Origin of the sequence: Bacillus sp. SN1, assembly GCF_002796895.1 — a bacterium.
Classification (GTDB): Bacteria; Bacillota; Bacilli; order Bacillales; family Bacillaceae; genus Bacillus; species Bacillus inaquosorum.
The window spans coordinates 57,672-115,342 of sequence record NZ_PHIE01000007.1 but is presented as its reverse complement, the minus strand read 5'-3'; the positions used below and the strand labels follow the sequence as shown (position 1 = coordinate 115,342).

The 57,671-nt window shown below is 44.5% G+C and carries 57 protein-coding genes and 1 tRNA gene (2 of these 58 cut by a window edge); 45 read left to right on the top strand and 13 right to left on the bottom strand.

The genetic code is table 11. The features are described 5' to 3' along the window. From CVV77_RS20450 to CVV77_RS20365, 18 genes are all read left to right on the top strand, one after another. Window positions 1-236, top strand: the final stretch of a protein-coding gene (locus CVV77_RS20450; protein ID WP_100276373.1) for an ATP phosphoribosyltransferase regulatory subunit. 940 nt of this gene lie to the left of the window's left edge; only the last 236 of its 1,176 coding nucleotides appear in the window; its start codon lies beyond the left edge, outside the window; the stop codon is at window positions 234-236. After that, a complete protein-coding gene (gene hisG, locus CVV77_RS20445; protein WP_003219799.1) occupies window positions 229-870 on the top strand; it encodes an ATP phosphoribosyltransferase in 642 nt (213 codons plus the stop codon). Before CVV77_RS20450 ends, hisG begins: the two co-directional genes overlap by 8 nt. Beyond that, a complete protein-coding gene (gene hisD / locus CVV77_RS20440) occupies window positions 867-2,150 on the top strand; it encodes a histidinol dehydrogenase (RefSeq protein ID WP_100276372.1) in 1,284 nt (427 codons plus the stop codon). Before hisG ends, hisD begins: the two co-directional genes overlap by 4 nt. Further along, the gene (gene hisB, locus CVV77_RS20435) at window positions 2,147-2,731 is read left to right on the top strand and encodes an imidazoleglycerol-phosphate dehydratase HisB (RefSeq protein ID WP_100276371.1); all 585 of its coding nucleotides are present in this window, start codon (window positions 2,147-2,149) and stop codon (window positions 2,729-2,731) included. The genes hisD and hisB overlap by 4 nt, the downstream gene beginning before the upstream one ends. After that, entirely contained in the window at window positions 2,732-3,370 is a 639-nt protein-coding gene (gene hisH / locus CVV77_RS20430) for an imidazole glycerol phosphate synthase subunit HisH (RefSeq protein WP_100276370.1), read from the top strand. Then, window positions 3,367-4,104: a 1-(5-phosphoribosyl)-5-[(5-phosphoribosylamino)methylideneamino]imidazole-4-carboxamide isomerase gene (gene hisA / locus CVV77_RS20425; RefSeq protein WP_084993539.1), complete on the top strand. Its 738-nt coding sequence runs from the start codon at window positions 3,367-3,369 to the stop codon at window positions 4,102-4,104. Before hisH ends, hisA begins: the two co-directional genes overlap by 4 nt. Beyond that, complete coding sequence (hisF, locus tag CVV77_RS20420) at window positions 4,101-4,859, top strand: imidazole glycerol phosphate synthase subunit HisF (RefSeq protein ID WP_100276369.1); 759 nt, start codon at window positions 4,101-4,103, stop codon at window positions 4,857-4,859. The genes hisA and hisF overlap by 4 nt, the downstream gene beginning before the upstream one ends. Then, window positions 4,856-5,479 (top strand): bifunctional phosphoribosyl-AMP cyclohydrolase/phosphoribosyl-ATP diphosphatase HisIE, encoded by a 624-nt coding sequence (gene hisIE, locus CVV77_RS20415; protein WP_100276368.1) that lies wholly within the window; start codon window positions 4,856-4,858, stop codon window positions 5,477-5,479. The genes hisF and hisIE overlap by 4 nt, the downstream gene beginning before the upstream one ends. 589 nt (window positions 5,480-6,068) lie before the next feature. Continuing rightward, on the top strand, window positions 6,069-7,838 hold the full coding sequence (gene bmrA / locus CVV77_RS20410) for a multidrug resistance ABC transporter ATP-binding protein/permease BmrA (RefSeq protein ID WP_100276367.1): 1,770 nt from the start codon (window positions 6,069-6,071) through the stop codon (window positions 7,836-7,838). Window positions 7,839-7,963: 125 nt separating this feature from the next. Further along, window positions 7,964-9,418 carry a tetratricopeptide repeat protein gene (locus CVV77_RS20405; protein WP_100276366.1) on the top strand — a complete coding sequence of 485 codons (1,455 nt, stop codon included), beginning with the start codon at window positions 7,964-7,966 and terminating at the stop codon, window positions 9,416-9,418. A gap of 379 nt (window positions 9,419-9,797) precedes the next feature. Further along, on the top strand, window positions 9,798-11,210 hold the full coding sequence (cwlO, locus tag CVV77_RS20400; RefSeq protein ID WP_003235375.1) for a peptidoglycan DL-endopeptidase CwlO: 1,413 nt from the start codon (window positions 9,798-9,800) through the stop codon (window positions 11,208-11,210). A 218-nt stretch (window positions 11,211-11,428) separates the two neighbouring features. Then, window positions 11,429-12,379, top strand: a complete 951-nt coding sequence (trxB, locus tag CVV77_RS20395) for a thioredoxin-disulfide reductase (protein WP_003228139.1) — start codon at window positions 11,429-11,431, stop codon at window positions 12,377-12,379. A 319-nt stretch (window positions 12,380-12,698) separates the two neighbouring features. After that, a complete protein-coding gene (locus tag CVV77_RS20390) occupies window positions 12,699-13,175 on the top strand; it encodes an 8-oxo-dGTP diphosphatase (RefSeq protein ID WP_014481002.1) in 477 nt (158 codons plus the stop codon). A gap of 24 nt (window positions 13,176-13,199) precedes the next feature. Beyond that, window positions 13,200-14,087 (top strand): RNase adapter RapZ, encoded by an 888-nt coding sequence (rapZ, locus tag CVV77_RS20385; protein ID WP_003235371.1) that lies wholly within the window; start codon window positions 13,200-13,202, stop codon window positions 14,085-14,087. 1 nt (window position 14,088) lies between these two features. After that, the gene (gene mgfK, locus CVV77_RS20380; protein ID WP_032731799.1) at window positions 14,089-15,042 is read left to right on the top strand and encodes a gluconeogenesis morphogenetic factor; all 954 of its coding nucleotides are present in this window, start codon (window positions 14,089-14,091) and stop codon (window positions 15,040-15,042) included. A 23-nt stretch (window positions 15,043-15,065) separates the two neighbouring features. Continuing rightward, window positions 15,066-16,016 carry a DNA-binding protein WhiA gene (whiA, locus tag CVV77_RS20375; protein WP_003235366.1) on the top strand — a complete coding sequence of 317 codons (951 nt, stop codon included), beginning with the start codon at window positions 15,066-15,068 and terminating at the stop codon, window positions 16,014-16,016. Window positions 16,017-16,039: 23 nt separating this feature from the next. Next, a complete protein-coding gene (locus CVV77_RS20370) occupies window positions 16,040-16,297 on the top strand; it encodes an HPr family phosphocarrier protein (RefSeq protein WP_003219835.1) in 258 nt (85 codons plus the stop codon). Then, window positions 16,298-17,062, top strand: a complete 765-nt coding sequence (locus tag CVV77_RS20365; RefSeq protein WP_100276365.1) for an arylamine N-acetyltransferase family protein — start codon at window positions 16,298-16,300, stop codon at window positions 17,060-17,062. A 35-nt stretch (window positions 17,063-17,097) separates the two neighbouring features. Here CVV77_RS20365 and CVV77_RS20360 read toward each other — a convergent pair whose 3' ends face one another. After that, window positions 17,098-17,307, bottom strand: a complete 210-nt coding sequence (locus tag CVV77_RS20360; protein WP_084993525.1) for a hypothetical protein — start codon at window positions 17,305-17,307, stop codon at window positions 17,098-17,100. A gap of 148 nt (window positions 17,308-17,455) precedes the next feature. Between CVV77_RS20360 and psdR the strand changes: the two genes are divergently transcribed. From psdR to psdB, 4 genes are all read left to right on the top strand, one after another. Continuing rightward, window positions 17,456-18,169 carry a two-component system response regulator PsdR gene (gene psdR / locus CVV77_RS20355; RefSeq protein WP_100276364.1) on the top strand — a complete coding sequence of 238 codons (714 nt, stop codon included), beginning with the start codon at window positions 17,456-17,458 and terminating at the stop codon, window positions 18,167-18,169. Beyond that, a complete protein-coding gene (locus CVV77_RS20350; protein ID WP_100276363.1) occupies window positions 18,163-19,233 on the top strand; it encodes a HAMP domain-containing histidine kinase in 1,071 nt (356 codons plus the stop codon). The genes psdR and CVV77_RS20350 overlap by 7 nt, the downstream gene beginning before the upstream one ends. Window positions 19,234-19,315: 82 nt before the next feature. Beyond that, complete coding sequence (psdA, locus tag CVV77_RS20345) at window positions 19,316-20,095, top strand: lantibiotic ABC transporter ATP-binding protein PsdA (protein ID WP_088112021.1); 780 nt, start codon at window positions 19,316-19,318, stop codon at window positions 20,093-20,095. Continuing rightward, the gene (psdB, locus tag CVV77_RS20340; RefSeq protein ID WP_100276362.1) at window positions 20,070-22,010 is read left to right on the top strand and encodes a lantibiotic ABC transporter permease PsdB; all 1,941 of its coding nucleotides are present in this window, start codon (window positions 20,070-20,072) and stop codon (window positions 22,008-22,010) included. Before psdA ends, psdB begins: the two co-directional genes overlap by 26 nt. A gap of 36 nt (window positions 22,011-22,046) precedes the next feature. Here psdB and CVV77_RS20335 read toward each other — a convergent pair whose 3' ends face one another. Further along, the gene (locus CVV77_RS20335; protein WP_100276410.1) at window positions 22,047-23,024 is read right to left on the bottom strand and encodes a 2-hydroxyacid dehydrogenase; all 978 of its coding nucleotides are present in this window, start codon (window positions 23,022-23,024) and stop codon (window positions 22,047-22,049) included. Between the two features lie 393 nt (window positions 23,025-23,417). On the opposite strand from CVV77_RS20335, the gene CVV77_RS20325 reads away from it, so the two are divergent. Together CVV77_RS20325 and CVV77_RS20320 are read left to right on the top strand one after the other, a co-directional pair. Then, entirely contained in the window at window positions 23,418-24,011 is a 594-nt protein-coding gene (locus CVV77_RS20325; protein ID WP_080010878.1) for a beta-class carbonic anhydrase, read from the top strand. A gap of 18 nt (window positions 24,012-24,029) precedes the next feature. Next, complete coding sequence (locus tag CVV77_RS20320) at window positions 24,030-25,622, top strand: SulP family inorganic anion transporter (protein WP_019259556.1); 1,593 nt, start codon at window positions 24,030-24,032, stop codon at window positions 25,620-25,622. Window positions 25,623-25,648: 26 nt separating this feature from the next. Here CVV77_RS20320 and CVV77_RS20315 read toward each other — a convergent pair whose 3' ends face one another. Beyond that, window positions 25,649-25,969, bottom strand: a complete 321-nt coding sequence (locus CVV77_RS20315) for a MazG nucleotide pyrophosphohydrolase domain-containing protein (RefSeq protein WP_100276409.1) — start codon at window positions 25,967-25,969, stop codon at window positions 25,649-25,651. A 114-nt stretch (window positions 25,970-26,083) separates the two neighbouring features. Between CVV77_RS20315 and CVV77_RS20310 the strand changes: the two genes are divergently transcribed. The 10 genes from CVV77_RS20310 to pgmB all read left to right on the top strand — a co-directional run bounded on the left by CVV77_RS20310 (window position 26,084) and on the right by pgmB (window position 38,762). After that, window positions 26,084-26,659 carry an LOG family protein gene (locus CVV77_RS20310; protein WP_088112025.1) on the top strand — a complete coding sequence of 192 codons (576 nt, stop codon included), beginning with the start codon at window positions 26,084-26,086 and terminating at the stop codon, window positions 26,657-26,659. A 249-nt stretch (window positions 26,660-26,908) separates the two neighbouring features. Next, window positions 26,909-27,859, top strand: a complete 951-nt coding sequence (locus CVV77_RS20305) for a LacI family DNA-binding transcriptional regulator (protein WP_100276361.1) — start codon at window positions 26,909-26,911, stop codon at window positions 27,857-27,859. A 112-nt stretch (window positions 27,860-27,971) separates the two neighbouring features. Beyond that, the gene (locus tag CVV77_RS20300; protein WP_100276360.1) at window positions 27,972-29,741 is read left to right on the top strand and encodes a glycoside hydrolase family 13 protein; all 1,770 of its coding nucleotides are present in this window, start codon (window positions 27,972-27,974) and stop codon (window positions 29,739-29,741) included. Window positions 29,742-29,835: 94 nt separating this feature from the next. Then, entirely contained in the window at window positions 29,836-31,089 is a 1,254-nt protein-coding gene (mdxE, locus tag CVV77_RS20295) for a maltodextrin ABC transporter substrate-binding protein MdxE (RefSeq protein WP_019259553.1), read from the top strand. Window positions 31,090-31,128: 39 nt separating this feature from the next. Then, window positions 31,129-32,436, top strand: a complete 1,308-nt coding sequence (mdxF, locus tag CVV77_RS20290; RefSeq protein ID WP_100276359.1) for a maltodextrin ABC transporter permease MdxF — start codon at window positions 31,129-31,131, stop codon at window positions 32,434-32,436. Then, on the top strand, window positions 32,437-33,273 hold the full coding sequence (gene mdxG, locus CVV77_RS20285) for a maltodextrin ABC transporter permease MdxG (protein WP_100276358.1): 837 nt from the start codon (window positions 32,437-32,439) through the stop codon (window positions 33,271-33,273). It begins immediately after the preceding gene. A gap of 4 nt (window positions 33,274-33,277) precedes the next feature. After that, a complete protein-coding gene (locus tag CVV77_RS20280) occupies window positions 33,278-34,162 on the top strand; it encodes a DUF1189 domain-containing protein (RefSeq protein ID WP_100276357.1) in 885 nt (294 codons plus the stop codon). After that, window positions 34,140-36,413 carry a glycoside hydrolase family 65 protein gene (locus tag CVV77_RS20275; RefSeq protein ID WP_100276356.1) on the top strand — a complete coding sequence of 758 codons (2,274 nt, stop codon included), beginning with the start codon at window positions 34,140-34,142 and terminating at the stop codon, window positions 36,411-36,413. Before CVV77_RS20280 ends, CVV77_RS20275 begins: the two co-directional genes overlap by 23 nt. Then, window positions 36,406-38,091, top strand: a complete 1,686-nt coding sequence (locus CVV77_RS20270; protein ID WP_100276355.1) for a glycoside hydrolase family 13 protein — start codon at window positions 36,406-36,408, stop codon at window positions 38,089-38,091. Before CVV77_RS20275 ends, CVV77_RS20270 begins: the two co-directional genes overlap by 8 nt. Continuing rightward, window positions 38,088-38,762, top strand: a complete 675-nt coding sequence (pgmB, locus tag CVV77_RS20265; RefSeq protein ID WP_100276354.1) for a beta-phosphoglucomutase — start codon at window positions 38,088-38,090, stop codon at window positions 38,760-38,762. Before CVV77_RS20270 ends, pgmB begins: the two co-directional genes overlap by 4 nt. A gap of 71 nt (window positions 38,763-38,833) precedes the next feature. On the opposite strand, the gene clpP is transcribed toward pgmB, so the two are convergent. After that, window positions 38,834-39,430, bottom strand: a complete 597-nt coding sequence (clpP, locus tag CVV77_RS20260; RefSeq protein ID WP_003219849.1) for an ATP-dependent Clp endopeptidase proteolytic subunit ClpP — start codon at window positions 39,428-39,430, stop codon at window positions 38,834-38,836. A gap of 270 nt (window positions 39,431-39,700) precedes the next feature. Between clpP and CVV77_RS20255 the strand changes: the two genes are divergently transcribed. After that, window positions 39,701-39,776 (top strand) — tRNA-Arg (locus CVV77_RS20255). Window positions 39,777-39,928: 152 nt separating this feature from the next. Then, window positions 39,929-40,441, top strand: a complete 513-nt coding sequence (locus CVV77_RS20250; RefSeq protein ID WP_100276353.1) for a DUF3231 family protein — start codon at window positions 39,929-39,931, stop codon at window positions 40,439-40,441. A 41-nt stretch (window positions 40,442-40,482) separates the two neighbouring features. Here CVV77_RS20250 and CVV77_RS20245 read toward each other — a convergent pair whose 3' ends face one another. The 6 genes from CVV77_RS20245 to sacB form a co-directional block, all read right to left on the bottom strand. Continuing rightward, window positions 40,483-40,797, bottom strand: coding sequence for a DMT family transporter (locus CVV77_RS20245; protein ID WP_019259545.1), 315 nt, complete (start codon window positions 40,795-40,797; stop codon window positions 40,483-40,485). Then, window positions 40,797-41,132, bottom strand: a complete 336-nt coding sequence (locus CVV77_RS20240) for a DMT family transporter (protein WP_019259544.1) — start codon at window positions 41,130-41,132, stop codon at window positions 40,797-40,799. Before CVV77_RS20240 ends, CVV77_RS20245 begins: the two co-directional genes overlap by 1 nt. 81 nt (window positions 41,133-41,213) lie before the next feature. After that, window positions 41,214-41,798, bottom strand: coding sequence for a TetR/AcrR family transcriptional regulator (locus CVV77_RS20235; RefSeq protein WP_084993492.1), 585 nt, complete (start codon window positions 41,796-41,798; stop codon window positions 41,214-41,216). Window positions 41,799-41,892: 94 nt separating this feature from the next. Continuing rightward, window positions 41,893-43,455, bottom strand: a complete 1,563-nt coding sequence (aspP, locus tag CVV77_RS20230) for an aspartate/proton symporter AspP (protein ID WP_100276352.1) — start codon at window positions 43,453-43,455, stop codon at window positions 41,893-41,895. A 107-nt stretch (window positions 43,456-43,562) separates the two neighbouring features. Then, window positions 43,563-45,113 carry a glycoside hydrolase family 32 protein gene (locus CVV77_RS20225; RefSeq protein ID WP_100276351.1) on the bottom strand — a complete coding sequence of 517 codons (1,551 nt, stop codon included), beginning with the start codon at window positions 45,111-45,113 and terminating at the stop codon, window positions 43,563-43,565. A gap of 76 nt (window positions 45,114-45,189) precedes the next feature. Next, entirely contained in the window at window positions 45,190-46,611 is a 1,422-nt protein-coding gene (gene sacB / locus CVV77_RS20220; RefSeq protein ID WP_100276350.1) for a levansucrase, read from the bottom strand. 660 nt (window positions 46,612-47,271) lie between these two features. Here sacB and CVV77_RS20215 point away from each other — a divergent pair. From CVV77_RS20215 to padC, 5 genes are all read left to right on the top strand, one after another. Next, entirely contained in the window at window positions 47,272-47,760 is a 489-nt protein-coding gene (locus tag CVV77_RS20215) for a C1q-like domain-containing protein (protein WP_225514855.1), read from the top strand. Between the two features lie 146 nt (window positions 47,761-47,906). Next, a complete protein-coding gene (locus tag CVV77_RS20210) occupies window positions 47,907-49,262 on the top strand; it encodes a serine hydrolase (RefSeq protein WP_100276348.1) in 1,356 nt (451 codons plus the stop codon). A 15-nt stretch (window positions 49,263-49,277) separates the two neighbouring features. Next, window positions 49,278-49,961, top strand: coding sequence for an aspartate/glutamate racemase family protein (locus tag CVV77_RS20205; RefSeq protein ID WP_100276347.1), 684 nt, complete (start codon window positions 49,278-49,280; stop codon window positions 49,959-49,961). Window positions 49,962-50,084: 123 nt separating this feature from the next. After that, entirely contained in the window at window positions 50,085-50,540 is a 456-nt protein-coding gene (locus CVV77_RS20200; protein WP_100276346.1) for a DUF3237 domain-containing protein, read from the top strand. A 21-nt stretch (window positions 50,541-50,561) separates the two neighbouring features. Next, window positions 50,562-51,047, top strand: coding sequence for a phenolic acid decarboxylase (gene padC / locus CVV77_RS20195; protein WP_003235304.1), 486 nt, complete (start codon window positions 50,562-50,564; stop codon window positions 51,045-51,047). A gap of 29 nt (window positions 51,048-51,076) precedes the next feature. Here padC and CVV77_RS20190 read toward each other — a convergent pair whose 3' ends face one another. From CVV77_RS20190 to slrR, 3 genes are all read right to left on the bottom strand, one after another. Continuing rightward, window positions 51,077-51,268 (bottom strand): hypothetical protein, encoded by a 192-nt coding sequence (locus CVV77_RS20190; protein WP_019259534.1) that lies wholly within the window; start codon window positions 51,266-51,268, stop codon window positions 51,077-51,079. Window positions 51,269-51,270: 2 nt separating this feature from the next. After that, complete coding sequence (gene pnbA, locus CVV77_RS20185; RefSeq protein WP_100276345.1) at window positions 51,271-52,740, bottom strand: para-nitrobenzyl esterase; 1,470 nt, start codon at window positions 52,738-52,740, stop codon at window positions 51,271-51,273. Window positions 52,741-52,814: 74 nt separating this feature from the next. Next, entirely contained in the window at window positions 52,815-53,273 is a 459-nt protein-coding gene (gene slrR, locus CVV77_RS20180; RefSeq protein ID WP_100276344.1) for an HTH-type transcriptional regulator SlrR, read from the bottom strand. 231 nt (window positions 53,274-53,504) lie between these two features. On the opposite strand from slrR, the gene CVV77_RS20175 reads away from it, so the two are divergent. From CVV77_RS20175 to CVV77_RS20160, 4 genes are all read left to right on the top strand, one after another. Continuing rightward, the gene (locus CVV77_RS20175) at window positions 53,505-54,209 is read left to right on the top strand and encodes a YveK family protein (RefSeq protein ID WP_060400063.1); all 705 of its coding nucleotides are present in this window, start codon (window positions 53,505-53,507) and stop codon (window positions 54,207-54,209) included. Between the two features lie 5 nt (window positions 54,210-54,214). Continuing rightward, window positions 54,215-54,898, top strand: a complete 684-nt coding sequence (gene epsB / locus CVV77_RS20170; RefSeq protein ID WP_100276343.1) for a protein tyrosine kinase EpsB — start codon at window positions 54,215-54,217, stop codon at window positions 54,896-54,898. Window positions 54,899-55,133: 235 nt separating this feature from the next. Next, window positions 55,134-56,954 (top strand): polysaccharide biosynthesis protein, encoded by a 1,821-nt coding sequence (locus CVV77_RS20165; RefSeq protein ID WP_181280838.1) that lies wholly within the window; start codon window positions 55,134-55,136, stop codon window positions 56,952-56,954. An 11-nt stretch (window positions 56,955-56,965) separates the two neighbouring features. Continuing rightward, a protein-coding gene (locus CVV77_RS20160; protein ID WP_100276342.1) for a glycosyltransferase family 4 protein crosses the window boundary here: on the top strand, window positions 56,966-57,671 show its 5' portion. Its footprint extends 434 nt past the window's final position; only the first 706 of its 1,140 coding nucleotides appear in the window; it begins with the start codon at window positions 56,966-56,968; its stop codon lies beyond the right edge, outside the window.

Here is a 57,671-nt window from a genome sequence, read left to right as displayed (position 1 = left end):
TCGACCGGCTGATTGAAGCGCTTCATATGAAAGACGAACTTTGTGAAATAGACGCTGTTATTTTCAGCAAAGAGCAGCGGGTGCAAGCCATCGCTTATGCGAATGAAGAACGTATGAAGGGGAACAAAGTGGTTCTTCAAGATTTATCGGGAATTGAAAATATCGATCAGATGACAAAATCTTTTGCAAATGTCACCTATTTTATCGGTGCCAGAAAGGAAGAGCAAAATGGGTAAGTTACTCACAATGGCGATGCCGAAGGGCCGGATATTTGAAGAAGCGGCAGGGCTGCTGCGGCAGGCTGGCTACAAGCTCCCTGAGGAGTTTGAAGATTCAAGAAAACTGATCATTGATGTGCCGGAGGAAAATCTCCGTTTCATATTAGCTAAGCCGATGGACGTGACCACATATGTAGAGCATGGTGTTGCAGACGTCGGAATTGCAGGCAAGGATGTCATGCTGGAGGAGGAGCGCGATGTGTATGAGGTGCTGGATTTGAAGATCAGCAAATGCCACTTGGCAGTCGCCGGACTTCCGAATACAGACTGGAGCGGCGTAGCACCGAGAATCGCGACAAAGTATCCGAATGTAGCTTCCAGTTATTTTAGAGAGCAGGGTGAACAAGTCGAAATCATTAAGCTCAACGGTTCAATTGAGTTGGCCCCGCTCATTGGCCTTGCAGACCGGATTGTGGATATCGTTTCCACAGGACAGACGCTGAAGGAAAACGGGCTTGTTGAAACGGAGCACATTTGTGACATTACTTCCCGCTTTATCGTAAACCCGGTAAGCTATCGCATGAAAGACGATGTGATTGACGAAATGGCATCCCGCTTATCTCTCGTTGTGGAAGGAGAAACGGCAAAATGAAGATCAAAACCATCAGCGGCGCAGAACGGTTTTCTCTCAAGCGGTCCATAGATGCCGGAACGGATGAGCAAAGAAAAACGGTCCGATCGATTATTGAAGATGTAAAAGCAAACGGTGATCAGGCGGTCCGCAGCTACACGGCGAGATTTGACGGCATCGAAATAGACAGCCCGCTGGTCACAAAAGAAGAAATTGAAAAAGCATACACCTCACTGGATTCACAGCTGCTTCAGGTGATGAGGCAGGCAATCGAAAATATTAGGGAATATCACGAGAGACAGCTGCAATCCTCCTGGTTTTATCACAGAAAAGACGGCACCATGCTGGGGCAGAAAGTGACGGCGCTTGATTCCGCCGGTGTATATGTGCCGGGGGGAACGGCGGCATATCCTTCATCTGTTTTAATGAATGTCATCCCGGCGCTGACAGCGGGTGTGGAAAGAATCGTTCTTGTGACCCCTCCGGGAAAAGACGGACTGCTGTCCCCAGGGGTCTTAGTCGCTGCTGCCGAGCTAGGCATAAAAGACATTTACAAAATGGGCGGCGCTCAGGCGATTGCAGCGCTGGCGTACGGGACAGAAACCATTGAGCCGGTGGATAAAATCACAGGCCCGGGAAATATTTATGTCGCGCTTGCCAAACGAGAGGTGTTCGGTGATGTCGATATCGATATGATTGCCGGACCGAGTGAAATCGTCGTGCTGGCTGATGTAACAGCGATACCGAGGGAAATTGCGGCCGACCTGCTGTCACAGGCGGAACACGATAAGCTCAGCTCAAGTGTATTTGTCACAGATTCCATGAAGCTGGCCGAAGCGGTTTCGGCCGAAGTGAACGAGCAGCTGAAAACCTTGCCGCGAAGAGAAATAGCGGAAGCTGCAGTGAACGATTACGGGTGTATATATGTGGCGGAAACAATGGATGAAGCCATTGATACTGTCAATACGCTTGCACCGGAGCATTTAGAAATCATCACACAGTCTCCCGAAGCTTTGCTTGGCAGAATCAAACATGCGGGTGCGATTTTCTTAGGCAGATACAGCCCTGAGCCTGTCGGAGATTACTTTGCCGGACCGAACCATGTGCTTCCGACAAACGGAACAGCCCGATTTTCAAGTCCATTAAACGTAACCGATTTTCAAAAGAGATCGAGCATTATTTCTTACAGTCAATCAGCCTTTGAAGAACATGCTGAAAGCATCGCGGCTTTTGCCAGACTTGAAGGATTAGAAGCGCATGCCAGATCAATTGAAGCGAGAGAACGGAGGAATTCAAAATGAGAAAAGCGGAACGCGCCAGAAAAACAAACGAAACAGATATTGAGCTGGCATTCGCAATAGACGGCGAGGGTCAAGCGGATATCAAAACAGACGTGCCGTTTATGACACACATGCTGGATTTATTCACGAAACACGGACAATTTGAGCTTTCCATTAACGCGAAAGGCGATGTTGATATAGATGATCACCACACGACTGAAGATATCGGCATTTGCTTAGGGCAGGCGCTGCTTGAAGCCTTAGGCGATAAAAAAGGAATTAAACGCTACGGATCAGCGTTTGTGCCAATGGATGAGGCGCTTGCTCAAGTCGTGATTGATTTAAGCAACCGGCCGCACTTGGAAATGCGCGCGGACTTCCCGGCGGCTAAAGTTGGAACATTTGATACGGAGCTTGTACATGAATTTTTGTGGAAGCTGGCGCTTGAAGCTCGGATGAACCTGCACGTCATCGTTCATTACGGCACAAACACTCACCACATGATTGAAGCTGTTTTTAAAGCGCTCGGACGTGCGCTAGATGAAGCAACAGCGATCGATCCGCGTGTTAAAGGAATACCATCAACGAAAGGGATGCTGTAAATGATCGGCGTGATAGATTATGGAATGGGCAATTTATACAGTGTCTCAAAGGCGCTTGAGCGTGTCGGCGTGCCGTACTTTGTTTCTGAAAAGCCGGAGGAGCTGAGAGAAGCCGATGCCTTCATTTTGCCGGGAGTCGGTTCATTTGGAGACGCGATGGACAATTTGCGCAACGCGAAGCTCGATCAATTGATTCAAGATATGGTCTCAGAGGGAAGACTGCTTCTCGGGATTTGCCTCGGCATGCAGCTTTTATTTGATGAAAGCGAAGAAAACGGCACCGCGTCAGGCCTCGGGCTGTTAAAAGGAAAAGCAGTCAGGCTGAAAGCAAAAGATGAGAAAGGAAACAAGCTGAAGGTTCCGCATATGGGCTGGAACCGCCTTTCCTTTCATAACGAATCTCCGCTGCTGGCTGAAGCAGAAGAAGGCTACGCTTATTTCGTGCATTCTTATTACATTGACGGGATGCAGGAGGACGCGCTTCTGGCAAGCGCTGATTATGGTGTGCGAGTGCCTGCTGTAGTTGGAAAAAGGAACGTCTTCGGCGCCCAATTCCACCCGGAAAAAAGCAGCACGGTCGGAATGTCTATCTTAACCCAATTCACGAAAATGGCAGCAGAACAGAAGGTGAAAAAATGAGTGCTTTTACATTATATCCGGCAATTGATATGAGAAACGGCAAATGTGTCCGCCTTGTTCAAGGAGATTATAATAAGGAAACGATATACGGCGATTCACCTTACGACATGGCCGCGTTATTTGCGAGTGAGGGTGCCGAATGGATCCATCTTGTTGATCTCGACGGCGCAAAAGAAGGGAAAAGGGTAAATGACCGCCATGTGATCGAGATTGCCCAAAAGCTGGACCTGAAAGTCGAAATTGGCGGCGGGATCCGTTCCGAAAGTGACGTCTATGAATACTTATCAGCAGGAGTCGATCGGGTGATCCTGGGGAGCTCAGCTGTCTCTAACCCACCGTTTGTAAAAAAAATGCTGAAACAATATGGCGAGAAAATTGCAATCGGACTGGATGCGAGAAACGGCTTTGTTTCAACAGAGGGATGGCTGGAAACATCAACCCTTAAGGCAACCGAACTAGGCAAAGAGCTTGCCAATGAAGGTGCGGAAGTCTTTATTTTTACTGACATCGCGACAGACGGAATGCTGTCAGGCCCTAATATTGAAAGCACGGTCGAGCTTGCGAAGGAAACGGGGAAATCTGTGATCGCTTCCGGCGGAGTCAGCTCCGTCACGGACCTCGAAGCCCTCGCCCGCTATCAGGCGGACGGCGTTTCTGGAGCGATCATCGGAAAAGCGCTGTATACCAATCAGTTTACGCTGAGCGAGGCGCTTGAAAGGGTGAAGCGGAAATGATTACAAAACGGATTATTCCATGTCTTGATGTTAAAGAAGGACGCGTTGTCAAAGGAATTCAATTTTTCGAATTGAAGGATGCCGGTGACCCAGTTGAACTGGCGGAAGTGTACGACCAGGAAGGCGCGGATGAACTCGTTTTTCTTGATATTTCTGCCTCGCATGAAGGACGCAAAACGATGGTTGACGTTGTGGAGCAGGTTGCCGCGAAGCTCGCGATTCCGTTTACAGTCGGCGGCGGCATCAATCAGCTCAGCGATATGAAAACGATTCTGCGTGCCGGAGCGGACAAAGTTTCGGTGAACACGGCAGCTGTTCTCCGCCCTGAGCTGATTACAGAAGGAGCCGAGTTTTTCGGTTCTCAATGCATCGTCCTTGCCATCGATGCCAAGTATGACCAAGAATCTGACACATATAAGGTCTACACGCACGGCGGCAGAAAGAAAACAGATTGGGAAGTCACAGCATGGGCAAAAGAAGGCGTCAAACGCGGAGCTGGAGAAATATTGCTGACAAGTATGGACTCCGACGGTGAGAAAAAAGGATTTGACCACAGGCTGACAAAGCTTGTTTCTGAAGCTGTCCCCGTACCTGTTATCGCCTCGGGAGGAGCGGGAAACGCGCAGCATATGCTTGAGGCTTTTACAAAAGGAGAAGCCGACGCCGCGCTTGCCGCCTCTATTTTTCATTATAAAGAAACATCGATTAAAGAAGTGAAATCATACTTGAAAGAGCACGGGGTGAATGTGAGATGAAACAGGCAGATGAACTGCGTTTTAACGAGGACGGATTAATTCCTGCCATCGTGCAGGATGCGGCAAGTAAAGAAGTGCTGACACTTGCCTATATGAACAAGGAATCGTACGAAAAAACGCTGGAAACAAAAGAAACATGGTTTTACAGCCGCTCGCGCCAAGAGTTATGGCATAAAGGGGAAACCTCAGGGAACACGCAATCCGTCAAAGGTATCCGGTATGACTGTGATCAAGACGCGCTGATCGTACTCGTAGAACCGTCCGGCCCAGCATGCCACACTGGCAGCTACAGCTGTTTTACAAAGGAACAATCAGAAGAACAGGCTGCGGGCCGATTCGGCATCATTAACGAACTGGAGCGCGTGATCGCGGAACGCCAAGCGGAAATGCCTGAAGGAGCTTACACCACTTACCTTTTCCGAGAAGGTGTTGATAAGATTTTGAAAAAAGTCGGTGAAGAAGCATCCGAAGTCATCATCGCCGCGAAGAACCGAGACCACGAGGAACTCAAATGGGAAGCGGCAGACCTGCTGTATCACCTGCTTGTCCTGCTCAGAGAGCAAGCTCTGCCGCTGGATGATGTGCTAGACGTATTGAAAAAACGCCATTCTGAAAAATAAGAGTAAAGAGCCGTATGATAATGGCTCTTTTTGTTTTGTGAAAAAAGTAATGTATTTGGAATGTATGGTGTTTTGCATTTTTGTGAAAAAGTATGATTTCCTGTTTATCTGAATTTATGTTTAGCTGCTTAGCAAATGCAAAGCCATCTAAACAAAATCCAAAAGACTATGAAAATATTAAACTCTGTTATCTTCAATTAGAGGAGCAGGAAGATGAGTAGTAAAAATATTATTGAAAAACGATATAAAGAACACAGTTATATTTGGCGATGTGAAGAAGAAAATGTCTTTAACAGGTTTCTTTTCAATAATTATTTTGTATAACTGAAAAATCATTTCCATTAGCACTAATTATACTGTTGACAAGCTCTGCATCTATATCGGTTGAAGCCATGACAAAACTGTTTAGCCCAGATGGACAATATGAAAAAATCTCCTATTCAACCATGAGTGGGAGATTTTTATTTTCATCACGGCAAAAATATACTGAAAAAGTCTCTCTCCATTGATATGATTGAGAAAGAGTAAAAATCATCCTTTTGAAATGCTAATTCACCTTTCTGAACGCTGAAACAGGAGGAATAATAATATGCCAAACCAGCAACAAAAATCTAAAAGTAAATTAAAACCCTTTTTTGCATTAGTAAAGCAGACCAATCCTTCTTATGGAAAGCTTGCCTTTGCGTTAATTCTCAGTATTGTGACCACACTGGTCAGCCTGCTGATTCCATTATTAACGAAGCAGCTTGTTGATGGTTTTTCAATGTCAGCCCTGTCAGGGACACAAATCGGGCTGATCGCGCTTGTTTTTCTCGTTCAGGCCGGTTTAAGCGCTTATGCCACCTATGCGCTGAACTATAACGGACAAAAAATCATCTCCGGGCTGCGGGATCTATTATGGAAGAAATTAATTAAGCTCCCTGTCTCCTATTTTGATACAAACGCTTCCGGAGAAACAGTCAGCCGTGTAACGAATGATACGATGGTGGTCAAAGAACTGATTACAACCCATATCAGCGGATTTATTACAGGTATCATTTCTGTCATTGGATCACTGTCTATCTTGTTTATTATGAACTGGAAGCTGACACTGCTTGTGTTAGTTGTTGTTCCGCTGGCCGCTCTTATCTTAATGCCGATAGGCCGGAAGATGTTTTCGATTTCCCGGGAAACGCAAGATGAAACAGCCCGTTTTACAGGCCTGCTAAATCAAATTCTTCCGGAAATCAGGCTCGTCAAGGCTTCAAATGCGGAGGATGTTGAATATGGGCGCGGAAAGCTGGGGATTTCTTCCTTATTTAAACTTGGAGTTCGTGAAGCCAAGGTTCAGTCCCTTGTCAGCCCGCTCATCTCACTTGTATTAATGGCAGCTCTCGTAGCAGTCATCGGATACGGAGGCATGCAGGTTTCATCAGGCGAGTTGACCGCCGGAGCGCTCGTGGCATTTATTTTATATTTATTTCAAATTATTATGCCGATGGGCCAAATTACAACGTTCTTTACACAGCTGCAAAAATCAATCGGTGCAACAGAACGGATGATAGAGATTTTGGCAGAGGAAGAGGAAGATACAGTTACAGGAAAACAAATTGAAAACGCGCATCTGCCTATTCAGCTTGACCATGTATCTTTTGGCTATAAGCCGGATCAGCTGATCTTAAAAGAGATCAGCGCTGTCATAGAGGCAGGGAAAGTCACAGCGATTGTTGGTCCGAGCGGCGGCGGGAAAACGACGCTGTTTAAGCTGCTTGAACGTTTTTATTCGCCGACTGCAGGGACCATTCGGCTGGGGGACGATCCGGTTGATACTTACTCGCTTGAATCGTGGCGAGAGCACATCGGGTATGTGTCACAGGAAAGCCCGTTAATGTCGGGAACGATCAGAGAAAATATTTGCTACGGGTTAGAACGTGATGTAACGGATGCCGAGATCGAAAAAGCCGCGGAGATGGCATATGCGCTCAATTTTATAAAGGAGCTGCCAAATCAGCTTGATACAGAGGTGGGCGAACGCGGCATTATGCTGTCAGGCGGACAGAGGCAAAGAATCGCGATTGCGAGAGCGCTTCTCCGTGATCCGAGTATTCTTATGCTTGATGAAGCCACTTCAAGCCTCGACAGCCAATCTGAAAAATCAGTTCAGCAGGCGCTTGAGGTGCTGATGGAGGGCCGTACAACGATTGTCATCGCTCACCGCTTATCCACTGTTGTAGACGCGGACCAGCTTTTGTTTGTTGAAAAAGGAGAAATTACCGGACGGGGCACACATCATGAATTAATGGCTTCCCATGATCTATATAGAGATTTTGCTGAACAGCAGCTGAAAATGAACGCGGATTTAGAGAACAAAGCCGGGTAAATTTTGGTCGAATCAGCCAGTAAAAAAAGCGGAGGGATTTTCCCAATCCTTCCTTTTGAACTATTGAGGGGCTTGCGATTTATGGTATACTACTGACGGTACATTGTATAAAACGGAGGGTAGTTGTGGGAAAACACACTTCTGAACATAAAAATCACGCACAAATTGTCCAGCTGCTTCAAGATGGACAATATTTTTTTCATAAAGGCTTGAAAGCGTATAAAGAGCGCAATCTGAAACGGGCAAGCAAACTGATTCAGCGCGCGGTTCATTTGGAGCCGGAGGATTCAGAGATGCTTTCGCAGCTTGCGGTCATTTATTCAGAGATGGGCCAATATCAGGAGTCGAACGATCTTCTTGATTATATCATGGCAAATCTGGAGGCCGAAATGCCGGAGTGCCATTACTTTAAAGCGAATAACTTTGCCCATCTGGGGCTCTTTCAAGAAGCTTATAAAGAAGCGGCCGCTTATTCAGATGCGGATCCGGACGGTGAATTCGCCGAAGAAAACGAAAGTCTGCTTGAATTGCTCGATTTAGGAGACGGCGGGCCGGAGGATTCTTTGTATGATCAGGATGAATTGCTGATGAAACAGGATCGGGCAAAGTCACTGCTGGAAAGTGGCCAGCTTGCCGAAGCGGTTGCGGCGCTTGAGGAAATCACAGCCGATTATCCGGAGCTTTGGTCAGCATACAATAATCTGGCGCTTGCCTATTTCTATTCAGGCAACATCGTAAAAGCGAAGCAAACCGCTTACCAAGTGCTCAGTCATAATGAAGGAAACCTTCACGCCTTATGCAATCTTCTCGTTTTCTACTATTATGAAAGAGAAGACGAAAAAGTGGCGGAACTGAGTGATCAGCTTTCTAACGTATATCCGATGCTATTGGAACAGCGCTATAAACTGGGAGCCACTTTGGCGCTTGTCGGCCGTTATGAGATCGGATATAAATGGCTCAAATCATTATATAAAAGCGGCTTTGAAGGTGACGATACATTCTTTTACTGGCTCTCGTGCTCCGCTTATTTTACGGGACATACTGAATTTGCCGAGACGATCTGGAGAAAAGTCGAGTCGCAATATCCCGGAGAAGACCGCCCGGCTCCATGGATTGAGCGGAGGGAAGCACTTCCTTCATCTGTAGAACAGCGTCTCGCAGCCTATTATATCAGCAGCACAAAGGGAGAAACGGAGCATCTTGAAGCGGTGATACGCTCGAAGAGAATTACCGCTCCTTTCGAAAATCATTTTGTTAAGCTGCTTTTGAATGGAGATTCCGCGGCAGCTGACGTATCAGAGGATGCACTTTTCGCCTATCAAACCGTCAAATTATTGGAGCATGCTGAAAAAGAAGAGATGAAAACAGAAGTCATGAGCTGCTGGGTGTTCCATGTCATCCAGCAAATCCGCGCAGTCGCTCCGTTGAAAAATGCGAGGGGCTGGGCAGCGGCAATCTGTTATATTTGGAAAGAAGCTCACGGCAAACATGATACGAAAAAAGACACAGCGGCCCGATTCGGCATCTCTCCGGCAACTTTGACGAAATATATGAAATATATTGATGATATTCTAGAATAGAATATTTTGAAGAGTCGATTTGTAGAATCGACTCTTTTTTTATTTAGTAGATTATATTAATAAAATAATATCGACAGCTTTTTTACTCATTTAAGAAAAATGACAAACGATGGGCGACTTGACATCTGTTTGAAACACAAATGTAATAAAATTTATCGCTAATTTGTCGAAACTTGATGGTATAATGATTCTCGTACATAAGGAATTAGTGTTTTTTACATATGATGTGAAATAAACGCTATACAACCAGAATAAGAGATGCACAGAATAATTAACCATAAACAACCATCATTCCTCGTAGAGTATGAGGAACGAAACTTGATGTTTAAAATACGATTCCAAATGAGGACAGGTTCACAGTAAAAGGGAGGATATAAAAGTGAGAAAGAGTTTATTGACACTTGGTTTGGCTTCCGTCATCGGGACAAGCAGTTTTTTGATCCCATTTACAAGTAAAACTGCATCGGCGGAAACATTAGATGAAAAGAAACAAAAAATCGAAAGCAAGCAATCTGAGGTTGCTTCCAGCATCGAAGCAAAGGAAAAAGAATTAACTGAGCTTCAGGAAAATCAATCAAAGATTGAAAAAGAACTGAAAGACATTAACGCTAAGGCGCTTGATACAAGCAACAAGATCGAAGATAAAAAAGAAGAAAACGATAAAACAAAAGAAGAAATCAAAAAACTGAAAAAAGAGATTAAAGAGACAGAAGCCCGCATCGAAAAACGCAACGAAATCCTGAAAAAACGCGTTCGTTCTTTACAGGAAAGCGGCGGATCTCAAGGATACATAGATGTTCTTTTAGGATCAACAAGCTTTGGTGACTTTATCTCTCGCGCAACTGCGGTTTCATCTATTGTGGATGCAGACAAAGATTTAATCAAGCAGCAAGAGCAGGATAAAGCGAAGCTTGAAGATTCTGAAGCGGATTTAAATGACAAGCTGAAAGAAGTTCAAGCTGCATTGGCTAAATTAGAAACAATGCAAAAGGACCTTGATAAACAGCTTGATGAAAAAGACAAGCTTTTCGACGAAGCAAAAGCAAGCCAGAAGAAAACGGCTGATGCGATTTCTGAATTAAAATCGGAAGCATCTGAACTTGCAAACCAAAAAGCAGATACTGAAGCTGAACAAGCGCGTATCAAAAAAGAACAAGAAGCTGCGGCTGCCTTGATCAAAAAGCAGGAAGAAGCACAAAAAGCATCTGATGAAACACAAACAGATGACAGCCAAACGGCTACAACTGAAACAGCAAAAGCAAGCTCATCTGATGATGATTCTTCAGACAACTCTTCTAACGGTTCATCAAACAGTTCGTCTAACGGCTCATCTTCTAAGAAGAGCAGCGGCTCAAACAGCAATTCAGGCGGCACTGTTATCAGCAACTCAGGCGGAATTGAAGGTGCGATCAGCGTTGGTTCAAGCATTGTAGGACAATCTCCGTACAAATTTGGCGGCGGACGCACTCAGTCTGATATCAACAACCGTATTTTTGACTGCTCATCATTCGTACGCTGGGCATACGCTTCTGCAGGTGTGAACCTTGGACCTGTAGGCGGAACAACAACTGATACGTTAGTTGCAAGAGGACAAGCTGTCAGCGCGTCTGAAATGAAACGCGGAGACTTAGTTTTCTTTGACACATACAAAACAAACGGTCACGTTGGAATTTACTTAGGAAACGGTACTTTCCTAAACGACAATACATCTCATGGTGTATCTGTTGACTCAATGAGCAACGTTTACTGGAAAAAAGCATTTAAAGGCGTTGTAAGACGTGTTGTTCAATAATAAATAAGACAAGGGCCTTCTATGAACAGAAGGCTCTTTCTTTATTAACATATATACCCCTTTGGAACTCATTTAATCGTGATGAGAAAAAAATGAGCAAAAAAATAGCGTATCACCTTGAGATTTTATAGGATATGGGTAAGGAATACGTTTGATGGGGATTCTTATCATATAAGAAAGAGCCCAAACTTGAAAAGATGGTTTAAGGAGTGAATAGTGTGTCAGAAGAAAAAATATATGACGTGATTATAATCGGCGCGGGTCCTGCTGGGATGACGGCCGCTGTATACACATCAAGAGCAAATTTATCGACATTAATGATTGAAAGAGGAATTCCCGGCGGGCAAATGGCCAATACGGAAGATGTAGAAAACTATCCTGGATTCGAAAGCATCCTCGGACCTGAGCTTTCCAACAAAATGTTCGAACACGCGAAAAAATTCGGCGCTGAATACGCTTATGGTGATATTAAAGAAGTCGTTGACGGCAAAGAGTACAAAGTGGTTAAAGCCGGTTCAAAAGAATATAAAGCACGCGCTGTGATCATTGCCGCGGGTGCGGAGTATAAAAAAATCGGCGTGCCTGGCGAAAAAGAATTGGGCGGCCGCGGTGTTTCTTATTGTGCGGTATGTGACGGGGCTTTCTTTAAAGGCAAAGAGCTTGTCGTTGTCGGCGGCGGAGATTCCGCTGTTGAAGAAGGTGTGTACCTGACACGTTTCGCTTCCAAAGTAACGATCGTTCACAGACGTGATAAACTCCGTGCGCAAAGCATTCTTCAAGCGAGAGCTTTTGATAACGAAAAAGTTGACTTCCTATGGAACAAAACCGTGAAGGAAATTCATGAGGAAAACGGCAAAGTCGGTAACGTAACACTTGTCGATACGGTAACCGGTGAAGAAAGTGAATTCAAAACAGACGGCGTATTCATTTACATCGGTATGCTTCCTCTGTCTAAACCGTTTGAAAATCTGGGCATTACGAATGAAGAAGGCTACATCGAAACAAACGACCGCATGGAAACTAAGGTTGAAGGTATTTTCGCGGCCGGAGACATTCGGGAAAAATCACTGCGCCAAATCGTAACGGCTACAGGGGACGGAAGTATTGCGGCACAAAGCGTACAGCATTATGTCGAAGAACTCCAAGAAACGCTGAAAACCTTAAAATAAAAAGGGCTGTCATACGAGCTTCATATTACGTTACTGGGTTTTAATTCCGCTGTAACAGTTGTGTAATGCTTTTCGGTTATGATTAATAAAGTAATTGACCCCCTTTTTATAATGAATACACTTTTTTGGCACGGATTCTCCAGTTATCCGTGTCCTTTTTTTGTCCAAAAATAAAGACGGATGCCTGTTACAGCAAAATCATCTGAACTCAGGGATGAATATGCTGTAAAATAGAAGAAAAGATTGTCAATGTCTCTTCATTGTGGGAGGCATCTTGAAGCGGTATAATAAAGAGACGATGACAGGACGAGAAGGTTAGGTGACGTACTTGCAAAGAGTGACAAATTGTGTGCTTCAGACGGATGACAAGGTTCTTCTGCTTCAAAAGCCGAGACGCGGCTGGTGGGTCGCGCCGGGAGGCAAGATGGAGAGCGGAGAATCAGTCAGAGACTCCGTCATCAGAGAGTACAGAGAAGAGACTGGTATCTATATCATAAATCCTCAGTTAAAAGGCGTTTTTACCTTTATTATTAAAGACGGTGACCACATTGTCTCTGAGTGGATGATGTTTACGTTTGTCGCTGATTCTTATACAGGACAAAATGTATCTGAATCAGAGGAGGGCAAGCTGCAGTGGCACGATGTCAATGATATTCAAAACCTGCCTATGGCCCCGGGAGACGGCCATATCCTTGATTTTATGATGAAGGGACAAGGGCTGCTGCACGGCACATTTACGTATACACCGGACTTTGAGCTGCTTAGTTATCGATTAGACCCGCAGCATATCAAATAGAAAGACAAGTCAGGGGGGAGAAAGATGAGTGTTAGTGAATCACATGATATTCAGCTTGTCATTATAACCGGAATGTCGGGCGCGGGGAAAACTGTCGCCATTCAAAGCTTTGAAGATCTCGGCTATTTCTGCGTCGATAATCTTCCGCCATCATTGCTTCCTAAATTTTTAGAGCTGATGAAGGAATCAAATTCGAAAATGAGCAAGGTTGCGCTCGTTATGGATTTGCGCGGGCGTGAATTTTTTGACCGGCTGATCGAAGCGCTTGATGAAATGGCGGAAAATCCGTGGATAACACCGCGAATTTTATTCTTGGACGCGAAGGATTCCATTCTTGTCACGAGATATAAAGAAACGAGACGTTCGCACCCGCTGGCAGCGACTGGCCTGCCGCTTGAAGGCATCGCGCTGGAACGTGAGCTGCTTGAGGAATTAAAAGGCCGCTCTCAAATCATTTATGATACGTCGGACATGAAGCCGCGTGATTTACGCGAAAAAATCGTAAAGCACTTTGCGTCAAACCAAGGGGAGACATTTACCGTGAATGTCATGTCATTTGGTTTTAAATACGGTATTCCGATTGACGCAGATCTCGTCTTTGATGTCAGATTTTTGCCGAATCCTTATTATATCGAAAGCATGCGGCCGCTGACTGGCAAGGATGAAGAGGTTTCCTCTTACGTCATGAAGTGGAATGAAACGCAAAAGTTCAATGAAAAATTAATCGATCTGCTGAGCTTTATGCTTCCATCTTACAAAAGAGAAGGAAAAAGCCAGGTCGTTATTGCGATCGGCTGCACAGGGGGCCAGCACCGCTCTGTGACACTTGCCGAAAATTTAGCTGATTATTTCAAAAAGGATTACTATACTCATGTTACTCACCGGGACATTGAAAAGAGAAGCCGGAAATAAGATGGGACAAAAGCCGAAAATCGCAATCTTTGGCGGCGGTACGGGTCTTTCTGTATTGCTTCGGGGCTTAAAGCATAAACCTGTTGACATTACGGCCATTGTGACAGTTGCCGATGATGGGGGAAGCTCTGGCCGTCTGCGGGATGAATTGCAAATTCCGCCTCCCGGAGACATCAGAAATGTGCTTGCCGCTTTATCCGATGTGGAGCCGCTTGTTGAAGATCTCTTTCAGCACCGCTTCAATAAGGGGAATGATTTAACAGGCCATTCTCTCGGGAATTTGATTTTGGCAGCGATGACAAATATAACCGGTGATTTTTTTCACGCTGTCACAGAAATGAGCAAGGTGCTGAATGTAAGAGGAAAGGTTTTGCCAGCTGCCAATGCCAGTGTCGTTCTGCATGCTGAGATGGAAGACGGCCGCGTGGTCTCAGGCGAGTCCACGATCCCGGCGTACGGGCAGCGCATTAAGCGTGTTTTTCTCACGCCTGAACATATTGATCCGCTGCCGGAAACGATAGACGTGATCAGGGAAGCGGATTTGATTATTATCGGCCCGGGAAGCCTCTATACAAGCATTCTTCCCAATTTGCTCGTCCCAAAGATCGGGGAAGAAGTGGTGAAGGCGACGGCGAAAAAAGTATACATTTGCAATGTGATGACTCAGCCCGGCGAAACGCTCCATTACACCGCTGCTGATCACGTGAAAGCGCTCAATCAGCATATGGGCTGCGGTTTTATTGATACGATATTAGTGAACAGCGAAGACATTCCTGACGAAATAAAACGTAAGTACGAAATGGAATCGGCGCGTCCTGTAGATTTTGATATCGAAGAGCTGAAAGCGATGGGGCTTGAAGTCATCAGAGATCAAATTGTAACGTATAAAAATGACGTAATTCGTCACGATACACATAAAGTGGCCTCTCTTCTTGTTGATTTATTGAAAGAATGAAGCCTTGAAATGAGGTGGCTAATATGTCATTTGCATCAGAAACAAAAAAAGAATTAACGAATCTGGAAGTGAAAGACTGCTGCATTAAGGCGGAGCTGTCTGCGCTTATCCGGATGAATGGAGCTTTATCATTTACAAACCGCCATCTCGTACTTGATGTTCAAACCGAAAATGCGGCGATTGCCCGCCGCATTTATACATTGCTGAAAAAACAATATGATGTGTCGGTCGAGCTGCTGGTCAGAAAGAAAATGCGGCTGAAAAAGAACAACGTCTATATTGTGCGATTTTCAGAAAATGCAAAAGCGATCTTAGAGGATTTAAAAATACTCGGGGAGAATTTTGTGTTTGAACGAAGTATTTCGGAAGAGCTGGTCAAAAAGAGATGCTGCAAGCGTTCTTATATGAGAGGGGCATTTTTGGCGGGAGGTTCGGTCAATAACCCGGAAACCTCCTCGTATCATTTAGAAATCTTTTCTCTTTATAAGGAGCATAACGATTCATTATGCGACCTGTTAAATGAGTTTCAGCTAAACAGCAAAACGCTCGAACGGAAAAAAGGCTATATCACCTATTTAAAAGAGGCGGAAAAGATTACTGAGTTTCTGAACGTGATCGGCGCCCACAATTCGCTTCTGCGATTTGAGGATGTCAGAATCGTCAGGGATATGAGAAATTCAGTCAACCGCCTCGTCAATTGTGAAACAGCCAACTTAAACAAAACGATCGGCGCTTCGCTCAGACAGGTGGAAAATATTAAATACATCGATGAAAGAATCGGCCTGGATGCGCTTCCTGAAAAACTTCGGGAAATCGCGCAGCTGCGGATTGATTATCAGGAAGTGACGCTGAAAGAGCTAGGGGAAATGGTAGCAAGCGGGAAAATCAGCAAATCAGGAATCAACCACAGGCTGAGAAAACTTGACGAAATCGCAGAACAGCTGCGGACAGGGCAAACCGTCACTTTAAAATAACCGTAAAGAAAAGGGGAGATCTTATGGTTCAACAGAAAGTGGAAGTTCGATTAAAGACAGGACTGCAGGCGCGTCCTGCTGCTTTGTTTGTACAAGAAGCAAACCGGTTTACGTCAGATGTGTTTCTTGAGAAGGATGGGAAAAAAGTAAACGCGAAAAGCATCATGGGTCTGATGAGCCTTGCGGTCAGCACAGGCACTGAGGTTACCTTGATCGCCCAGGGAGAAGACGAACAGGAGGCGCTGGAAAAGCTGGCTGCTTATGTTCAAGAAGAAGTTTAGGTGATAAAGATGAGTGACTTTCTAAAAGACTGCTTTCAGAAAATCGGCTGGGAGAAAGACCATGTCAGCTTCGATGATCTCCCCCTTTTTCTCAAAGCAATGGCAAACCGTTTTCCATTTGAAAACCGTGCCGTACTTGCAAAAGAGAATTATAACATAACAAAAGAAGAGCTATGGCGCCGCCTGGTCAAAGAACAGCACGGCGGCCTGTGCTACGATTTAAATGGTTTTCTTTATTTTGTCTTGCGTGAGGCCGGATTTGATGTGAAGCTCATTCGGGGAACGGTTTATGCAGGACATCAAGAAGAATGGGCATTAGAAGGAACGCATGCTGCTGTATGGCTGTCTGCGGAAAAAGGCGATTATATCGTTGATATTGGATTTGGCATCAACCTGGCGCTCCAGCCGATACCGCTTTCTGGAGAAACGGTACAATCACCTGTCGGGTCATTCCGAATCAAAGAAGAAGAGACAGAAAAGGGCAGCCATGTTCTGTTGATGGACAAAGGGGAAGGCTGGCAAATCGGTTACGCCTTTACCCTTGAAGAGAGTGATCCCGGTGATTTAGATGACATGAAGGACCTGATTCATTCTCATGAAAAATCTCCTTTTAACAAATCACTTCTTGCCTCAAAACTGACACCGAACGGGCGAATGGTCATGTCAGACCGCCATTTTACGATTCATGAAAACGGCGGTGAGGCTCAAAAAAGTGTCATCGGCCCTTCAGAGTTTGAAGAGAAATTAAATACCCATTTTTTGTAACGTGAAAAGCTTGCAGCGTGTCTGCAAGCTTTTTCTTATGAACAAGTATTGATTACTACATCAAATGCATCATCTGGAACATACAGTTTTCCCTTTTCATATTTATAAGGAATTTGATGCTCTTTAAAGCACTCTTTGGTGTATTCAGTTAGTGAATCTCCAATTTCTATGTATTTCCCGGTATAGTTGGGCTGACATGCTGAAAGAATTGACGTTATTGTCAGAAGCAGCATGATTTTCTTCATCACGACACCTGCCTATTATGAAATTTTTACCTTTATCATTCTATCATAACGAAAAGAAAAAGACCGATTTACTATCTCACCACATGCTATAATGAATTTTGGAATCTTCTAGAAAAATCATCGTGATGTACATATAAGGGGGATAAACGTGTATCGGATTTTGCTTGTGGAAGATGATGACCGGATTGCTTCTTTGCTGGGCGGTCATCTTCAAAAATACGGATATGAAGTGAAAATTGCTGAACAGCTGAATGATATAAAATTGGAATTTGCAGAAATGAAGCCGGATCTTGTGCTGCTTGATATCAACCTGCCTTTTTTTGACGGGTTTTATTGGTGCAGGCAAATCCGCACCATTTCCAATGCACCGATTATCTTTATATCAGCACGGACTGATGAGCTGAATCAGGTGATGGCGATTGAAAATGGCGGCGATGATTATATCACGAAGCCATTCCATTTAGAGGTAGTGATGGCCAAGATCAAAAGCGTCCTGCGCCGCACATATGGTGAATACTCGCCTTCTTTGCCGCAAGAATCAAGAATAATAGAGCTTGGCGGGCTTACGGTTTATCCGGATCAGAATGAGGCTGAGTGGAACGGCACCCGCATCTTGTTTTCACAAAAAGAATTTCAGCTCCTATCGATTTTCGTGAGGGAGCATAAAAAAATCGTCTCCCGTGATGAACTATTGGAGGCTTTATGGGATGACATTGATTTTGTCGATGATAATACGTTAACGGTCAATGTCAATCGGCTGCGGAGAAAACTGGAGAATGCCGGACTGAAAGATTGCATTTCAACGATAAGAGGACATGGCTATCAATTTCAAGTCAATCGGAAGGATGAACCGGAGTGTTAAAGACTTATCTCATCGACCGCTTAGCCATTATTCTATTTTCATTATTAGGGATAGGGACCGCCATGCTGATTGCGTATTTAAGCATCATAGAGAGCGGCGCAGAACCTCCCGCAGAAAATATGATGTACATATGGATTTTGCCCGGGGCTCTTTTAGCTGCCGGTTTTGCTGCTGATTACATCCGGCAATTTTCCTTTCTCACATATATTAAAAAGCTTGCAGAACAAGCCTCTTCTTCAAATGACATTGGGCCGTCTTTGAAAGCCCGAAAGCCAAGAACACGAGAGCAAGCGCTTTGGACGAAAATGATTAACGCACTCGGGCAGCAATACGAGGGCAGGCTCTTACAATATATGAATCAGCAAAAACAGCATTATACCTTTACCAATCAATGGGTCCATCATATGAAAACACCGGTTTCTGTCATTTCCTTAATGATTCAGGAAGGAAAAAACGGAACCGCTTCTTCTTTTCCGACCTTTTTAGAGGAGCTGGAGGATGAAAATGAGAGATTTCGCCATGGTCTTGATATGATGCTGCAAACGGCCCGGCTAGAGGAATTTGCGTTTGATGTAAGGCCGCAAACCTTTGATTTGACCGAGCTTGTCCGTTCACTTATTAATCAGGAAAAACGGCAGTTTATCAAACGGCGCCTTTTTCCTAAATTACATGTGCCGGCAAAAGCCATTCAGATATCCAGTGATCAAAAGTGGCTTTCCTTTGTGGTTGAGCAGCTTCTTTTCAACGCCTTGAAATATTCAAAGCAAGGTGTGGGCGACCATATTACAATTCGGATTGAAACAGAGGGACATGAGACGTGCCTGTCGGTTGCTGATGAAGGAATCGGCATACCGCCGCAGGATCTGCCGCGGATTTATGACGCGTTTTTTACCGGGGAAAACGGACGAAGTATGACAGAGGCAACGGGAATGGGTCTTTATTTAGCAAAACAGGTGTGCAGCCGGCTTGGCCATAAGCTTTATGCGGAATCAAAAGAAGGTGCTGGCACCGTAATGACGATCGTGTTTTCAAGTGACACCCTAGTGAATGTGACAGCATTGTAAGGTTGGAGAGCAGATTTGAAAGAAAGTTCGATGGGAGGCTGCTGACTTCCTTTTTATAATAAAGAAAAAGGAGGAGCAGAACATGAACGTGTTACAAACAACGAACCTGTCAAAAACGTACTATTCAAATAAAGGAACGATATCATACCAAGCGCTCAGCGATTTTGATCTCAGTGTGGCGAAAGGGGAATTTGTCGGGATTATGGGGCCGTCGGGAAGCGGAAAAACCACGCTCCTGAATTTGCTGGCCACCATTGATAAGCCGACCCAGGGCGAGATGATGATTAACGGCATTCAGCCGAAAACGTTAAAGGATCAAGACCTGGCTCTGTTTCGCAGAAGAGAACTCGGGTTCGTCTTTCAGGATTTTAATCTGCTTGATACGCTGACGATTCGGGAAAATATTCTGCTGCCGCTCGCATTGGACAAGGTAAAGCTGAGAGAAATGGAAGCCCGCTTGGAAGAACTGGCGGATACGCTGCAAATCAAGCATATTCTCGACCACAGGACATACGAGGTGTCAGGCGGACAGCAGCAGAGAGCGGCCTGTGCCAGAGCGATTATTCACAATCCGGCGCTCATTCTTGCCGATGAACCGACAGGAAACCTTGATTCAAAATCGGCTAAACAAGTAATGAACACCCTGGCTCAGCTGAATGAAGAAAAGGAAGCGACGATTTTATTGGTCACGCATGATGCCACAGCGGCAAGTTTCTGTAAACGGATTGTGTTTATTAAAGACGGCCGTTTCTTTTCAGAAATTCACAGAGGGACAAACCGGCAGGTGTTTTATCAAAGTATATTGGATACCTTGAGTGTGTTGGGAGGCGATTTTCATGAATTTGAGAACCATCGCCCGTAAAAACATTCTTGGGAATCTGCAAAGATATGTCGCCTACTTTTTAAGCTGTGTGTTTGCCGTTTCGGTGTTTTTTGTCTTCACATCTTTTATTTTTCACCCTGATGTCAATGAAGACAATATATATGGCGGAAGCCTTGTCAAAACGTGCTTGAGCGCAGCTCTTGTCGTTATCATTGTGTTTTGTGTATTTTTCATCTCATATTCGAACTCTGCATTTTTGCAGGCGAGAAAGAAAGAGTTTGGGCTGCTGACGCTGTTCGGAACATCAAAGCAGCAGCTTCGCAAAATGATTTATTATGAGCAGTCCCTCATTTCTCTTGCGGCGATTGCGGCCGGCATTGGAGCAGGGCTGTTATTTTCAAAACTGTTTTTTATGATTATGACATGGATGCTCAGCGTGAAGGTGCCAATTTCGTTTGCCATTGTGCCGAAAGCGTTTGTGATGACTGTTGCGGGCTTTCTCATCCTGTTTCAGACGCTGCTCATTTTATCGCTGGGCCGGATTCGCAAGCTGGAAATCATTGAGCTGATTAAATCGGCCCGAAAGCCGAAAAGCTTGCCGGCTTATTCAAAGTGGCTCACTGTGCTGTCCTTGTTATGTCTGGCTGGCGGTTATTATCTGTCTGCCACGGCGAATGCAATTGATATGGTATTTCGTGTCTTTCCGATTTTAATTTTAGTGTTAATCGGGACGTATTTCTTTTTTACACAAAGCAGTGTGGCGTTTTTCCGCATCCTGTACAGAAAGAAACACAGCTTTTATAAAGGAACGAATATCATTGTCCGTTCCAACATGATCTTCAGGCTGAAGGATCATGCTCGAATGCTGTTTTTAACCTCTGTCATTACGGCGGTCATTTTAACCGCTACAGGTGTTATCTATATGTTTTATGCTGATTTAGAAAGACAAGAGGAGCAAAGCATTCCCCAATCTGTTGCCTGGGTAGAAAAAGACGCTTCCAGCTTTCAGGTGATGAAGCCTGAGACGGCTGAGAATACATTGAAAAAAGCTGATGCTGACATCAAGTATAAGGTAAATGCCACAGGAATTCCTGTCACTTTTCAATCAGACTCGCCATATGGGAACAGGAAAGCGGAAGCGGAGGCCTTGCTGATTTCAGAGAAAATCTATAATCAAGTCGCAAAGGAAAAAGGTTTCCCTGTTATTCATTTACAAGAAAATGAAGCGTTTATCAATGTTCCTTTTCAAATGATGGTGAAAGATACATTTGGAGAAGGGGAAACAGCAGCATTTCATATAAAGTCAGGAAAAACACTTTCCTACGTCATGAAAAAGCAGCAGAACAAAGGGATATTGATGTCAGTCGAGGGAGTCAGCCGTTTATTGGTTGTCAGTGAAAAGAGCTTTGACAGCCTGACACATGATGTGCCGCTGAAGGAACAGATGAGAGTGGTAGGTTATGAGCTTGAGCATTGGCAGAAGGCGGTGGATGTCTCTGAAAAGCTTGAAAACATGGTGCCGAAAGAACATACATCTGATTTTCAAACGCGTGCACCCAGTTATCAAATTGTGAAGCAGGGAGTCGCATTAATGCTGTTTATCGGTCTGTTTGTCAGCGTGCTGTTTTTTATCGTTCAAGGAAGTATGCTGTATTTGCGGATGTTTACTGAAATAGAAGATACGAGAGTGCAAGTTTTAGCATTAAAGAGAATAGGGATTACGGACAAAGAGATTCACTCCATCCTCGGAAAACAAATTGGATTTTTGTTCTTCATCCCATTTATCGCGGGCACCATTCACGCCGGCTTTGCGTATGCGGCGTTAAGCAACATGCTGAATTCCAACTTATTTCTTGAGGCCGTGATTGTCATCTTCATTTATTTTGTGTTCCAGGCTGTTTATTATATCGTGACTCGTCATATTTATAAGCGTGCTGTTCTCCAGCATATGTAATATGAAATCCGGTCTGGATCAGACCGGATTTTTGATTTATTGAAATTCTCTTGTCAGATTTTTCGGTGTATTCCCTTGGATGGCCGCGACCATGTTTTTGGCAGCCTGTTTACACATATTGAAGCGTACTTTCGCTGTTGCTGAGCCGATATGCGGCAGTAAAGTCACATTATCTAGCTTCAAAAGGGGGTTGTCTTTTGCGACAGGTTCTTCCTCGTACACGTCTAAGCCGGCTCCCCTAATCCAGCCTTCCTGAAGGGCGCGAATCAGTGCTTTTTCATCAACCGTCTTTCCCCGGGAAATATTGACGAAAATTGCTGAATCCTTCATCTTCTTAAATTCGCGTTCCCCTATCATGTGATACGTTTCATCAGTCAGCGGTGTGATGAGCAGAATAAAATCAGATTGTTCGAGCAATGTATCAAGCTCAGCGTACTTGACGCCGATGCTGTCTTCAATTTCTTGTTTGCGATGGCGGTTATGATAAAGCACGTCCATATCGAAGCCGAATTTGGCGCGTCTTGCAGCTTGTTCGCCGATTCTGCCCATGCCGATAATGCCTAACGTCTGATGATGAACATCAATGCCGAAAAGCGCTTCCTCCTCAACGGTTCCCCATTTTCCGGCTCTGACGAAACGGTCCAGTTCGGCAACACGTCTGGCGGAAGATAGAATCAGAGAAAAGGCCAGATCCGCAACTGTGTCATCCAGTGTATAAGGTGTATGAGTGCCGACGACACCTCTTTCTCTCATGGCTTCTATGTCGAAGTTATCATACCCAACGGATTGATTGCTGACCACTTTGAGCTTAGGCGCATGTTCAAGCAGTTCACGATTGATTGACGGTCCGGATGTTCCTGAAGTTAAAAGCCCTTCAGCATCTTTTAATTTTTCAAAAAGCACGTCATTCGGAAGCGTATCCTCCTGCCATATTTCAAAACGGCAATGTTCACCGATGAATGCTTGAATCTCTTCAGGAATCGGTTTTGTGATAAATACAAATGGTTTCAACAAGGCTCCCCCTTTATGGCTGTTGTCTCTTTCATTATATCGGAAATAAATAGATGTTAAAAATATAGCTGCGTTCATTTGAATTTCTGGTTCTTTTGAACTTAAAATGGATATAAGAATTGAACAAGCAGCAAAAATCGCTTAAAAAAGTTTTTTAATTATCTGAATTCACCTATATTTTTTGTCAGACAAATCATCAATATGCGAATTGAAGCCGGACTATAGGATTCAATAAATATAAATTTTATTATCTTTGAAAGATATAAATTTTTATGTTTTGATTCTACAGTCCAATTATAGTGTCTTTTTTTGAAAGCCTTTTCGCAGCGTATTCCTATGCTATAATTCCTTACTGTAAGCTGGGTAAGAAGGCTTGCAAAATCATATGGATGGGAGATGAATCAAATGGTTTCTTTAACATCAATTTTGGAACACAATCAGCGGTTTGTCAGAGAGAAGAAGTATGAACCGTACAAAACGACAAAATTTCCTTCAAAAAAGCTCGTCATTGTCACCTGTATGGATACAAGGCTCACAGAACTTCTTCCGCAAGCAATGGGACTTAAAAACGGTGATGCTAAAATTGTAAAAAACGCGGGAGCCATCGTTTCTCACCCATTTGGAAGCGTGATGCGAAGCATACTGGTTGCGATTTATGAATTGCAGGCTGAAGAGGTGTGCATTGTCGGCCACCATGAATGCGGGATGTCAGGACTGAATGCGTCTTCGATTCTCGAGAAAGCGAAGGAACGCGGGGTGGAAGAAAGCTGCCTGAATTTGCTGTCGAGCGCCGGACTTGATTTGAAATCATGGCTGACCGGTTTTCACAGTGTAGAAGAAAGCGTTTCCCATAGTGTGAACATGATCAAGAACCATCCGTTGCTGCCGAAAAAGGTTCCGGTTCACGGGCTTGTCATTCATCCTGAAACAGGAAAACTTGATGTCGTCATTAACGGTTATGAAACTGAGCTCATAAACACACATTTATAAGGGAGGTTATAACAAAATATGCGATTCTCAGGGAGATTCAAGGGATACAATTTGCAGAAATTTCAGAAAGACCTGATTGCAGGTATCGTAGTAGGTGTCGTGGCAATTCCTTTAGGGATGGCATTTGCCATTGCCTCGGGAGTCGAGCCTGAATACGGGCTGTACACTGTTGTTGTGGCAGGGATTTGTATTTCCTTGTTTGGGGGATCCAAATATCAAATTGGCGGTCCGACAGGCGCCTTTGTCCCGATTCTATTTGGCATTGTGATGCAGTACGGCTTGGAGAACCTGCTGATTGCAGGGTTTATGGCAGGAGTGATGCTGGTGCTGTTCGGGCTGTTTAAGCTCGGAAAAATTATGAAATTCGTGCCGAAGCCCGTTATCGTCGGTTTTACAGCCGGAATTGCCGTGCTCATCTTCACGGAGCAAATCGCTAATTTTCTCGGTTTGAGAAATGTTGAAAAACACGAGAATTTTCATCACAACATGTTTGAAATTGCACAGAAGCTCGGCACCTTTAATATGTATGCCATTTTGACAGCAGTGATCGGGCTCGTCATTTTGCTTGTATCCGCCAAAGTGATGCCTAAAGTACCGGGCGCTTTATTGGCTCTTCTGATTTCCACACTGGTCGCGGTTGTATTTTTCCCTGACCGCATGGCAACGATCGGGTCAACATATGGAGAAATTCCCCGCCATTTGCCGGAATTTCAGTTCCCGGAGCTTACATTGGATAAAATGGTCATGCTGTTTCCGGCAGCGCTTGTCATCGCGCTTCTTGGCGGCCTTGAGTCGATTTTGTCCGCAATGGTCGCGGATAACATGAAGGGCTCAAAGCATGACAGCAACAAGGAGCTTGTCGGCCAGGGAATCGCGAATATGGCTGCGCCGCTGTTCGGCGGAATTCCGGCAACAGGAGCAATCGCCAGAACGGCAACCAATATTAAAAACGGAGCGGTTTCACCTGTTTCCGGGGTCGTTCACGGTGTAGTCGTTCTGCTTGTACTGATCGTATTTGCGCCTTATGCATCCCATGTGCCGCTTGCCAGTATGGCGCCGATTCTCATGGTTGTCGCATGGAATATGAGTGAGCGGAAGGAAGTCGCAAACATGCTGAGACTGAAAAACGCTGATTCCTTTATTTTGGCGGCGACCTTTGTTCTTACGGTTTTGTTTGATCTAATCGTCGGTGTGGCAACCGGCTTGCTGCTCGCATTTGTCTTCTTCATCAGAAGAATGAGCGAAGCAACCCGTATCCACAATCAGGAATCGCATCCTGTTCTGGCAAAGAGAGAAGATCCATCTGTCAGCATGTATGCGATAGAAGGGCCGCTGTTTTTCGGATCAATTGATTCGCTTGAATCTTCACTGCTGGAGCATGTACAGAAAAAGCCGAAGACCCTTATCCTGCTCATGAATAAGGTGCACTACATGGATACGTCGGCTGAAGCAGTGCTTGGGAACGTTATGAACAGAATTAAACGCCACAACGGAAAGCTGATGATTGTAGGATTGCAATCGCAGCCGAAGGAGCTGCTGCATAAAACAGGCCTATTTCACAAAATAGGGAAGCAGCATTTCTTTGATCACCATGATGAAATCACAGGTTAAAAAAAGCGGCCAATGCGGCCGCTTTTTTATGCATGCTCAAATCGTTTTGTCAGTTTTTCTTGGTGGGCCTTCATCACGTCTTCTAAGGAGACACCGTACATATCAGCAAGAATGGTGATATTTCCGATGACATCTCCCATTTCTTCAATCAATTCTTGTTTTTGCTCAGCTCGTGTCGATTCCTTCTCATCCGGCCGGTCTCTGCCGATCTCATATGCCCTGACAGCCCGGGCCAGTTCTCCGGCTTCCTCCATTAAAAAGCCGACTCGAATAAACGGTCCGTATTCTGTCCAGCCTCTTTTTTCGTAAAACTCTTTCATCCATTTTTCAGCATCAGCCAGCTGCACCATTATCACTCGCATTCTTTATGTATTTCATATTGATATTATCACATGAAGGTGGGACAATATATAGTGTATTTTCGAATGTTTAACACGATATATAGATGCGGAGATGACAGAATGAAAACCATTTGTGTATTTGCGGGGTCAAACCCGGGGGGGAATGAAGCGTATAAAAGAAAAGCGGCAGAGCTTGGCGCGTACATGGCTGAGCAGGGAATCGGCCTTGTCTATGGGGGCTCCCGCGTAGGCTTGATGGGCGCCATTGCTGACGCAATTATGGAAAACGGCGGAACTGCAATCGGGGTCATGCCGAGCGGTTTGTTCAGCGGGGAGGTTGTCCATCAAAATCTGACTGAGCTGATTGAAGTAAACGGGATGCATGAACGAAAGGCCAAAATGAGCGAGCTGGCAGATGGTTTTATCGCTATGCCGGGCGGCTTCGGTACATATGAAGAATTATTTGAAGTGCTTTGCTGGGCGCAGATCGGCATCCACCAAAAGCCGATCGGACTGTACAATGTGAACGGATATTTTGAACCGATGATGAAAATGATCAAATACAGCATTCAGGAAGGATTTTCTAACGATTCGCACCTTAAGCTGATCCACAGTTCTTCACGCCCTGATGAGTTAATTGAGCAAATGCAGAACTACTCTTATCCGATTTTAGAGAAAAAGTGGACAGAAATCTAAAGAGTTCCTTCCTTATGGAAGGGGAGGTAGTGAGTGAGCCGCCTCTCGCACTTGATCTGAGTGCTCTGCAACAGCCGTTGATACGATATTCCGGGTAGAGAATCGACTAATAATCGAGTTTTTGACAATGTGAGATTTCCTAAAGGAAATCTCTTTTTTAAATTTCTTTTTGTTGTATCGTATATTCAGTTGTAATAAAGGACTTTTTCACTAGTTTGGATAATAAGCACAGGTAAGGAGGGGATGAAAATGGCAACATTGTCAGATGTGGCAAAAAAGGCAAATGTTTCGAAAATGACGGTATCACGAGTGATTAATCATCCTGAGACGGTGACAGATGAATTGAAAAAGCTTGTTCATTCTGCAATGAAAGAGCTGAATTACATCCCTAATTATGCGGCAAGAGCGCTTGTGCAAAACAGAACACAGGTTGTCAAACTGTTGATTCTTGAGGAAATGGATACGACGGAACCATATTATATGAACCTGCTGACCGGAATCAGCCGGGAGCTGGATCGCAATCATTATGCTCTGCAGCTTGTGACGAGAAATTCTCTCAATATTGGCCAATGCGACGGCATTATTGCCACCGGCTTGAGAAAGACCGATTTTGAAGGTGTGATCAAAGCCTTTGAAAAGCCGCTAGTCGTATTTGGGGAAAATGAAATGGGCTATGACTTTATCGATGTGAATAACGAGAAAGGCACTTTTATGGCAACCCGCCATGTGATGGGGCTGGGTGAGCGGGAAGTGGTCTTTTTTGGCATTGATTTAGATGAGCCTTTCGAACGTTCAAGAGAACAAGGGTATATACGCGCAATGAATGAAAGCTTTAAAAAATCGAATATGTTTCGGATCGACAACAGTTCTAAGAAAAGTGAATGCCTTGCCAGAGAACTGCTGAAATCCATGGACAATCAGGCGGCATTTGTCTGCGCATCTGATCGAATCGCGCTCGGTGTCATTCGTGCGGCACAATCGCTTGGAAAGCGAATTCCAGAAGATGTTGCTGTGACCGGGAATGACGGCGTTTTTCTTGATCGTATCTCCTCGCCTCGGCTGACTACGGTCAGACAGCCTGTTGTTGAAATGGGGGAAGCCTGTGCGAGGATGCTTTTGAAAAAAATGAATGAAGACGGTGCTGCCCAAGGACATCTATTTTTTGAGCCGGAGTTAATTGTACGCGAATCAACTCTGTAAGAGCCTTATTCTGTTATCGGTAACAAGGTAAAAAGGATTGTTCCTGCTATTTCATCATGATACTTTCAAACTAAGAGCCGGCCTAAATAAAACGGAAATCAAAGGGGGAGACATGATGGAATATGCAGCGATTCATCATAAGCCGTTCAGTTCTGATGCTTATTCTTATGACGGGCGGACAGTGCATATCAAGATTCGGACGAAAAAAGGTGATGCATACCACATTCGATTCATTTGGGGTGATCCCTATGAGTACAATGACGGCAGGTGGTCGGCAAACGAGCTGCCGATGAGGAAAATTGCCGAAACAGAAATGCATGATTATTGGTTTGCTGAAGTGGTGCCGCCATTTAGGCGTTTGCAATATGCGTTTGTTGTAACAGACCATCAGGAAGACATCTTTTTCGGAAGTTCAGGTGTATGCCCTTATAACGAAAAAACGCTGGAGACGATCCATTATTATTTTAAACTTCCATTTGTTCACGAGGCCGATACATTCCAAGTGCCTGAGTGGGTCAAATCAACGGTTTGGTATCAAATTTTTCCGGAGCGTTTTGCTAATGGAAGAGAAGACTTATCGCCGGAGAATGTATTGCCGTGGGCGAGCAAGGATCCGGACGTCAATGATTTTTTTGGAGGAGATTTGCAAGGAATTGTTGACAAGCTTGATTATTTAGAGGATTTAGGGGTGAACGGAATTTATGTAACTCCGATCTTTTCCGCGCCTTCTAATCATAAATACGATACGCTTGACTACTATTCCATTGATCCGCATTTTGGAGATCCGGAGCTTTTTCGCACATTGGTCAGCCAGCTTCATCAGCGGGGGATGAGAATTATGCTTGATGCTGTTTTTAATCATATAGGCAGCGCTTCTCCGCAGTGGCAGGATGTCGTGAAAAACGGAGCTCAATCCCGCTATAAAGATTGGTTCCATATTCACTCTTTTCCTGTCAAAGAAGGCAATTATGATAGGTTTGCGTTTACACCTGATATGCCGAAGCTAAATACGGCTAATCCCGAAGTACAGAGATATTTGCTTGATATTGCTTTGTACTGGATTCGCGAATTTGACATTGACGGCTGGCGTTTGGATGTGGCCAATGAAGTGGATCACGCTTTTTGGAAGGCATTCAGGCAAGCCGTATCAGCAGAAAAGCCTGACCTTTATATTTTAGGAGAGATCTGGCATTCTGCCGAACCTTGGCTTAGAGGAGATGAATTTCATGCGGTGATGAATTATCCTTTTACAGAGCCTATGATTGAATATTTTGCTGACCGGGCGATTCCAGCCTCGCGTATGGCCAACCGTGTAAATGCACATTTGATGAATGGGATGAAGCAGGTCAATGAGGTGATGTTTAATTTACTGGACAGCCATGATACAAAACGCCTTTTGACCAGATGCCGCAATGACGAGAAAAAAGCACGCGCTTTGCTGGCCTTTATGTTTGCCCAGACAGGTTCACCATGCATCTATTACGGAACGGAAATCGGGCTGGACGGTGAAAATGATCCATTATGCCGGAAATGTATGGTTTGGGAAAAAGAGAAGCAAAACCAAGATATGCTCACATTTATGAAGCGGTTAATTGCTTTACGCAAACAGGAAAACACTTTATTGACTTATGGAAATCTTGAGTGGAATCTGCTGGATGACCAAAACAACTTTATTAGTTTTTCACGGACTCTTGATGAAAAAACACTGATTTATTTCTTTAATCAGGGGGATGCGCCTCAACTTGTCAGTTTACGGGATTTGAATATTGAAAGGAATAAGAAAATCTACGATGTATGGACAGAGCAGCCGCTCCATCATAGCGATGTGATTGCCGTTCAGCCGGGAGAATTTTTTATTTTGGGTGCTGCCGCCCCTGTTTAAATTCTGTTATCGGTAACAAATCAAAAGATGTTGTAACCGCTTTCTATAGACCCATACAATTGTTATAGATTCATAAATAAAAGGGGGAAAAGAGATGATCCTTTTTAAAAAGGGGTTCGCTTTATTGGCGGCATCAGTCCTGACATTCGGTCTCGCCGCCTGTTCAAATTCAAAAGATCCGGCAAGCTCTGATGGCAAAAAAGTACTGACTGTGTCTGTCGAAGAAACCTATAAAGAATCCATTGAAAGCATAAAAGCAAAGTTCGAAAAAGAGAATGATGTCACAATAAAAATTGTTGAAAAGCAAATGTTCGAGCAATTGGAAGCGCTTCCTCTTGATGGCCCGGCAGGTAATGCACCTGATGTTATGCTTGCAGCGTACGACCGGATCGGCGGTTTGGGCCAGCAAGGACATTTACTTGAAATTAAGCCATCAAATACAAATAGTTTTGGAGATAAAGAAATGCAGCAGGTGACGGTTGACGGCAAGGTGTATGGTATGCCGCTAGTCATTGAAACACTTGTTTTGTATTACAACAAAGATCTCTTACAAACAGCACCAAAAACATTTAAAGATCTTGAAAAATTAACAGAGGATTCCCGGTTTGCGTTTGCTTCGGAAAAAGGAAAATCAACCGGCTTTTTAGCGAAATGGACTGACTTTTATATGTCATACGGTTTGTTGGCCGGTTACGGCGGATATGTATTTGGAAAAAACGGAACAGATTCCGGGGACATCGGCCTGAACAATAAAGGGGCTGTAGAAGCGGTGAAATATGCGGAGAAATGGTTTAAAACCTATTGGCCAAAAGGCATGCAAGACAATTCAAGCGCTGACGATTTTATTCAGCAGATGTTTTTAGACGGCAAAGCGGGTGCGATCATCGGCGGACCTTGGTCAGCTGCCAACTATAAAGAGGCTAAATTGAACTACGGAGCGGCTCCTATTCCGACATTGCCAAATGGAGAAGAATATGCTCCTTTTGCCGGCGGCAAGGGCTGGGTTGCTTCAAAATATACAAAAGAACCCGAACTGGCTGAAAAATGGCTTGAGTATGCTACAAATGATGCCAATGCTTACGCTTTTTATGAGGATACAAACGAAGTTCCGGCCAATACAGCTGCAAGGAAGAAAGCAGGTGAGCAAAAAAATGAGCTGACGTCAGCTGTGATTAAACAATATGAAACAGCGACACCGACTCCGAATATTCCGGAAATGGCTGAGGTATGGACAGGAGCGGAAAGTTTGATTTTTGATGCGGTTTCAGGAAAAAAAGCGGCGCAAACATCAGCGAATGATGCTGTAAACGTCATAAAGGACAATATCAAAGAAAAGTATGTGAAATAAAACGGCGGGACAGCGTCCGGAAGAATAGAGGGCGAAAAAATGAATACACACCACACACTTGCAAAGCAAAAACGAAAGGCAGGGCTTTTATCGATCATTCCAGGGCTTGGGCAGATTGCGAATCAGCAGTTTTCAAAGGGGATCTTGTTTCTTGTCATCACGGGTTTGTTTGCTCTTGAATTAAGCGTTTTCGGCATTCAAGCGCTAACCGGATTGATGACCTTGGGAAGTGTTCCCGGTGAAGATCACTCACTGTTTATGCTGATTGAAGGCACGCTGCAATTGATCGTGACGCTGATTTTCCTTATGTTCTATATCTTTAATATTCATGATTCGCGTAAGACCGCCGCTATGAAAGCGGCGGGTTTGGAGGTCAATACAACGGCCAAGGATATGATCTGTCATGCGGGTGATAAAGGGTTTCCATATTTATTTACACTGCCGGCATATATCATGATGGTGTTTGTGATTATTTTTCCGGTTTTGGTGACTCTGTTTGTTGCATTAACAAACTATGATTTTTATCATATTCCGCCTAATAGTCTGATTGACTGGGTCGGTTTTAAAAATTTCTTGAATATTTTTTTCCTTGGCTCCTATCGTGAAACATTTATGAATGTACTGAGCTGGACAATTATCTGGACAATCTGTGCAACAACGCTGCAAATCATTTTGGGTATCGTGACGGCACTTTTCGTCAATCAAGATTTTATAAAGGGCAAGCGGATATTTCGAATGATTTTCTTATTTCCATGGGCTGTTCCGGCTTTTATTACAATCATGAGTTTTTCGAACATTTTTAACGACAGCATAGGGGCGATGAATGCACAGGTGATTCCATTATTAAATCACCTGCCGTTTGTAGAGCTGCCGGCGATCGCGTGGAAGACTGATCCTTTCTGGACAAAGACAGCCCTTATTATGGTTCAGACCTGGCTCGGTTTTCCTTATATTTATGTCATGATAACGGGAGTGCTTCAGGCCATCCCAGGTGAACTGTATGAAGCGGCAAAGATTGACGGGGCTACTTTTATTCAGCGTTTTCAACATATTACATTCCCGATGATTTTATTTGCGACAGCACCCGTGATGATTACCCAGTATACGTTTAATTTCAATAACTTCTCGATTATCTACTTATTTAATGAGGGAGGACCGGGCAGCGCGGGAGCCGGAGCCGGGTCGACCGATATCTTAATTTCTTGGATTTATAAACTGACAACAGGCACATCACCGCAATATTCCGTTGCCGCGGCTGTTACACTATTAATTTCTTTCATTGTCATTGGAATTTCCCTGATTGCTTTTAAAAAATCGAACGCTTTTGGCAATGAGGAGGTTATGTAGGTGAATGTGAGAACTGCCAGAATGCTTAATAGAATCTGTACCTATTTATTTTTGACGCTGCTAAGTATTGTTATTATATATCCGTTGCTGATTACGGCATCATCCGCTTTCCGTGTCGGAAATGCAACGGCTTTTCAGCTTGATTTTTCGGGTTCTTGGACTTTGGATCATTTTAAGCGGCTATTTGACGAGACACTTTATCTTCATTGGTACGGCAATACACTTGTCATTGCGCTATCGGTCATGGTATTGCAGGTTACGATTGTGACGCTTGCCGGGTATACGTACAGCCGCTATCGGTTTGCAGGCCGAAAAAAGAGCCTGGTATTCTTTTTAATCATTCAAATGGTGCCGACGATGGCAGCGCTGACTGCTTTTTACGTTCTGGCGATGCTGATAGGCGCACTCGATCAATACTGGTTTTTGACAGCGATCTATATCGGCGGCGGAATTCCGATGAACACGTGGCTGATGAAAGGTTATTTTGATACTGTGCCGAGAGAAATTGATGAAGCCGCGCGAATTGACGGGGCGGGACATCTGAGGATTTTCGCTTCCATTGTTCTGCCGCTTGTTAAGCCGATGCTTGCGGTACAAGCGCTTTGGGCGTTTATGGCACCGTTCGGCGACTATTTGCTGGCAAAGTTTTTGCTTCGTTCACCGGAAAGACTGACCATCGCTGTAGGATTGCAGTCCTTCATTTCAAATCCGCAGCAGCAAAAAGTCGCCCTGTTTGCGGCCGGAGCTATATTGGCCGCACTGCCGATATGCGTCTTGTTCTTTATTCTCCAAAAGAACTTTGTGTCCGGGCTGACAGCCGGCGGAACAAAGGGGTAATTCGATGAAGAATCTGAAAAATGAAAGCTTTATTATCCGCTGCCTGAGAGCGGCTGCATCGCCATCTGGTGTTTGCCGTTACGGGAATACATTCAGCTGGCTGCAGCTCTCCTTTCTCTTTATGTTTTTGACGGCCTCCCTGATGGCGCCGTTGACGGTTTCGTTTATGAAAATGGATCGCTTCAGTGTTACATCTTTCATGCCGTCAGCTTTTCAAAAGGTTAATGATACATTTGCTGATCAATTACAAGGTTTTCAAATCAGAAACGGAAAACTGACGGGCGGGAAGAGTTCTGATCGAATGGAAGATGGGCAGAATTTGATGGCTGTCGATATGAAGCATGAATATCAGACAAGCGGTGAAAATGGGCGATTGAAAGTAACTGGATATGATAACGCTATCGTATTTCAATCCGATCAACTGGTGATCACCGATCAAAACGGAACGGGATTTTCTGTTGGCTATGCGAAATTGGAGGCTGAGCTTAAGGAACCGAACGTCCATGATGTAGAGGTTTTGATCGACAAATTGTGGTTGGCACAGTATAAGCCGATGATCATGATGCTGGCATATGCGGTAATCTTTATGATCCAGCTTTTGTTAACGGCTGTTATTGCGGGTGGCATCTGGATCACAAAACGATCAAACATGATCTCTATTGCGTCATTCAAGGAAGCAGCATCTACGGCGATTTGCGCATCAGCACTGCCGGCATGCGCGGCAGCTGCTATCGGTATGGTTCATTTTGACTTGATCACTGTATTGATGATCCATTCGTGTGGCGTCACTTTGATGATCTCTTTTGCATTTAGATATTTGGCCAAAACCCGCCGTTATAATGGAAACTTACATTCGGGAGGAAATTATGATAAATCAGCGGTTATTTGAGATTGATGAATGGAAAATCAAAACAAGTATATTTCAAAAGAAACATACACGGCTGCAGGAAAGCCTGACTTCTCTTGCTAACGGCTATATGGGAGTCAGAGGGAATTTTGAAGAGGGCTATTCAGGCGACAGCCATCAAGGCACATATATTGCAGGCGTGTGGTTTCCTGACAAAACGCGGGTAGGCTGGTGGAAAAACGGATATCCGGAATATTTCGGAAAAGTGATCAATGCGATGAACTTTATTGGCATAGGTGTATATGTTGACGGTGAAAAAGTCGATCTCTATCAAAACCAAATCGAATCATTTGAGTTAGAACTCAACATGAAAGAGGGGATTCTGCGGCGAAGCGCTGTTGTCCGCATTCAGGATAAAACCGTCAGAATCAGGTCGGAGCGATTTCTTAGCCTTGCCGTAAAAGAGCTTTGTGTGATTCACTATGAAGCGGAGTGCCTGACAGAAGATGCTGTTATTACGCTTGTTCCTTACCTGGACGGAAATGTCGCAAATGAAGATTCTAACTACCAAGAACAGTTTTGGCAGGAAGAAGCGAAAGGTGCTGATCCTCACCGCGGCCATTTAGTCGCCAAAACGATCGAAAATCCATTTGGAACACCGCGCTTTACTGTTTCAGCTGCAATGGCAAACGTGACAGAGGGCTTTGTCAGTGAAAGCTCTCAAACAGCTGGAATGTATGTCGAGAATCGCTACAGTTACCAAACGAAGGCTTCTTTGAAAAAGTTTATTATTGTCACGACTTCCCGTGATGTTCGGGAGGCAGAGCTTTTATCGAAAGCCAAGGAGCTTTTGGCGGGTGTTCTTGAGAACGGATATGAAGAAGCTAAACGGAGTCACACTGAGCAATGGAAGGAAAGATGGGCAAAAGCGGACATAGAGATTAAAGGGGATGAGGAACTTCAGCAGGGGATCCGCTACAATATCTTTCAGTTATTCTCGACATATTATGGGGGCGATGCCCGTTTGAATATCGGGCCGAAAGGATTTACTGGCGAAAAATACGGAGGTGCCGCCTATTGGGATACTGAGGCATATGCTGTGCCGATGTATTTGGCGACAGCCGAGCCGGAGGTGACGAAACACCTGCTTTTGTATCGCTATCATCATTTGGATGCAGCTAAACGGAATGCCGCCAAACTGGGGATGAAGGGGGCACTTTACCCGATGGTGACGTTCACAGGTGATGAATGCCACAACGAATGGGAGATCACCTTTGAAGAAATCCACCGCAATGGCGCGATTTGCTATGCGATCTGCAATTATGTCCAATATACAGGCGACCGTGACTATATGAAAGAATACGGGATAGACGTTCTCGTGGAAGTCAGCAGGTTTTGGGCTGATCGCGTTCACTTCTCGAAACGAAAAAACAAATATATGATCCACGGCGTCACAGGGCCGAATGAATACGAAAACAATGTCAACAACAATTGGTATACAAATGTCATTGCGGCTTGGACGTTGGAGTATACATTAGAAAATCTCGAAAGTATTTCAGCGGAAAAACGCCGCCTGCTTGATGTACAGGAAGAAGAATTGAAGGCCTGGAGAAATATCATCCAGCACATGTACTATCCGTATAGTGAAGACCTGCAAATTTTCATTCAGCATGACACATTCTTGGACAAAGACCTGCAATCAGCGGATGAATTAGATCCAGCTGAGCGGCCTCTTTATCAGAATTGGTCATGGGACAAAATTCTCCGCTCCAATTTTATTAAGCAAGCAGATGTTCTTCAAGGCATTTATCTTTTTCATGACCGTTTTACAATGGAAGAAAAACGGCGAAACTTTGAATTTTATGAACCGATGACTGTTCATGAATCAAGCCTGTCGCCCTCTGTCCATGCGGTTCTCGCAGCCGAGCTCAAGATGGAAAAGAAAGCGCTTGAATTATATAAGCGTACAGCAAGGCTTGATCTTGACAATTACAATCATGACACGGAAGAAGGCTTGCACATTACATCAATGACGGGAAGCTGGCTCGCGATCGTTCAGGGCTTTGCAGGCATGCGCATCACGAATGAGACGCTGTCATTTGCTCCGTTTTTGCCGAAAGAATGGGACGGATATTCATTCAAAATTAATTATCGAAACCGATTAATCAATGTTACGGTTGACGAAATGGGCGCCATCTTTGAGCTTGAAAAAGGCGAGCCGCTGCACATGAAAGTTTATGATGAACCGGTTGTCCTAAACGGACGATGTGAAAGGAGAACGCCTGATGAGTGAATGGTGGAAAGAAGCAGTCGTTTATCAAATTTACCCGCGCAGTTTTTATGATTCCAATGGAGATGGATTCGGGGATTTGCAAGGCGTGATTCAAAAGCTGGATTACATCAAAAATCTCGGGGCGGATGTGATCTGGCTCTCCCCAGTGTTTAATTCCCCGCAGGATGATAACGGCTATGACATCAGCGACTATAGAAACATGTACGAAAAATTTGGGACAAATGAAGATATGTTTCAGTTAATTGACGAAGTGCATCAACGCGGAATGAAAATCATCATGGATTTGGTCGTGAACCACACGTCAGATGAGCATGCCTGGTTTGCTGAAAGCCGCAAGTCAAAGGACAATTCTTACCGGGATTATTATTTTTGGAAAGACCCTAAACCGGACGGCTCAGAGCCAAATAATTGGGGGTCAATCTTCTCAGGCCCGGCGTGGACGTTCGATGAAGGAACGGGGCAGTATTATTTGCACTACTTTTCGAAAAAGCAGCCTGATTTAAATTGGGAAAATGATACGGTGCGCCGGGAAGTTTATGATTTGATGAGATTTTGGATGGATAAAGGCGTTGACGGCTGGCGGATGGATGTGATCGGCTCCATTTCCAAGTACACCGATTTTCCGGACTACGAAACAGATAACAGCCGCAGCTATATCGTCGGACGTTATCATTCGAATGGCCCCCGCCTTCATGAATTTATTCAAGAGATGAACAGGGAAGTGCTTTCTCATTACGATTGCATGACGGTCGGAGAGGCAAACGGCTCTGATATTGAAGAGGCGAAAAAGTACACAGATGCAAGCAGGCAAGAGTTGAATATGATCTTTACCTTTGAACATATGGATATTGATACAGAACAAAACTCGCCAAATGGGAAATGGCAGATCAAGCCGTTTGATGTGGTTGCTTTAAAAAAGACGATGACAATGTGGCAGTCCGCGTTAATGAATGTCGGCTGGAATACCCTGTATTTTGAAAACCATGATCAGCCAAGGGTTATTTCCCGCTGGGGCAATGACGGCAAGCTGCGAAAGCAGTGTGCAAAAGCATTTGCGACGGTTCTTCACGGGATGAAAGGAACACCGTTTATTTACCAGGGAGAAGAAATCGGCATGGTTAACAGTGATATGCCGCTGGAGATGTATGACGATCTTGAAATAAAAAATGCATATCGTGAACTAGTCGTCGAAAACAAAACGATGTCGGAAAAAGAGTTTTTAAAAGCTGTGGCAAAAAAAGGACGGGATCATGCGAGAACACCGATGCAATGGAATGCCGGAAAACATGCGGGATTCACAGCCGGAGATCCTTGGATAGCGGTAAATTCCCGCTATCAAGATATCAATGTGGAAGAGTCCTTAGAAGATAAAGATTCGATTTTCTATTACTATCAAAAGCTCATTCAATTACGAAAGCAATATAAGATCATGGTATATGGAGATTATCAGCTGCTGCAGGAGAATGATCCGCAAATCTTTTCGTACCTCCGTGAATATCAAGATGAAAAGCTTCTCGTCGTTGTGAACATGTCGGAAGACAAGGCTCTGTTCGAAGTGCCTCCAGAATTGATTCATGAGCATTGGAAAGTGCTTATTACGAACTATTCGCATGAGCGGGCTGACTTGAAGAGTATTTTCCTCGAACCTTATGAAGCTGTGATGGGCATTAGCATATGAAAGCGGTCATTTTTGATTTAGACGGAGTGATAACAGATACAGCTGAATATCACTTTCTCGCTTGGAAGCACATTGCAGAACAAATCGATATTCCCTTTGACAGGGGTGTGAATGAAAGCCTAAAAGGAATCAGCAGAGAAGAGTCACTTGAAAGCATACTTATCCTGGGCGGTGCGGAAACAAAGTATACAAATGCAGAGAAACAAAAACTAATGCACCTAAAAAATCAATATTATCAATCATTGATCAGCAAATTGACGCCAGAAGACCTTTTGCCGGGAATCGGCAGGCTTCTTTGTGAGTTAAAAGGCGAAAATATAAAAATCGGGTTAGCGTCTTCAAGTCGCAATGCTCCAGAGATTTTAAAACGTTTGGAGATCGTTGATGATTTTCATGCCATTGTTGACCCGACAGCTCTCGTGAACGGGAAACCTGATCCCGAAATATTTTTAACAGCTGCCGCGCTGCTCAGCGTTTCCCCGGCTGATTGTGCGGCAATAGAAGATGCTGAAGCAGGCATTTCCGCAATCAAATCTGCCGGGATGTTTGCGGTTGGAGTCGGTCATGAACAGTCAATGTTTGGTGCTGATCTGGTTGTGAGAAACACTTGTGATTTGACGCTGGAGCTGTTGAATGAGGAATGGGAGCAGTATAGAATAAAACGTTTTTAAGAAGCGTTAGACTATGAATTCTTCAAATGAAAAAACCTGCAAGAGACATCGCTCTTGCAGGTTACGCAGTATTACTTTTGTTCTTCTGTATTGCGAGTCAGGATTTTGTCAATCAGGCCGTATTCAAGCGCTTCTTCAGCAGACTTGAAGTTATCACGGTCTGTGTCGCGTTCGATCACTTCAAGCGGCTGGCCAGTACGTTCAGCAAGGACTTTGTTTAATTTGTCGCGAAGCAAGAGAATGCGTTTCGCGGCAATTTCAATTTCTGTCGCCTGACCTTGCGCACCGCCAAGAGGCTGGTGAATCATGACTTCACTGTTTGGAAGCGCATAGCGTTTGCCTTTTTCACCGGCAGCAAGCAGGAATGCGCCCATTGATGCAGCCATACCGATACAAATTGTAGATACCTTCGGCTTAATAAACTGCATGGTATCATAGATCGCCATACCGGCTGTGATAGAGCCGCCCGGGCTGTTGATGTAAATAGAAATATCTTTTTCAGGGTCTTCTGCTTCTAAGAATAAAAGCTGTGACACGATGGAGTTCGCAACGTTGTCATCAATCGCAGATCCAAGCATGATGATACGATCCTTTAATAGACGAGAATAAATGTCATACGCTCTTTCCCCGCGGTTCGTTTGTTCAATGACTGTAGGTATTAAATTCATAATGCTCCTCCTTCACCTTTTAGGTAAGTATGTAGTTACATGATACATTTTTGGTCAATAAAGGTCAAACAAAAAGCTGGCTGGATACGCAAAGTCGTCTCTTTTTCCCATTTTCCCCAAAAATACAGGGGTTCAAACCATCATATGTCAGATTGCCAAATCAGATGATGTGTCTGTTTTAAAAAAACCGCTCTTGAAATAGAGGGTTGTTATTTGAATGGAATTATCGTATAATTAGTTGTGCTGACGTTCTTATAACGCAGTCAATATGCGCTCGTAGCTCAGTTGGATAGAGCGGTGGTTTCCGGTACCACGTCTGTCGGGGGTTCGAATCCCTCCGAGCGCGTCCAATAGAACAACAGGAAAGACAAGGGTTTGGCATTTTGCCGCTCTTGTCTTTTTTGTTTGTTTTAAAAATCTTTCTCATCGGAACATAAATTTTCCTCCAGCCGGGCACGTTATGAGATGTGCGATATTGAATCTGTAAGGAGGGTGAACATGGGTATTTTAAGCGGAAATCCGCAAGATGAACCGATGCATTACGGTGAGGTATTCAGCTTGTGGAGTTATGTGATGGCAGGCAATAAAATGGTCGGCAATTACCAGATGTTATTGCATCATGTCGGTGATGAAGACCTGAAGAAGCTGCTTCGTGAGTCCATTGAGAAGTGCCAAGATGAAATGAAACAAGTCAGTGCGATCCTGAAAGAAAACGGTGTGGCGCTCCCGCCGGCTTCTCCTGAACCGCCGGCTGCAGATCTTAAAGATATTCCGCCGGGTGCGCGGTTTCTCGATCCGGATGTGGCGGCCTCTGCGGCAGCGCAAAATGCTGCAGGTCTTGTGACATGCAGCAAAATTATGGGACAGTCCATTCGTGAGGATATTGCCATGATGTTTGGACAATTCCATATATCTAAAGCGGCAACCGGCGCAAAATACTTAAGAATGCTAAAAAACAAAGGCTGGCTCATCCCGCCGCCGCTTCATCTTCAAAAACATCAAGACGCTTAACGGCAAGGGCATATACAGATGTATATGCCCTTATCTTATGATTAAGCCGTAAGACGCAGGCCGATGACCCCGGCGAGGATAAGGCAAAGGGAAATCAGCTGTGGCAGCTGAAACCGCTCCTTAAACCAGATGACGCCGACCGCCGAAACGCCAATACTGCCAATGCCGGTCCAGACGGCATAAGCGACGCCGGCAGGCAGGGCCAGCATCGCTTGTGAAAGGCAGTAAAAGGATAAGCCAAAACCAACAGTCATCACAATGATCGGCCATTTTTTTCTTGTACCGTCTATATATTTCATGGCAACGGCAGCTATAATTTCTTCAATGCCGGCAACCACTAATAAAAACCATGCCATTATTTTTCACCTCCCGGCTGTGGCGTGCTTTCTTTCGTAAAAAGCTTCATTCCTAAAATACCGGCCAGCAATATAACTAAAAAGAACATTTGCGCTGCTGAGAAGGATTCGCCCAAAACAATTCCGGTGATATATGTTCCGACGGTTCCGATTCCGACAAATACAGTGTATGCCGCGGCCATCGGGATTTTTTGATAAGAGCGGATTAACAGTATAAAGCTGATTGCGATCAAGATAAAAATGATCATCCAATCTATAAGCGAATCGGCATGTTTTAGGGAGGAAGCCCAAACAACTTCTAAAAGACCTGCAATAAAAACAAGCACCCAATTCATATGAAACACCTCTCTATTTTGTGAATGAACGTCAGTCATTTTTAAGGCATTAAAAAATGAGCGGTGTTACCCAGTCATTTTTTAAGCTGTACCTAAGCTTCGTTTTAAGAAAGTAAAGATTTCTTTTTTAAACACTTCAATATTTTCATCTTGTTCAAATCCGATATAGAATCGTTCAGCTGTGTTCTCGACCAAGTTGATAATCGTTCTGGCTGTCCATTTCGCATTGATTCCTTCAGTCACCTCATGGTTTTTAATCGCCTTATGGATGATTTTTTCGAGCCAGGAATAATAAGGCTGATAGATCGTCTCCCATTTTTCCATGGAGTGGTCGATCGCAAGCCCAGAGTAACAGAGGACGATAATATCCTTATGGCGTTCTGTAATGAGAAATGTCTCATCAATTAATATATCTAAAACGGTCCAAAAACCTTCGTCTCCATGCAGTCTTCCTTTGATTTGATCCAAGGTATGGGTGAGAAGATTTTCTGCGATTGCCGGAATCAGGGCGTTTTTAGATGAAAAATATAAATAGAACGTTCCTTGGGCAGTGCCGGCCTTTTTGACAATATCAGAAATAGAGGCCTTGTCGAGACCTTTTTCAGAAATGACTTCAATGGCGGCCTGCAGAATTTTTTCATATTTGCCCGATGTTTGTTTTGGCATAAGGAACACCTCCTATAATGACTGACTATCATTCATTTTATCGCGAGTATGTGCGTTTGTAAAGAATAAAGAAGCAAGAAAAACTCTTGCTTCTTTATTTATCATAATCAATGGCGGCTTTCGGGAGTCCAGTATACTTTGCCCAGTAGTAAATCGCAAGTGAGCCGATGGCGACCAAAATGAGGTCGACGGGATTGCTGATGATGCCTAAACCGTGTCCGAAAGATCCGATGAAGGAAAAGATCAGCATCATGATATAAAACCCGACAAGCCACCACGCTGATTTTAACTGCTGGGCAAGGCTGACATCCTCTTGAGGCGCATATTTTCTGAAACAGAGATAGATCAAAAACATCACGAGCTGTGAACCGAGCAGCCAGGAAACGGTAGTCCATCCTGACCAGTACACGATAAACGCCGTGAAGATAAAGGAAAGCGGTCCGATAATGCTCATTCCTTTTAAATAAAACGGCCTGTTTAAGTCCTTCGCATTGACCCTCAGCGCAGCTGAAGAAATCGGTGCAATCGCATAAGAAAGAATGAGCGCGACAGAACAGACATTGACGAGCGCGTTCCACGAAGGGAAGGGAAGTGTCCAGAAAATGGACAGGGCAAACGAAAGCCAGAGTGAAGCACGGGGTGTCCCCGTTTCTTTATTCACTTTTGAAAATATGCTAAATAATGTGCCGTTACGCGCCCAGGCGTAAACGAGGCGAGACGTCGTATTCATAAAAATATTCCCGTTTCCTCCGGGAGACAGAATGGCGTCTAAAATGACAAGCGTTGCAAGCCAGCCTAAACCGAGCATGATCGCAATATCTTTAAACGGCAATGAGAACTCCCGCCCGATTGCGGGCCAGCCATTTTTCAGCGTTTCTGTTGGGATTGCGCCAATAAAGGTGACCTGCAAAACCGTGTAAATGATGGTTGAAACGATAATGCAAATGATTAAAGCGATCGGGATATTGCGTTTTGGATTTTGCACTTCACCAGCAACAGCCACAATTGGGTGCAGGCCGAGATACGCAAACATCACGCCGCCAGTCGAAATCGCAGCCTGAATGCCTGTAAAACCAAACGGCGCAAATCCTTCAACAGATAAATTCTCAGGCTGAAAATGAAAGATCAGCACGATAATGATGGTAATCGGTACAATATATTTAAAAATTGATATGATGAAATTCGCCTTAGCGAAGGTTTTGACGCTCCAATAATTCAGCAGGAAAAACAAGCAGAGCAAGGCGAATTGCAAGATCCAGCCAGCGATGGTCGGCGAATCAGATCCTTTTATGGTCAGGCCGGGAAACCAATAGGCCACATACTGACGCACAGCCGTCACTTCAATTGAAATCAGGCTAGTGTAGGCGACAATCGTGACAAATGAAATTAAATAGCCGACAAGATGGCCATGTGAATAAACGGGGTATCGAATGATGCCTCCGGTACGGGGCAGAGCGGCCCCAAGCTCCGCGTACACGAGCCCGATTAACAGAATGATGGCTCCGCCGATAATCCAGGAAAAAGCGCCGGAGGGTCCTGCTTTTGAAGCGACATTACTGACAGCGAACAGCCATGCTGACCCAAAGATGGCACCCATCCCAATCAAAATCAGATCAAACAGCGACATTGATTTTTGAAAATTTCCTTGTTTAGACATCCGCTTCCTCCTTAGAAACCAGCCTTATATTCCTTACAATGCCCAATATGTAACAGAGAATACCGATCTAATAAAAAAACAGGTGCAGCCCGCGCTGCACCTGTTTTTTATTCATGAATCGCATCAAAATGTTTCACCGTTATATTTTTGAATGAGGCTGTGCCGCCGTCAGAATAAAGAGTAATGCCTTTATCGTCAGGTCTCGGGAACACTTGATTTGAAAAAACGGTTTTCCCGTCGCCGACAAATACCTCTACCGTTGTTTTATCGACGAGAATTTTCAAATGCGCCTTTTGTTTGCTTACATCGTAAGGAGCCTTGCTTTCGACATAGGTATTGCTTTTGTCAGGCTGATTTGTGGCCGCTCTGTTGACATACGCATAGCCGCCTTCGGCGAAAATGCCGACATCAATGTGGCGCTTTTGATCTTCCGACTCTCTCAGTCTGACGCCTGCATTTTTCAGCTCTGACCAAGAGAGATCCATATCAAGCTGGTACGTATCACCTGTGACGGACAGTGTTTTTAATCCGCTCACATCCTGATCCTCTATTTCGTCAGTTGAAACGGTCAGCTGATCCAAAGCTTCAATCGGCTGTGAGACGAGGCTGTAGGTGCCGTCCTGCTCCTGCAGCCGGAGTTCGCGTATGACTGAATCTGTGCCGTTAAAGCCGTTCTTCATTGTCGGTGTGTTGTTGGCGTAATCCCAATTGTTCATCCAGGCAAGCGCATACCGCTTTTCTAATGGATCTGTGCTTTTGCCGTCTTCGAACGTCACGCCCCCGTACCAGTCAAAGCCGTGGTCAAGCCATTGGGCTTCGGTCTGATCCGCTGTAAATTCTTTTCCGTCGAAGCTTCCGGTCCAGTAGGCGTACGTATTTGGTTTGCCCCAAGGTTTGCCGTTCGCGCTGGCACCGAGAACCCACTTATTCGTTCCGTCACTTGCCCGCATCATGTAGAGGTCAGGACATTCCACAATTCCCGCTTGTTCCGTGAAGAATCCGCTTGTGTAATGCCAGTCCTTGAGATTATCGGATTCATAAAAGCCGATTTTTGTTCCTTCAGCCATAACCATTACCCATTTGTTATCCTGGTCATCCCATATGACTTTCGGGTCTCTGAAATCCTTTGTGCCCGGATTAGGCATAACAGGGTTATGACTGTAGGACTTGAATGATTTTCCTTTGTCTGTGCTGTACCACAAATGTTGCTCCTGCTTTTTGTCTTTGGCTGAAGGCTGTGTCACAATCGCAACAAGTGCATTTTTTCCGAATCCGGCTGTGTTTTCTTTATCCATCACGACAGAACCGGTCCAAATGTCACCGTCTGGGTTTGTATATTTCGGGATAGCCACGCCTTCATCGGTCCAGTGCACCAAATCCTCTGAAACGGCATGGCGCCATTCTGTGCCGTTGCCTTTTGGATAATCTTGGTTATAAAGATAGAAATAATGATACTTCCCATCAAAATAGAGCGGTTTTTGGGGATCATTTTTCCATTTGTCGGGTGCCGTAAAGTGATATGCAGCCCGGTAGTCTGGCTTATGTGTTGGTTTTGTTTTTTTGACTGGTTCTTCGTTTGGCAATAAATCGATAAACAGCAGTATTCCTGCAAAGATGAGAAATACGGTTAGCCATTTGCCTGCTTTTTTATAATTCATAGGGGATTCACCTTTATGATGTTGATAAGAAATAAAAGAAAATGCCAATAGGATATCGGCATTTTCTTTTGCGTTTTTATTTGTTAACTGTTAATTGTCCTTGTTCAAGGATGCTGTCTTTTACAACAGATGTTTTCTTGCCTTTGATGTTTAACAGGAAGCTTGGCGCAAACGTTGCTTGTCTGTCAGCAAAGAAGCCTCTGTTTGTCATGTAGCTTGTAATCACGACATTGTTTCCTTTAGCTTGAGGCACAGCGAAGTGTGAATAAGTAAAGGTCACATCGTTAGGATCAAGATCCATTTTTAGCACGAGGCCTGTTTTGTTCAGCGGCTTGTATGGGCCAGTTAAGGAATCAGAAACATAACCAAGCATGTAAATGTCGTTAGATGTGATGCCGTCGATCGTCATTTTTGATCCGCGAGAGTCAGTGAACAGATACCATTTGCCATTCATTTTAAAGACGTTCGCGCGTTCGATTTCATCTGTAACTGTGTTAGATGCAATTAGCGGTTTCATCACTTTTTTCAGTGTGTAGTCATCGTTTAGCTCAATGATACCGAGTGCGCCATTTGCTAATTCAGCTGTGCGTTTTTTATCGCTTTGCAGAAGTTTTTGACTTTCTTGACGGAAGAATGATGTGCTTTTGCCATAGTATGCTTTGTTAAATAAAGATTCTTCGCCTTGGTAGCCATCTTCAGTTCCAGTGTTTGCTTCAAATACTAAGTATTTGCGGCCTTTATCTTCTACGTAGTGAGGATCTCTCAGCGTATGGTTATCGCCTGAGCTGTAGTTACCTTCATCGATAAACTGCTGTACATTTTGATACGTTTTGCCGTCACCGTCAAAGATTGATTTATAATCCTCTACACCGTTGATGTTCAAAGAGCTGTCTGTTGTTGATACGTTAACCTGTGCAGTTGTCAGTGTTTGTTTACCGTAATGTTTACCCGAGAAATCAGTGTAGAATAAACGGATTTTTCCGTCAGATGTAAATGTAGCTGACCCAGACCATTCTTGTGTTTGGTCTTTTAGGATAGAATCATTTGCATCGAATTTGTCGCTGTCTTTAAAGACGCGTCCAGCGTTTTTCCAGCTGTCAATAGACGTTTCGCCGACTTTTTGATAGAACATGTAAATGGATGTGTCATCCGCATTTTTAGGGTCTCCGGCTAATGCAAAGACGATGTGGTAGCCGTGATAGTTCGCGACTGTGCCGTCAGCGTTTTGCAATGGCCAGCTGTCCCAAACGTCCAGACCTTTTGCAGAAGAGATATTTTTAATTGTGGATGAATCGAATTCAGGCACCTGATATTTTTCATTTTTTTGCTGTTCAGGGATTTGCAGCATATCATGGCGGGTAATATGGGAAATGCCGTAAGTTTCCTTATACGGTTTTTGATTTGTTTCTTTCGCAAACGCTTGAGTCGCGCCTCCTGCCAGCAGTGCAGTAGTAAAGGTTAATACTGTTGCTTGTTTTGCAAACTTTTTGATGTTCATCGTTCATGTCTCCTTTTTTATGTACTGTGTTAGCGGTCTGCTTCGTCCAGCCCTCCTGTTTGAAGATGGCAAGTCAGTTACGCACAATAAAAAAAGACCTAAAATATGTAAGGGGTGACGCCAAAGAATACACTTTGCCCTTTACACATTTTAGGTCTTGCCTGCTTTATCAGTAACAAACCTGCGTGATTTACTTTTCGACATCATTCTATTAGACTCTCGTTTGGATTGCAACTGGTCTATTTTCCTCTTTTGTTTGATAGAAAATCATAAAAGGATTTAAAAATTACAGGTCTAAAGAACTAATACAGATGGCTATTTCTTTTCATTCTCTGTATTTTTTATAACGCCTGATGCATGGGCATAAAGTTACCTTTTGAGTAATGATTCAGAAAATGATCATCCAGGGTGAACCATGCCTTGAAATTCATCTTGGATCAAAAGCAGTAATTCGTTTTGGGAACTTGCTGCTGTCATTTCTATTGAGCACAGTCGGGCAGATCCCGTTTCAATGTCAGTAACGACCAATATAATAATGTATTGCCAGCCAACAAATGATAGAAGTGAAAGATTTTTAAGGAGGAAAAAGTCATACCGCCACGGCCATCAAAATGGATTAAGAGGAACGATCGACCGGAACCTCTTTTATCACCAAGTGTCATGCAAGGCAGAAATGGAAACACCCCAACCTCTCAACAAAACCAGTCCTTCGCACCAATTACTAACCAGCCTATTTCTGCTTTCAGAGCCACGAGCAATATGAATTTGTCAGTGGCTGCAAATGCAGCTAGCGGAGTCTTATTTCAAAATGAGCAATTTGATTTGGCGAATGAATATAACCCCGACACATCTACATTTTCACCGAGAACAGCAGGCGTATATTCTCTTAATGCATCAGTTGAGTTTCAAGCGAATGCGAATGTTGACTTCAACTTAGAAGTCGTATTTCTCGTGAATCAAGATGTGGTAGGCGGAAATAATGAAACTCAAGCAGGTAATCTCCCGGCAGTCGTAGCCATTACGGAAATTCTTCAGTTAAACGCAGGAGATACGGTGACAGTTGCAATGAGAAGTACTGCCGCCGGAACAATTCAAGCGACTACGAGAACTCGTTTTGCAGCCGCTAGAGTTCCTTCTCTGACTTCGTAAAAAGGGGATATTTGATTCATGTAAATCTAAGCCGCTATATTAAAGTTGATTTTTCCTGTTTGAGGAATGATCAACTTTTTTGTTATTTTCAAAATATTTGAAACGTTAATAGCTTAGTAACGTACAGAGATATGGGAGGTGGAAGAATGAAGCAGACTAAAAGGAAGCATCTCAAGACGTTATTTGAGCCATTAGGCGAAAAACATCAGTTCAACGGGACGGTTCTGGCTGCGGAGGATGGCGATATCTTATATCATCACTCTTTCGGTTATGCGGAACTGAAGGAAAAACGCCCCTTGCAAACAAACTCTTTGTTTGAGTTAGCGTCTCTGTCAAAGCCTTTTACAGCTTTGGGAATCATATTGCTGAAGGAGAAGGGGATTCTTGGGTATGAAGACAAAGTGGAGCGCTGGCTGCCGGATTTTCCGTATCAGGGTGTAACGGTTAAGCATTTATTGAACCATACGTCAGGGCTTCCTGATTATATGGGATGGTTTTTTACCAATTGGGATCCACACAAGATTGCGGTGAATCAGGATATTGTGGATATGCTGATGAATGAGGGGCTGCCTGGTTATTTTGAGCCGAATGAAGGCTGGCTGTACAGCAATACGGGGTATGTGCTGCTGGCGGTTATCATTGAAAAAGCCTCCGGCATGAGCTATGCGGATTATATGAAAACATATATTTTTTCACCGGCCGGCATGAATGAAACGAGAGTGTATAATCGGAGGCTTCGGCCTGAGCGGATGGATCATTATGCATATGGATATGTGTATGATGTACATTCCGAAACGTACGTCCTACCTGATGATCTTGAGGAAACGAACTACGTTGTGTACCTCGATGGCATACAGGGAGACGGTACAGTTAACTCTGTCACAAGTGATTTGTTTCGATTTGATCAGGCTTTATATCAGGACAAATTGATCAGCGATGCTTCTAAGGAAGCCGCGTTCTCTCCTGTACAGCTGAACAATGGGGAAACAATCGATTACGGTTTTGGCTGGGTGCTGGAAAACAGTCCTGAAAAGGGACGGATCGTCAGCCACAGCGGAGGATGGCCCGGCTATTCGACGACGATGATCCGATATATCGATCATCGTAAAACGATGATTTATTTGAGCAATAAGGAAGAGGATGCTGAATATGAACAAGCAATTCTGCAAGCGGCGGAAAATATTTTATTTGGCCAGCCATATAAAATTCCGGAACGTCCTGCTGATAAAAAGAAAAAAGATATTGATCCGGCGATATACAGCCGCTATGTGGGAAGCTACGCTTTTCAGGACGGAACGGCTGCACGGGTGACAGCTGAGAATGAACGGCTTTATTTGGAGATCACCGGACAGCTGAAACTGGAATTGTTTCCTTCCTCGGAAACCCGTTTCTTTCTGAGATCATTATCTGTTGAAGTCGAATTTATGTTAGGTGATGATGCTGTGAAAAGCTTTATCCTCTATGAGGATGGCTCAGAAGAAGAAGCGGTCCGCACGATTTAGAAAGGAATGAATTTGATGATCGGAATATTAGCCGGAATGGGGCCAAAATCGACCTCGCCGTTTATTGATAAGGTAATTGATTACTGTCAGAAGCTGTATGGGGCTTCAAACGATATTGACTATCCGCACATGATGATCTATTCATGTCCGACACCCTTCTATGCAGATCGTCCCGTAGACCATGATGAGATGAAAAGAGCGATTATTGATGGAGCGGTAAAGCTCGAGAAAACAGGCGTTAATTTCATTGCTCTGCCTTGTAATACGGCACATGTCTACTATGAAGAGATTCAGCAGGCATTGTCGGTTCCTTTGTTGCATATCATTGAGGAAACGATAAAAGAAATTCCGCATCCTGCAAAAAAAGCGGTGGTTTTAGGAACAGAACCAACCATCCAATCCGCCATCTACCAAAAAGGGCTGGAGGCAAATGGACAAGAAGTTGTTCACAAGGACCATTGGCAGCAGGCTGTGAACCAGCTCATTGCCGGAATCAAACAACCGAATCATATACAATATACACAAGCATTGTGGCAGAAGCTATATGAAGAAATCAGTCAGCATGCAGACCTCATTATTTCAGCCTGTACGGATTTAAATGCGGTGTTAGATCATATTCAAAGTGAGATTCCGATTATCGATTCCTCTGACTGTCTTGCAAAAAGCACCGTCAGCACATATCTTGCCTATCAAAGCTAACAAGGACTGTCTACAAACAGTCCTTGTTTTTTTATGCTCCTATTGTTTGACAGCTACATGCAATAGTGTTAAAGTAAACATGTAAATAGTTACATGATTTTTTCTGAAGGTGAGGTGGTGCCTATGAAGAAGCCGGTTTTAAAACCATTCGCATCTTTAGAAATTAAGGTTGATCCGCCTATTACCATTGGTGAGACAGGCCTGGGACTGAGACGATTGATTCCGATTCGTTCGGGAACAATAACCGGAGAAGTAAAGGGACGTATTTTGCCGGGCGGTGCCGATTCACAAATCATTCGCGCTGACGGCAGAACAGATTTATCTGCCAGGTATGTAATCGAAACAGCAGATCATGAACTGATTTACATTGAAAACAATGGAATGAGGCAAGTCAGCGAGCCGTTTCGAAAACAAGCCGCGGCCGGGGAAATCATTGATCCGGAGCATGTTTATTTCCGTACGGTGCCGACATTTGAAGCAGGCAGTGAAGCCTATCAATGGCTGCATGACCGCTTGTTTATCGGTTCCGCAGAAAGAACCTCTGATTACGTTCGACTAGACATTTATGAAGTACAGTAAAGACTAAGGAGAGTGTGAAAGATGGAAAACTTTATCGGAAGCCACATGATTTATACTTATGAAAACGGATGGGAATACGAGATCTATATTAAAAACGACCATACAATCGATTATAGAATTCATAGCGGAATGGTTGCCGGACGCTGGGTTCGGGATCAGGAAGTCAATATTGTCAAACTGACAGAAGGCGTATATAAAGTATCTTGGACAGAGCCGACAGGCACAGATGTTTCATTAAACTTTATGCCGAATGAAAAACGCATGCACGGGATTATTTTCTTCCCGAAATGGGTGCATGAACATCCTGAAATTACGGTCTGCTATCAAAATGACCACATTGATCTGATGAAAGAATCCCGCGAAAAATATGAAACGTATCCAAAATACGTTGTACCTGAATTTGCGGAAATTACATTTCTGAAAAACGAGGGTGCCGACAATGAAGAAGTGATTTCGAAAGCTCCTTATGAAGGAATGACAGACGATATTCGCGCGGGAAAATTGTAAAAAACAGAAAAAACCCGGGATAAAGAGAATTACTTCTCTTTCCCGGGTTTTCTTTTTGCTGAATATGCGGGAACCATCACAATTCCTGCGAAAAACAGAATGATTCCAGTCCAGCGCATGAGCTGATAATAGGTTGTGTCCCGTAAAAATACAACTGCAGACAAAATGATGATACAAGCTGCCACAACGATGACAGCGCCAATGTAGCCTGTTTTCCCCATGGTTATTCTCCTTTTGAAGGGAATAGTTTTTGCCTTTTTTCAGATTCAGGATCGTTTTCGATCGAAATCTCTGATTCTAAAATCAGCGTCTCTCTCGTTTCTTCATGATACGCCGGCCATTTTACATCTTCAGTGCTTGGGTTTCCTGTTTTGGCGAACGTGGTCCATGCTGATTGTACGGTGTGAGAAAGCTGTTTCACCTCATCCGTAACCTCCGCTTTTGCCATTCGTTCTAACCCGTCCAGATTTCCGAAAACAAAAGGAAGCTCTAATGCGTGAAACGCTTTATTGTACGGCGGTTTATCCGAATGCCAATCGAATCGGTACATCCAAACAGGCGCGTAATGGGACTGGGCGGAGGCACAGGCGACGGCCGGGCGCCAAAATAATAAATCAGTCATCATATGAATTTGGCTTTCAAGAGAACGTGGATACAGATCGGCAGCTTTCTTGGCCAGTGGCTGCCCTAATAAATACTCAAGCGCAGCATCAAACGTTTCCTGAGAATGAACGTCTGAGTCCGGGGTGAAAAATAAATATCCTTCATCACGGTTTGTTCCGATTAACAGCGGAATGCCGGCAGCAGTGCCTTCTGCGATCGCTTTTTCTGGTTCAGCAGGCAGCGTTTTCGGATCAAGAACAGGCTGGAAGAGCAGCTGAAAGAGATTTTCATTTTCTGCTTTCCGAAGCTGATCTGCCGCATTAAGCAAATCTTCCGCAGATACAGTATGCAATCTGTCCAATTGGCTCTCGGAAATCCCAAGGACCTGTAAAAAGGCTGCCGCGGTGCTTGCCGCTTTTTCCTTCGTCATCGTTCGGGAAGCGCCGCTTTCCATGATCGCTTTCTGGAAAAGGCCTTTTGCCGCAGGCATAGCGAGCAGTGCGGCAATGCTCATGCCGCCTGCGGATTCTCCAAATACCGTTACGTTATCTGGATCACCGCCAAACGCAGAGATATTGTCTCGCACCCATTTCAGTGCGGCGGCTTGGTCCAGCAGGCCAAGGTTATCGGAATACGCCTCATCAAACGAAGACAAATGTAAAAATCCAAATGGCCCCAGACGATAATTCAGTGTAACGACAATGACTTCTCCCTGTGCCGCAAGTCTTGACCCATCATATAATGGCTCACTGCCCGCGCCGAGATAAAAAGCGCCGCCGTGAATCCACACCATGACAGGCAAGTTTTGACTCGGAGTGTCAGGCGCAAATACATTGACATACAGGCAATCCTCGGACTGCTGGGGAAGCTCGGCATATGAAAGTGACAGCAAATCAGGCGGCTGCGGGCAAATCGGGCCGTACGCTGTTGCATCCAGTATGTCCTCCCACACTTCAGGGGGCTCCGGTGCTTTAAAACGCAATTGTCCGATAGGCGGCTTTGCATAAGGAATGCCTTTCCATATATGTACGCCGTTTTCTGTTGTGCCTTTTACTTTGCCGTAATGAGTCGTTACTGTTTTATGTGTCATCGCTTTCTCTCCCTTTTTCCCCCATTATAAACAGATTTACCCTGCGGATGCGAATGTAAGCCCTTAGCCAATATTCATCTTCCCATCGTTTTGAAAAAGGATTTGACTTCCTGGACGGTCAAACCGATTTCTCTTGCTTCCGCCATCAGCGCTTTCCATTCTTCTATATTGGATTCTGTCAGTCTACGGTTGCGGTAGGATGCGGTTTCGGGCTGTTCTTTCTTCAGTCTGTTCGTAAAAGTGAACAGCTCTTCCTTTTCCATTCCGGCTTGTACGGCTTGCACAAGGTGTACGCGCCATTCTTCTTCACCGCCGCTGATTTTTTCATACATCATTGTTTCTGCGTCGAATAATTCTGTTAATTCTACATCCAGTGTGGCGGAAACTTTTTTTAAAAATTGAACGGACGGATTCGTATGAACGCCTCTTTCAATCTTGCTTAAATAGGATTTAGATACACCTGACTCAACAGCCAGCTGATTTATAGAATAGCCTTTTCTTTTACGGTACAAACGGATAATTCTTCCAATCATGATATGTAATTCTCCTCTATTCCTGTCATTATTTCGTTCATTATAAGGAATTATTCGTTCTTTATAAAATTTAAAATAATAAGGGAAGTGCAGTAAATAAGAGGAAAATCATGATTTTGTTCTCTAAAGAGAACCTATTGGCTTATTTTGCAATTTTTAAATAATAAAGTTTTCTTTTATAATCCAATCATTAACAGAAAGGGGCGCGGGAAGCCTGAAGGCTATGAATACATGAATGAGAATATGAGTTTTAAAGAATTATATGCGATTGTCAGACACAGATTCGTGCTGATTCTGCTCATCACAATCGGCGTCACCCTTATTACGGGGGTTGTGCAATTTAAGGTTATTTCCCCGACCTATCAGGCGTCGACGCAAGTGCTGGTTCATGAATCAGACGGTGAAGAAAACTCGAATCTCAGTGACATCCAGCGAAATCTTCAGTACAGCAGCACGTTCCAATCGATTATGAAAAGCACTGCCTTGATGGAAGAGGTCAAGGCGGAATTGCATCTTTCTGAATCGGCTTCCTCGCTGAAAGGAAAAGTGATTACCAGCAGTGAAAATGAATCAGAAATTATCACCGTTGCCGTCCAGGATCATGATCCGGCGAAAGCGGCTGAGATTGCGAACACATTAGTGAATAAGTTTGAAAAAGAAGTAGATGAAAGAATGAATGTACAAGGCGTACATATTTTATCAGAGGCGAAGGCTTCGGAAAGCCCGATGATCAAGCCAGCCCGGCTGCGAAATATGGTCATGGCTTTTGGCGCTGCTGTCATGGGCGGCATTACACTGGCATTTTTTCTGCATTTTCTCGATGATTCGTGCAAAAGCGCACGTCAGCTCAGCGAGAGAACAGGATTGCCATGCTTAGGCTCCGTCCCTGATGTCCAAAAAGGGCGGAATCGCGGGATAAAACATTTCGGGGAGTGAAGCGAGTGATCTTTAGAAGAAAGAAAGCAAGGCGAGGTTTGGCTCAAATATCCGTTTTACACAATAAATCAATTGTTGCGGAACAATATCGCACCATTCGGACAAACATTGAGTTTTCATCCGTCCAGACCAACTTGCGGTCTATCCTCGTCACCTCCTCTGTGCCTGGTGAAGGAAAATCGTTCAGTGCAGCGAATCTTGCGGCTGTCTTTGCGCAGCAGCAGGAAAAGAAAGTGCTGCTGGTGGATGCCGATTTAAGAAAGCCGACCATCCATCAGACGTTCCAAGTTGAGAATGTAACCGGGCTGACAAATGTGCTGGTCGGTAATGCTTCACTCAGTGAGACGGTGCAAAAGACACCGATCGATAACTTATATGTGCTGACAAGCGGACCGACCCCCCCGAATCCGGCTGAACTGCTGTCTTCAAAAGCAATGGGAGATTTAATCTCGGACATCTATGAACAATTCAGCCTCGTCATCTTTGATTCCCCTCCGCTTTTGGCTGTTGCAGATGCTCAGATTTTAGCAAATCAGACAGACGGCAGCGTGCTCGTCGTCTTAAGCGGAAAAACGAAAACCGATACCGTCCTGAAAGCGAAGGATGCCCTGGAACAATCAAATGCAAAGCTGTTAGGCGCACTTTTAAACAAAAAGAAAATGAAAAAATCGGAACACTATTCCTACTAAATGGATTGTAAAGGTGATGTCTCCTGACCTGTATCAATGGAGGCACTCGGCTCTGCTGTGGGCAGCTGATATTGCTGCCTTAGATGCTGGTCGTCGCTGGCGGGGCGTGAGGACGGGTTAAATGCCCACTTATTTGATATATACATAGGACGTGTTGTCGGTTTAGCTGCTGCCGATGTTTTTGAGGACGAAAACCGTCGCAGCTAAACCGATAAAAGAATTAGGGGGGAAAAGGTTGAGTTACCGGAGAAGACTGTCAATGATTATTGCGCTGGATACTTATCTCGTTTTAAATTCAGTTATTGCAGGATATCAATTTTTAAAAGATTCCTATCAATTTTATGACTCCGGAGCATTATTGCTTACCGCTGTCAGCTTGCTCCTCAGCTATCATGTATGTGCTTTCCTGTTCCGTCAGTATAAACAGGTGTGGACATACACCGGACTCGGCGAGCTGATCGTCCTGCTTAAGGGCATTACTCTTTCAGCCGCTGTGACCGGCGTCATACAGTATGCTGTATATCATACGATGTTCTTCCGTCTGTTAACTGCGTGCTGGGTGCTTCAGCTTTTGTCTATCGGAGGAACCCGTGTTTTGTCCAGAGTGTTAAAAGAAAGCATCAGAAAAAACCGCAGCGCCTCGTCCCGCGCCCTGATTATCGGGGCGGGCTCAGGAGGGACTTTGATGGTCAGGCAGCTGCTTTCAAAAGATGATCCTGACATCATACCTGTCGCTTTTATTGATGACGACCAAACGAAGCATAAATTAGAAATTATGGGGCTTCCCGTGATCGGCGGAAAAGAAAGTATCATGCCTGCGGTGCAAAAGCTCAAAATTAACTATATTATTATTGCCATTCCTTCACTCCGCACCCATGAGCTTCAGGTGTTATATAAAGAATGTGTGCGAACTGGAGTAAACATCAAAATTATGCCTCATTTTGATGAAATGCTGCTTGGCACACGAACTGCCGGGCAAATCAGAGATGTAAAAGCTGAGGATTTGCTTGGCAGAAAGCCGGTGACCCTCGACACAAGCGAAATTTCGAACCGCATCAAAGGAAAAACAGTTCTTGTCACAGGAGCGGGCGGATCAATCGGCTCGGAAATCTGCCGGCAGATCAGCACGTTTCAGCCTAAGGAAATTATTCTGCTCGGCCATGGAGAAAACAGCATTCATTCAATTTATACAGAGCTGAACGGACGGTTCGGCAAACAGATTGTGTTCCATACGGAAATTGCGGATGTGCAGGACCGCGATAAAATGTTTACCTTGATGAAAAAATACGAGCCGCACGTTGTCTACCATGCAGCTGCCCATAAGCATGTGCCTTTAATGGAACACAATCCTGAAGAGGCTGTCAAAAACAACATCATCGGAACAAAAAATGTCGCGGAAGCAGCCGATATGTCGGGGACAGAAACGTTCGTGCTGATTTCATCGGACAAAGCGGTGAACCCGGCCAATGTAATGGGGGCGACAAAACGTTTCGCCGAAATGATTATTATGAATCTTGGAAAAGCCAGCAGCACCAAATTTGTCGCTGTCCGCTTCGGCAATGTGCTCGGGAGCCGCGGCAGCGTCATTCCGATTTTCAAAAAACAGATTGAAAAAGGCGGACCGGTGACGGTGACACATCCAGCGATGACCCGCTATTTCATGACGATTCCCGAGGCCTCAAGGCTTGTCATTCAGGCCGGGGCACTGGCGAAGGGGCGTCAGATTTTCGTTCTCGATATGGGAGAGCCCGTAAAAATTGTGGATCTTGCCAAAAACCTCATTCATTTGTCCGGCTACACGACTGAGCAGATTCCAATCGAATTCACAGGCATTCGTCCCGGTGAAAAAATGTATGAGGAATTGCTGAATAAAAATGAAGTGCATGCTGAACAAATCTTTCCGAAAATCCATATCGGCAAAGCGGTGGACGGCGATTGGCCAGTGCTGATGCGCTTTATCGAGGATTTTAATGAGCTGCCGGAAGCCGATATGAGAGCGAGGCTGTTTGCGGCGATCAATACATCAGACAAAATGACGGCTGCCAGTGTTCATTAGGGGGAGTGAAGATGACGAAAAAGATCTTGTTTTGCGCGACTGTTGATTATCATTTTAAGGCCTTTCACCTCCCTTACTTTAAATGGTTTAAACGAATGGGCTGGGAGGTTCATGTCGCCGCGAGCGGACAAACCAAGCTTCCGTATGTGGATGAGAAATTCTCCATCCCGATTCGCAGATCACCCTTTCATCCTCAGAATCTGGCCGTTTACAGACAGCTGAAGGACGTGATCGACACCAATCAATATGACATTGTCCATTGCCATACGCCGGTCGGCGGCGTGCTCGCCAGACTAGCGGCGAGGCAGGCAAGGCGGCACGGAACAAAGGTGCTGTACACAGCGCACGGCTTTCACTTCTGCAGCGGAGCGCCGATAAAAAATTGGCTTCTTTACTATCCGGTTGAGAAATGGCTTTCGGCATATACCGACTGCCTGATCACGATCAATGAAGAGGATTACACTCGGGCAAAAGGACTTCAAAGGCAAGGCGGCATGACGCAGAAAATTCACGGCATCGGCGTCAATACCGAGCGGTTCCGGCCTGTCAGCCTGGAAGAACAGCAAAGACTCAGAGAAAAACACGGATTCCGTGAAGACGATTTTATAATGGTTTATCCGGCTGAGCTCAATCTGAACAAAAACCAGAAGCTGTTAATTGAAGCCGCAGCCTTGTTGAAAGAACAAATTCCGTCGCTCCGCCTAGTTTTTGCCGGAG

What these genes read in the sequence shown, in the direction of transcription:
- CVV77_RS20175 (WP_060400063.1), top strand. Translation starts at nt 53,505, where the DNA reads ATGAATGAGAATATGAGTTTTAAAGAATTATATGCGATTGTCAGACAC.
- hisIE (WP_100276368.1), top strand. Translation starts at nt 4,856, where the DNA reads ATGAAACAGGCAGATGAACTGCGTTTTAACGAGGACGGATTAATTCCT.
- pnbA (WP_100276345.1), bottom strand. Translation starts at nt 52,740, where the DNA reads ATGACACATAAAACAGTAACGACTCATTACGGCAAAGTAAAAGGCACA.
- CVV77_RS20210 (WP_100276348.1), top strand. Translation starts at nt 47,907, where the DNA reads ATGAAGCAGACTAAAAGGAAGCATCTCAAGACGTTATTTGAGCCATTA.
- CVV77_RS20200 (WP_100276346.1), top strand. Translation starts at nt 50,085, where the DNA reads ATGAAGAAGCCGGTTTTAAAACCATTCGCATCTTTAGAAATTAAGGTT.
- hisD (WP_100276372.1), top strand. Translation starts at nt 867, where the DNA reads ATGAAGATCAAAACCATCAGCGGCGCAGAACGGTTTTCTCTCAAGCGG.
- bmrA (WP_100276367.1), top strand. Translation starts at nt 6,069, where the DNA reads ATGCCAAACCAGCAACAAAAATCTAAAAGTAAATTAAAACCCTTTTTT.
- mgfK (WP_032731799.1), top strand. Translation starts at nt 14,089, where the DNA reads ATGGGACAAAAGCCGAAAATCGCAATCTTTGGCGGCGGTACGGGTCTT.
- CVV77_RS20245 (WP_019259545.1), bottom strand. Translation starts at nt 40,797, where the DNA reads ATGGCATGGTTTTTATTAGTGGTTGCCGGCATTGAAGAAATTATAGCT.
- CVV77_RS20305 (WP_100276361.1), top strand. Translation starts at nt 26,909, where the DNA reads ATGGCAACATTGTCAGATGTGGCAAAAAAGGCAAATGTTTCGAAAATG.
- sacB (WP_100276350.1), bottom strand. Translation starts at nt 46,611, where the DNA reads ATGAACATCAAAAAGTTTGCAAAACAAGCAACAGTATTAACCTTTACT.
- CVV77_RS20240 (WP_019259544.1), bottom strand. Translation starts at nt 41,132, where the DNA reads ATGAATTGGGTGCTTGTTTTTATTGCAGGTCTTTTAGAAGTTGTTTGG.
- hisG (WP_003219799.1), top strand. Translation starts at nt 229, where the DNA reads ATGGGTAAGTTACTCACAATGGCGATGCCGAAGGGCCGGATATTTGAA.
- hisH (WP_100276370.1), top strand. Translation starts at nt 2,732, where the DNA reads ATGATCGGCGTGATAGATTATGGAATGGGCAATTTATACAGTGTCTCA.
- CVV77_RS20325 (WP_080010878.1), top strand. Translation starts at nt 23,418, where the DNA reads ATGAATCAAATGGTTTCTTTAACATCAATTTTGGAACACAATCAGCGG.
- padC (WP_003235304.1), top strand. Translation starts at nt 50,562, where the DNA reads ATGGAAAACTTTATCGGAAGCCACATGATTTATACTTATGAAAACGGA.
- slrR (WP_100276344.1), bottom strand. Translation starts at nt 53,273, where the DNA reads ATGATTGGAAGAATTATCCGTTTGTACCGTAAAAGAAAAGGCTATTCT.
- CVV77_RS20225 (WP_100276351.1), bottom strand. Translation starts at nt 45,113, where the DNA reads ATGAATTATAAAAAAGCAGGCAAATGGCTAACCGTATTTCTCATCTTT.
- psdB (WP_100276362.1), top strand. Translation starts at nt 20,070, where the DNA reads ATGAATTTGAGAACCATCGCCCGTAAAAACATTCTTGGGAATCTGCAA.
- hisA (WP_084993539.1), top strand. Translation starts at nt 3,367, where the DNA reads ATGAGTGCTTTTACATTATATCCGGCAATTGATATGAGAAACGGCAAA.
- CVV77_RS20320 (WP_019259556.1), top strand. Translation starts at nt 24,030, where the DNA reads ATGCGATTCTCAGGGAGATTCAAGGGATACAATTTGCAGAAATTTCAG.
- CVV77_RS20370 (WP_003219835.1), top strand. Translation starts at nt 16,040, where the DNA reads ATGGTTCAACAGAAAGTGGAAGTTCGATTAAAGACAGGACTGCAGGCG.
- CVV77_RS20275 (WP_100276356.1), top strand. Translation starts at nt 34,140, where the DNA reads ATGATAAATCAGCGGTTATTTGAGATTGATGAATGGAAAATCAAAACA.
- CVV77_RS20215 (WP_225514855.1), top strand. Translation starts at nt 47,272, where the DNA reads ATGCAAGGCAGAAATGGAAACACCCCAACCTCTCAACAAAACCAGTCC.
- CVV77_RS20270 (WP_100276355.1), top strand. Translation starts at nt 36,406, where the DNA reads ATGAGTGAATGGTGGAAAGAAGCAGTCGTTTATCAAATTTACCCGCGC.
- CVV77_RS20300 (WP_100276360.1), top strand. Translation starts at nt 27,972, where the DNA reads ATGATGGAATATGCAGCGATTCATCATAAGCCGTTCAGTTCTGATGCT.
- whiA (WP_003235366.1), top strand. Translation starts at nt 15,066, where the DNA reads ATGTCATTTGCATCAGAAACAAAAAAAGAATTAACGAATCTGGAAGTG.
- pgmB (WP_100276354.1), top strand. Translation starts at nt 38,088, where the DNA reads ATGAAAGCGGTCATTTTTGATTTAGACGGAGTGATAACAGATACAGCT.
- CVV77_RS20250 (WP_100276353.1), top strand. Translation starts at nt 39,929, where the DNA reads ATGGGTATTTTAAGCGGAAATCCGCAAGATGAACCGATGCATTACGGT.
- mdxE (WP_019259553.1), top strand. Translation starts at nt 29,836, where the DNA reads ATGATCCTTTTTAAAAAGGGGTTCGCTTTATTGGCGGCATCAGTCCTG.
- rapZ (WP_003235371.1), top strand. Translation starts at nt 13,200, where the DNA reads ATGAGTGTTAGTGAATCACATGATATTCAGCTTGTCATTATAACCGGA.
- CVV77_RS20235 (WP_084993492.1), bottom strand. Translation starts at nt 41,798, where the DNA reads ATGCCAAAACAAACATCGGGCAAATATGAAAAAATTCTGCAGGCCGCC.
- hisB (WP_100276371.1), top strand. Translation starts at nt 2,147, where the DNA reads ATGAGAAAAGCGGAACGCGCCAGAAAAACAAACGAAACAGATATTGAG.
- CVV77_RS20310 (WP_088112025.1), top strand. Translation starts at nt 26,084, where the DNA reads ATGAAAACCATTTGTGTATTTGCGGGGTCAAACCCGGGGGGGAATGAA.
- CVV77_RS20280 (WP_100276357.1), top strand. Translation starts at nt 33,278, where the DNA reads ATGAAGAATCTGAAAAATGAAAGCTTTATTATCCGCTGCCTGAGAGCG.
- mdxF (WP_100276359.1), top strand. Translation starts at nt 31,129, where the DNA reads ATGAATACACACCACACACTTGCAAAGCAAAAACGAAAGGCAGGGCTT.
- psdA (WP_088112021.1), top strand. Translation starts at nt 19,316, where the DNA reads ATGAACGTGTTACAAACAACGAACCTGTCAAAAACGTACTATTCAAAT.
- CVV77_RS20190 (WP_019259534.1), bottom strand. Translation starts at nt 51,268, where the DNA reads ATGGGGAAAACAGGCTACATTGGCGCTGTCATCGTTGTGGCAGCTTGT.
- hisF (WP_100276369.1), top strand. Translation starts at nt 4,101, where the DNA reads ATGATTACAAAACGGATTATTCCATGTCTTGATGTTAAAGAAGGACGC.
- CVV77_RS20360 (WP_084993525.1), bottom strand. Translation starts at nt 17,307, where the DNA reads ATGAAGAAAATCATGCTGCTTCTGACAATAACGTCAATTCTTTCAGCA.
- CVV77_RS20205 (WP_100276347.1), top strand. Translation starts at nt 49,278, where the DNA reads ATGATCGGAATATTAGCCGGAATGGGGCCAAAATCGACCTCGCCGTTT.
- aspP (WP_100276352.1), bottom strand. Translation starts at nt 43,455, where the DNA reads ATGTCTAAACAAGGAAATTTTCAAAAATCAATGTCGCTGTTTGATCTG.
- clpP (WP_003219849.1), bottom strand. Translation starts at nt 39,430, where the DNA reads ATGAATTTAATACCTACAGTCATTGAACAAACGAACCGCGGGGAAAGA.